Origin of the sequence: Paenibacillus sp. GCM10027629 (assembly GCF_042676425.1) — a bacterium.
Classification (GTDB): Bacteria; Bacillota; Bacilli; order Paenibacillales; family Paenibacillaceae; genus Paenibacillus_K; species Paenibacillus_K terrigena.
The window spans coordinates 1,027,554-1,072,031 of the sequence record NZ_JBHTGZ010000003.1 but is presented as its reverse complement, the minus strand read 5'-3'; the positions used below and the strand labels follow the sequence as shown (position 1 = coordinate 1,072,031).

Annotated in this window: 49 protein-coding genes and 1 riboswitch (1 of these 50 cut by a window edge); of the genes, 5 read left to right on the top strand and 44 right to left on the bottom strand. The window is 42.9% G+C overall.

Annotation, left to right across the window (positions count from 1 at the left end):
• Positions 1 to 144 precede the first annotated feature (144 nt).
• The 7 genes from ACFQZR_RS05495 to ACFQZR_RS05465 form a co-directional block, all read right to left on the bottom strand.
• The gene (locus ACFQZR_RS05495; protein ID WP_379343582.1) at positions 145 to 1,647 is read right to left on the bottom strand and encodes a serine hydrolase domain-containing protein; all 1,503 of its coding nucleotides are present in this window, start codon (positions 1,645 to 1,647) and stop codon (positions 145 to 147) included.
• Complete coding sequence (locus ACFQZR_RS05490; protein ID WP_379343580.1) at positions 1,644 to 2,999, bottom strand: FtsX-like permease family protein; 1,356 nt, start codon at positions 2,997 to 2,999, stop codon at positions 1,644 to 1,646. The genes ACFQZR_RS05495 and ACFQZR_RS05490 overlap by 4 nt, the downstream gene beginning before the upstream one ends.
• Positions 2,974 to 3,750, bottom strand: coding sequence for an ABC transporter ATP-binding protein (locus tag ACFQZR_RS05485; protein ID WP_379343578.1), 777 nt, complete (start codon positions 3,748 to 3,750; stop codon positions 2,974 to 2,976). The genes ACFQZR_RS05490 and ACFQZR_RS05485 overlap by 26 nt, the downstream gene beginning before the upstream one ends.
• Positions 3,751 to 3,870: 120 nt before the next feature.
• On the bottom strand, positions 3,871 to 4,971 hold the full coding sequence (locus ACFQZR_RS05480) for a sensor histidine kinase (protein WP_379343576.1): 1,101 nt from the start codon (positions 4,969 to 4,971) through the stop codon (positions 3,871 to 3,873).
• Positions 4,968 to 5,693: a response regulator gene (locus tag ACFQZR_RS05475; protein ID WP_379343573.1), complete on the bottom strand. Its 726-nt coding sequence runs from the start codon at positions 5,691 to 5,693 to the stop codon at positions 4,968 to 4,970. The genes ACFQZR_RS05480 and ACFQZR_RS05475 overlap by 4 nt, the downstream gene beginning before the upstream one ends.
• A 278-nt stretch (positions 5,694 to 5,971) precedes the next feature.
• Complete coding sequence (locus ACFQZR_RS05470; protein WP_379343571.1) at positions 5,972 to 6,949, bottom strand: serine hydrolase domain-containing protein; 978 nt, start codon at positions 6,947 to 6,949, stop codon at positions 5,972 to 5,974.
• A gap of 85 nt (positions 6,950 to 7,034) precedes the next feature.
• Positions 7,035 to 7,415, bottom strand: coding sequence for a VOC family protein (locus tag ACFQZR_RS05465; RefSeq protein ID WP_379343569.1), 381 nt, complete (start codon positions 7,413 to 7,415; stop codon positions 7,035 to 7,037).
• A 743-nt stretch (positions 7,416 to 8,158) separates the two neighbouring features.
• Here ACFQZR_RS05465 and ACFQZR_RS05460 point away from each other — a divergent pair.
• The gene (locus ACFQZR_RS05460) at positions 8,159 to 8,431 is read left to right on the top strand and encodes a helix-turn-helix domain-containing protein (RefSeq protein WP_379343567.1); all 273 of its coding nucleotides are present in this window, start codon (positions 8,159 to 8,161) and stop codon (positions 8,429 to 8,431) included.
• A 78-nt stretch (positions 8,432 to 8,509) separates the two neighbouring features.
• Here the strand turns inward: ACFQZR_RS05460 and kynA are convergent, their stop codons facing one another.
• The 22 genes from kynA to ACFQZR_RS05350 form a co-directional block, all read right to left on the bottom strand.
• Positions 8,510 to 9,367, bottom strand: coding sequence for a tryptophan 2,3-dioxygenase (gene kynA, locus ACFQZR_RS05455; protein WP_379343565.1), 858 nt, complete (start codon positions 9,365 to 9,367; stop codon positions 8,510 to 8,512).
• A 37-nt stretch (positions 9,368 to 9,404) separates the two neighbouring features.
• Positions 9,405 to 10,028 carry an arylformamidase gene (gene kynB / locus ACFQZR_RS05450; RefSeq protein ID WP_379343562.1) on the bottom strand — a complete coding sequence of 208 codons (624 nt, stop codon included), beginning with the start codon at positions 10,026 to 10,028 and terminating at the stop codon, positions 9,405 to 9,407.
• A 45-nt stretch (positions 10,029 to 10,073) separates the two neighbouring features.
• The gene (gene kynU, locus ACFQZR_RS05445) at positions 10,074 to 11,360 is read right to left on the bottom strand and encodes a kynureninase (RefSeq protein WP_379343560.1); all 1,287 of its coding nucleotides are present in this window, start codon (positions 11,358 to 11,360) and stop codon (positions 10,074 to 10,076) included.
• Positions 11,361 to 11,631: 271 nt separating this feature from the next.
• A complete protein-coding gene (locus tag ACFQZR_RS05440) occupies positions 11,632 to 12,165 on the bottom strand; it encodes an STM3941 family protein (protein WP_379343559.1) in 534 nt (177 codons plus the stop codon).
• A 345-nt stretch (positions 12,166 to 12,510) separates the two neighbouring features.
• Positions 12,511 to 12,939 carry a hypothetical protein gene (locus ACFQZR_RS05435; protein ID WP_379343557.1) on the bottom strand — a complete coding sequence of 143 codons (429 nt, stop codon included), beginning with the start codon at positions 12,937 to 12,939 and terminating at the stop codon, positions 12,511 to 12,513.
• A gap of 222 nt (positions 12,940 to 13,161) precedes the next feature.
• Positions 13,162 to 13,893 (bottom strand): RDD family protein, encoded by a 732-nt coding sequence (locus tag ACFQZR_RS05430; protein WP_379343555.1) that lies wholly within the window; start codon positions 13,891 to 13,893, stop codon positions 13,162 to 13,164.
• Between the two features lie 288 nt (positions 13,894 to 14,181).
• Positions 14,182 to 14,664 (bottom strand): hypothetical protein, encoded by a 483-nt coding sequence (locus ACFQZR_RS05425; protein WP_379343553.1) that lies wholly within the window; start codon positions 14,662 to 14,664, stop codon positions 14,182 to 14,184.
• Between the two features lie 412 nt (positions 14,665 to 15,076).
• On the bottom strand, positions 15,077 to 15,250 hold the full coding sequence (locus ACFQZR_RS05420; RefSeq protein ID WP_379343551.1) for an aspartyl protease family protein: 174 nt from the start codon (positions 15,248 to 15,250) through the stop codon (positions 15,077 to 15,079).
• A gap of 51 nt (positions 15,251 to 15,301) precedes the next feature.
• On the bottom strand, positions 15,302 to 15,544 hold the full coding sequence (locus ACFQZR_RS05415; protein ID WP_379343549.1) for a hypothetical protein: 243 nt from the start codon (positions 15,542 to 15,544) through the stop codon (positions 15,302 to 15,304).
• Between the two features lie 293 nt (positions 15,545 to 15,837).
• A complete protein-coding gene (locus tag ACFQZR_RS05410; protein WP_379343547.1) occupies positions 15,838 to 16,251 on the bottom strand; it encodes a hypothetical protein in 414 nt (137 codons plus the stop codon).
• Positions 16,252 to 16,397: 146 nt separating this feature from the next.
• A complete protein-coding gene (locus tag ACFQZR_RS05405; RefSeq protein WP_379343545.1) occupies positions 16,398 to 16,700 on the bottom strand; it encodes a hypothetical protein in 303 nt (100 codons plus the stop codon).
• A 236-nt stretch (positions 16,701 to 16,936) separates the two neighbouring features.
• Positions 16,937 to 17,491, bottom strand: a complete 555-nt coding sequence (locus tag ACFQZR_RS05400; RefSeq protein WP_379343543.1) for a hypothetical protein — start codon at positions 17,489 to 17,491, stop codon at positions 16,937 to 16,939.
• A gap of 273 nt (positions 17,492 to 17,764) precedes the next feature.
• The gene (locus ACFQZR_RS05395) at positions 17,765 to 18,166 is read right to left on the bottom strand and encodes a ribonuclease E inhibitor RraB (protein ID WP_379343541.1); all 402 of its coding nucleotides are present in this window, start codon (positions 18,164 to 18,166) and stop codon (positions 17,765 to 17,767) included.
• Between the two features lie 235 nt (positions 18,167 to 18,401).
• A complete protein-coding gene (locus ACFQZR_RS05390; protein WP_379343539.1) occupies positions 18,402 to 19,124 on the bottom strand; it encodes a hypothetical protein in 723 nt (240 codons plus the stop codon).
• Between the two features lie 71 nt (positions 19,125 to 19,195).
• Positions 19,196 to 19,396 (bottom strand): hypothetical protein, encoded by a 201-nt coding sequence (locus ACFQZR_RS05385; RefSeq protein ID WP_379343537.1) that lies wholly within the window; start codon positions 19,394 to 19,396, stop codon positions 19,196 to 19,198.
• A gap of 54 nt (positions 19,397 to 19,450) precedes the next feature.
• The gene (locus ACFQZR_RS05380; RefSeq protein ID WP_379343535.1) at positions 19,451 to 19,855 is read right to left on the bottom strand and encodes a hypothetical protein; all 405 of its coding nucleotides are present in this window, start codon (positions 19,853 to 19,855) and stop codon (positions 19,451 to 19,453) included.
• Positions 19,856 to 20,133: 278 nt separating this feature from the next.
• Positions 20,134 to 20,535 carry a GNAT family N-acetyltransferase gene (locus ACFQZR_RS05375; protein WP_379343533.1) on the bottom strand — a complete coding sequence of 134 codons (402 nt, stop codon included), beginning with the start codon at positions 20,533 to 20,535 and terminating at the stop codon, positions 20,134 to 20,136.
• Between the two features lie 239 nt (positions 20,536 to 20,774).
• Positions 20,775 to 21,107 carry a hypothetical protein gene (locus ACFQZR_RS05370; RefSeq protein WP_379343531.1) on the bottom strand — a complete coding sequence of 111 codons (333 nt, stop codon included), beginning with the start codon at positions 21,105 to 21,107 and terminating at the stop codon, positions 20,775 to 20,777.
• A gap of 193 nt (positions 21,108 to 21,300) precedes the next feature.
• Positions 21,301 to 23,130, bottom strand: a complete 1,830-nt coding sequence (locus tag ACFQZR_RS05365; RefSeq protein ID WP_379343529.1) for an ABC transporter ATP-binding protein — start codon at positions 23,128 to 23,130, stop codon at positions 21,301 to 21,303.
• A 23-nt stretch (positions 23,131 to 23,153) separates the two neighbouring features.
• Positions 23,154 to 24,914, bottom strand: coding sequence for an ABC transporter ATP-binding protein (locus ACFQZR_RS05360; protein WP_379343527.1), 1,761 nt, complete (start codon positions 24,912 to 24,914; stop codon positions 23,154 to 23,156).
• A gap of 291 nt (positions 24,915 to 25,205) precedes the next feature.
• Complete coding sequence (locus ACFQZR_RS05355) at positions 25,206 to 26,699, bottom strand: stalk domain-containing protein (protein ID WP_379343525.1); 1,494 nt, start codon at positions 26,697 to 26,699, stop codon at positions 25,206 to 25,208.
• 132 nt (positions 26,700 to 26,831) lie between these two features.
• Positions 26,832 to 28,553: an RNA polymerase sigma factor gene (locus tag ACFQZR_RS05350; RefSeq protein WP_379343833.1), complete on the bottom strand. Its 1,722-nt coding sequence runs from the start codon at positions 28,551 to 28,553 to the stop codon at positions 26,832 to 26,834.
• A 151-nt stretch (positions 28,554 to 28,704) separates the two neighbouring features.
• A riboswitch (guanidine-I (ykkC/yxkD leader) is annotated at positions 28,705 to 28,813 on the top strand.
• 85 nt (positions 28,814 to 28,898) lie between these two features.
• Between ACFQZR_RS05350 and ACFQZR_RS05345 the strand changes: the two genes are divergently transcribed.
• Positions 28,899 to 29,240, top strand: coding sequence for a DMT family transporter (locus tag ACFQZR_RS05345; protein WP_379343523.1), 342 nt, complete (start codon positions 28,899 to 28,901; stop codon positions 29,238 to 29,240).
• Entirely contained in the window at positions 29,240 to 29,554 is a 315-nt protein-coding gene (locus ACFQZR_RS05340) for a DMT family transporter (protein WP_018758010.1), read from the top strand. Before ACFQZR_RS05345 ends, ACFQZR_RS05340 begins: the two co-directional genes overlap by 1 nt.
• A gap of 41 nt (positions 29,555 to 29,595) precedes the next feature.
• Here the strand turns inward: ACFQZR_RS05340 and ACFQZR_RS05335 are convergent, their stop codons facing one another.
• From ACFQZR_RS05335 to ACFQZR_RS05320, 4 genes are all read right to left on the bottom strand, one after another.
• Positions 29,596 to 29,766 carry a hypothetical protein gene (locus ACFQZR_RS05335; RefSeq protein WP_379343520.1) on the bottom strand — a complete coding sequence of 57 codons (171 nt, stop codon included), beginning with the start codon at positions 29,764 to 29,766 and terminating at the stop codon, positions 29,596 to 29,598.
• A gap of 133 nt (positions 29,767 to 29,899) precedes the next feature.
• Positions 29,900 to 30,751, bottom strand: a complete 852-nt coding sequence (locus ACFQZR_RS05330; RefSeq protein WP_379343518.1) for an amidohydrolase family protein — start codon at positions 30,749 to 30,751, stop codon at positions 29,900 to 29,902.
• Positions 30,748 to 31,182 (bottom strand): L-fucose mutarotase, encoded by a 435-nt coding sequence (gene fucU, locus ACFQZR_RS05325; RefSeq protein WP_379343516.1) that lies wholly within the window; start codon positions 31,180 to 31,182, stop codon positions 30,748 to 30,750. Before fucU ends, ACFQZR_RS05330 begins: the two co-directional genes overlap by 4 nt.
• Before the next feature lie 105 nt (positions 31,183 to 31,287).
• Positions 31,288 to 31,536, bottom strand: a complete 249-nt coding sequence (locus ACFQZR_RS05320; protein ID WP_379343514.1) for a DUF2164 domain-containing protein — start codon at positions 31,534 to 31,536, stop codon at positions 31,288 to 31,290.
• Positions 31,537 to 31,772: 236 nt separating this feature from the next.
• Here ACFQZR_RS05320 and bluB point away from each other — a divergent pair, with 236 nt between their 5' ends.
• Positions 31,773 to 32,432 carry a 5,6-dimethylbenzimidazole synthase gene (bluB, locus tag ACFQZR_RS05315; protein ID WP_379343512.1) on the top strand — a complete coding sequence of 220 codons (660 nt, stop codon included), beginning with the start codon at positions 31,773 to 31,775 and terminating at the stop codon, positions 32,430 to 32,432.
• A gap of 86 nt (positions 32,433 to 32,518) precedes the next feature.
• On the opposite strand, the gene ACFQZR_RS05310 is transcribed toward bluB, so the two are convergent.
• The 10 genes from ACFQZR_RS05310 to ACFQZR_RS05265 all read right to left on the bottom strand — a co-directional run bounded on the left by ACFQZR_RS05310 (position 32,519) and on the right by ACFQZR_RS05265 (position 42,566).
• The gene (locus ACFQZR_RS05310; RefSeq protein ID WP_379343510.1) at positions 32,519 to 33,313 is read right to left on the bottom strand and encodes a DUF817 domain-containing protein; all 795 of its coding nucleotides are present in this window, start codon (positions 33,311 to 33,313) and stop codon (positions 32,519 to 32,521) included.
• Positions 33,310 to 34,035, bottom strand: a complete 726-nt coding sequence (locus tag ACFQZR_RS05305; protein WP_379343508.1) for an HAD family hydrolase — start codon at positions 34,033 to 34,035, stop codon at positions 33,310 to 33,312. The genes ACFQZR_RS05310 and ACFQZR_RS05305 overlap by 4 nt, the downstream gene beginning before the upstream one ends.
• A 24-nt stretch (positions 34,036 to 34,059) precedes the next feature.
• Positions 34,060 to 34,656, bottom strand: a complete 597-nt coding sequence (locus tag ACFQZR_RS05300) for a histidine phosphatase family protein (RefSeq protein ID WP_379343506.1) — start codon at positions 34,654 to 34,656, stop codon at positions 34,060 to 34,062.
• Between the two features lie 119 nt (positions 34,657 to 34,775).
• Complete coding sequence (locus ACFQZR_RS05295) at positions 34,776 to 35,615, bottom strand: carbohydrate ABC transporter permease (protein ID WP_379343504.1); 840 nt, start codon at positions 35,613 to 35,615, stop codon at positions 34,776 to 34,778.
• A 15-nt stretch (positions 35,616 to 35,630) separates the two neighbouring features.
• Complete coding sequence (locus ACFQZR_RS05290) at positions 35,631 to 36,563, bottom strand: carbohydrate ABC transporter permease (protein ID WP_379343502.1); 933 nt, start codon at positions 36,561 to 36,563, stop codon at positions 35,631 to 35,633.
• 87 nt (positions 36,564 to 36,650) lie between these two features.
• Positions 36,651 to 37,973: an ABC transporter substrate-binding protein gene (locus ACFQZR_RS05285; RefSeq protein ID WP_379343500.1), complete on the bottom strand. Its 1,323-nt coding sequence runs from the start codon at positions 37,971 to 37,973 to the stop codon at positions 36,651 to 36,653.
• A 166-nt stretch (positions 37,974 to 38,139) separates the two neighbouring features.
• Positions 38,140 to 39,411, bottom strand: a complete 1,272-nt coding sequence (locus ACFQZR_RS05280; protein WP_379343498.1) for a Gfo/Idh/MocA family protein — start codon at positions 39,409 to 39,411, stop codon at positions 38,140 to 38,142.
• 9 nt (positions 39,412 to 39,420) lie between these two features.
• The gene (locus tag ACFQZR_RS05275; RefSeq protein WP_379343496.1) at positions 39,421 to 40,485 is read right to left on the bottom strand and encodes a LacI family DNA-binding transcriptional regulator; all 1,065 of its coding nucleotides are present in this window, start codon (positions 40,483 to 40,485) and stop codon (positions 39,421 to 39,423) included.
• Positions 40,486 to 41,030: 545 nt separating this feature from the next.
• Positions 41,031 to 41,573 carry a GrpB family protein gene (locus tag ACFQZR_RS05270; RefSeq protein ID WP_379343494.1) on the bottom strand — a complete coding sequence of 181 codons (543 nt, stop codon included), beginning with the start codon at positions 41,571 to 41,573 and terminating at the stop codon, positions 41,031 to 41,033.
• 15 nt (positions 41,574 to 41,588) lie between these two features.
• On the bottom strand, positions 41,589 to 42,566 hold the full coding sequence (locus ACFQZR_RS05265; RefSeq protein WP_379343492.1) for a LacI family DNA-binding transcriptional regulator: 978 nt from the start codon (positions 42,564 to 42,566) through the stop codon (positions 41,589 to 41,591).
• A 167-nt stretch (positions 42,567 to 42,733) separates the two neighbouring features.
• Between ACFQZR_RS05265 and ACFQZR_RS05260 the strand changes: the two genes are divergently transcribed.
• The gene (locus tag ACFQZR_RS05260) at positions 42,734 to 43,552 is read left to right on the top strand and encodes a Cof-type HAD-IIB family hydrolase (protein ID WP_379343490.1); all 819 of its coding nucleotides are present in this window, start codon (positions 42,734 to 42,736) and stop codon (positions 43,550 to 43,552) included.
• 59 nt (positions 43,553 to 43,611) lie between these two features.
• Here the strand turns inward: ACFQZR_RS05260 and cls are convergent, their stop codons facing one another.
• Positions 43,612 to 44,478, bottom strand: the 3' portion of a protein-coding gene (cls, locus tag ACFQZR_RS05255) for a cardiolipin synthase (protein WP_379343488.1). The gene runs 552 nt beyond the window's last position; 867 of the gene's 1,419 nt are visible here — the last part of the coding sequence; its start codon lies off the right edge, out of view — the gene reads right to left on this strand; it ends in the stop codon at positions 43,612 to 43,614.

Here is a 44,478-nt window from a genome sequence, read left to right as displayed (position 1 = left end):
CAACCGGATCCCCCCCCCCCCCCCCCTCCTCGATTCTTAGCTTCTGTAGCCTTATTATATGATAATTGCAGGTGCTGCATTTCTTCTGAATTGCTATTTTACAAGATGTTAGCCTGCTCACGCGTCTTTTAGATCGTTTACACTTCAACGCGGCAATTTCATCTTCTTCGATAAAATGAGTAATAATCCAAACATATAAAAGACGAGGCATAAGGCGATGACGCTATACAGAAACGCCGTTATGGACGTCGGTCCCCATACTTTAATAAAAGTCCATGGCACTCCAAGAAAGATTTTCGGTGCCTTGATCGTGAATGTCAAGATCGCTGCAACAAGCAATGTAAGAATAAGCAATAACAGACTCCTTTTGACGTTTAAAGATGTCCATATCCGTTGCTTATAAGCCAGATTTCTCACAATGACTAGCGTGAATAGGATGAACAATACACCCAAACCGCCACCGACGATGCATACGATGCTCACAATGTAATCCATCTTTTGATAACCATCGGTATGATTATTGGTTACCTTATTCCCCTCCCACAACTCCATCACACCTTGACCTATAGCTCTCGTAAAACTCGTATTCATATTGGATAATATAGCAACGCCTACCTGCTCATCCGGCTGCATGATGAAATACGAGGTAAAATTCGGGTTCTCTCCAGCGTGATAAATATACGGTTTGTCGTGCTTCTTCATGATTGCCCAGCCGCTGGCATAGTAGGTATCCTTATCGAATGGGGCGATGGATTGATCAGGCATATGTGATGCTTGAATGACCTGATTATCGATAGCATGGCTTGGATCGTTACTTAACTGTAAATTCATCCATTTCGCAATATCATTCGTGTTGCTGACTATGTACCCAGCCGGGATATTCCCCCGGTAAATGGGTGCTGTATAGGCCTGTTCTTTCATAAACCCGATTTTATAACCAGTTGCCACCTCTGCGGATTGACTTACTTGATGTCGTCCAACGAATGAATCATGCATGCCGATCGGCTCTAAAACATGCTGCTTCATGTACATATCATATGGCTTCTTGGTTACTTTCTCGATCACGAGTCCCAAGATATCGTAATTGATTGTTGCGTATTCCAAAGAGCTGCCTGGCTTACGGTTTAAGGGTTGATCCAGCAGTGTTTTTACTGTCAGCTCAAGGGCGTTATCTGCATTGCTCTCAGGAATACGTGTGATCGATTTCGAAGCGATTCCGCTGGTATGATGAAGAAGTTGATTCAGGGTAATGGTCTGCGCTTCTCCGTTGTAGGTCAATTTCAACCAAGGGATATACTTCTGGACATCATCCGATAGTTCTAACAACCCTTCCTTTTCCAATTGCAAAATAGCTAATCCCGTAAATGCTTTGGATGTTGATCCGATCTCGAATAGCGTTTCATCGGTCACTGGTTTTTTCGTCTTCACATCAGCGTAACCGAAGCTTTTCTGATAGACCGTTTTTCCCTTCTCCACAATGACTAGCGAGATCCCTGGAATTTTACTAATATTTTTTTGCTCTTGAACAAATTGTTCAATTTTCTCTATTTTATTGCTAGCGTCTGCGTTAGCTATGATTGGCGAAAACCCGCTAACTACCAGAATCATAGCAATCATGATCATTCCCAGTTTTATAGATGATTTCATTCCCGATTCTCCTTGGTTAAATTTATGCTCTTCATGTAGCTGTTGCAGGCCACAAGGAAGTAAATTGTATGCATGGCCAAATAAATGCCGATGATAACGAACGAATAGATCCAATTGGATACCATGAGCAGATTATTCAGCGCTTTGAGTGCGATCAGCGCATGCACTATGCCGACGAGGCAAGGCGCGAAGAACAGAACACCGACTTGAGTAACGACGATTTTGCGAAGTTCGGATGGCGTCATTCCGATTCGGGTAATCGCCTTATACTGCATTTGATCTTCCTGCAGCTCGGTAAACAATTTGAAGTAAATCATGCTGCCGGATGCGATGAAGAACAGCAAGCTAATGAACACACCAATAAACATCGTAAGTGAAATGAGTCCTTGCGGATCAGCATATTGCGTCTTTATATCATCTAACTGCACCGCAAGACCTAACATGTAAATCGTACCGGATGCCGTTAAAATAACAGTACTCAATATCGATACCATAAACAGCATTCGTGCATTGTCCTTCAGCTTATGACCAAGTTGGGCCAATACGATCAAATTCGTTCGATTGTAGTAGACTCTTGTATTTCTTTTCAAGTAGCGCAGCAGCAAGACACTGAACTGCGTGAACAACAGATACGTTCCGGTTATTGCCGTAAGCAAGATGAACCCTGCGAGTAAACTGAAGTTCTTAACATTTAATATGAGAGCCATGCTATAAGCCGCTGTAATACAAGCGATTGCAAGCAAGGCAAGCCATGGCGAATAAGCAGTCTCCTTCTTGGAGGTACTTGCTGGCATAAGTAAATCAACAATTTCCGATCGGCCTACTCGCATAGCCGTTCCGATTGTGATGAGTGTGAACAGCATGAAGAAGCCGCTAGCCGTTAACCATAGCGCATGAAGTGGTATAGCAACCGCAATGGGATCGCTCATTCCTAGTAGAACGGCGAGTGCCATAAAGAAAGGTTTGCTGAATAATACCCCTAGACCGATACCTCCACCGATCGCCATGACCGCGATAACTGTGTTTTCAAAGATGATAAGTTGCCGTAGCTGCATACGGGTCATTCCGAATAGGGATAACAGCCCGAATTCTTTCCTTCTCGATTTCAGAAAGGCGGCATTAGAGTACAACACGAACAGAAACGAGAAAATAACGATAATATATTGGCAGAACAACATTCCCTGTCTTACTTGCGAAGTCCCGATCATATGACCGCTCGTCAGGTCGGGGTGTGCAATAAACGCAGCATACATATAGAAGATCATGACGGAAAACACGCTGCTCATAAAAAATGCACTGTAAGACCGCCAATTTCCTCGAATGTTGCTAAGCGCGAGCGAACGGAACGTCATTGAAATTCCCTCCCAGCACACTCAGCACGTCTAATATTTGTTGAAAAAATGCTTGTCGATTGGAGCCGCGCCGGATTTCCGAGAAGATTCTGCCGTCTTTAATGAACACGATGCGCTGGCAATAGCTCGCTGAGAACGGGTCGTGCGTCACCATTAACACCGTTGCCTTCAGTCGTTCATTCAACGCCTTGAGCGACTCCATCACATCCTTGGCCGATTTCGAATCCAAGTTACCGGTCAACTCATCCGCGAGCACTAACGACGGAGCATTAATTAGAGCCCGTGCTATCGCCGCCCGCTGCTTCTGACCACCTGATACTTCATAGGTACGCTTCTTCAACAGAGGAGCTATCTGCAGCCATTCCGCAAGCGGACGCAGTCTCTCTTCGATCAATATCGGATCCGCCCCTTCCAACACGAGCGGCAATATAATGTTTTCCTTAATGGTCAACGCTTCCAGTAAATTGAAATCCTGAAAAATGAAACCAAGCTCACGCCTTCTGAAGAGCGCTAATTTTTTATCACTCAGCTTGCTCGGATCGATACCGTTAATTTCAATTCGGCCAGATGTTGGACGATCCATGGCAGCCAGCAGATGAAGCAATGTCGTCTTCCCGCTTCCCGACGGACCCATCACACCGACAAATTCGCCATCTTCAATATGCAAGTCAATGTCATCTAATGCTGTACATACGATATTCCCTTTGGAATTGTAAATTTTACTAAGCCCTTGCGCTGTAAGCACACTCATCGTTCGATTCCTCCTCCCGCTCCAGTCTGTTTATCTTTACAACGTTTAGTATAGCGGGCAACGATCTCCGAACCCATCGATTTACATAACAAAAATCACGCTCCGAACATGACAAGGTTGTCACAAAGCGTGAAGATCCTTTCCAGTCTTGTCACCAAGAATGTGTATGCCATGAGGTTCAAATGTGATCGTAAATGTGGTTCCAACACCCCATTCCGACGTTACGGACAATTTGTGACCGAGCCTGTTGCAAATCTGCTTGGCCAAATACAGTCCCATTCCCGTCGATTCCCCTGCAGATTGACCATTCTCACCCGTGAAGAAAGGATCGAATATTCGCGGCAAATCTTGCGGCACGATCCCGCTTCCCTCATCGGTTACACTAAGCGTGCTGCTTGTTGCCTGCTGCTCCAAATGGAAAATAAGGTGTTTCATACCCTGCTTATCCTTGCTGTATTTGATCGCGTTACTGACGATTTGATTGATTACGACGGTCATCCACTTCTTATCCGTTTCTGGCCATAATTCACCGTGAAATTGCGGTATGACGGTATGACGAATACATAGGCGTTTATGAGCGATTAGAACATCGCGAATGATATCGTGAAGCGGCGTTTTTTTGAGATGAAGATCCATTTCGAACTTGTCGAGGCGCGCGGTATGTAGCAGCATTTCTAGACCTCTCGTCATTCGATCAGACTCTTCATGCAAGCTAAGGATGAGGACTTTCTGTTCCTCCTCCGTAGAAGGCATCTGCTTCAGCGTCTCTTGCAAGAGCAAATCGATCACCGATAAAGGTGTCTTCATATGATGCACCCATTGCAGTACAAAATGATTATGAAGCTCCTGCTGACGGCGGTATGTGCCAAGCTTATTCAGATAAGCGCTGTTCTGTCGATCGAACAAACGTGCAACGAGCTGCTGCTCCCTCGTGACGGCAGAATGATTGATCGCGTTAACCTGTAATTCATCAGACCGATCAATGGCTTTTCTAAGCTGTGTGTAATACGGACGCTGCCGGATATAGTCAACCGTAAGACCAAGCACCCCCAAAAGAGCACCCGCAGCTACAAAATACGTAATCGTGCTTGGCTCCATTAATCCAGGGTTTCGAGCATTTTCCAGCAACATTAAACAGGCGCCAATCCCGATAATAACAAGGCCAGTTACGACATAAATTAGTCGGTCACGAATGAACAAAGCTGCCAACAACCATCTCATGCGTTCACTTCCTCCTCCCCTTCTTCGAGGAGCAATTTATATCCCAACCCTCGTACCGTTGCGATCGCATTCGGCAAACCCAGCTCCTCCAGCTTCTTCCGCAATCTTGCAACATTAACAGTCAACGTGTTGTCATCGACAAACTGTGCATTGTCCCACAACGTCTCCAGCAGCTGGTCCCGCGATACGGTTTTACCATACTGATGTATGAAGCATTCAGCCAATAACTGTTCATTTTTCGATATCTGGGTTTTACGATTTTGCCATATGAGTTCATTGCGGCTTAGATTCAGCCGCAAGCCTTGTACATTTAACTCGTTCTCTGGTGATGGGGCAAGACCGGTTGAAGCCGAATAATCCCCATACACTCTCCTTAGTACACTTCTCACCTTAGCGATTAGGAGGTCTAAGTGAATCGGTTTGGTGATATAATCATCGCCGCCATGATCGATAGCCATCACTTGATCCATCTCACCCGCTCGAGCAGAAATGAAAATGATCGGTACATTGGACTTAGTTCGTATTTGTCTACACCAATAATAGCCGTCGAAGTACGGCAGGTTAATGTCAAGCATGATCAAATGTGGTTCATAGGCTGCAATCTCCGGCATAATGTCGCGAAATTGCGATACACACGATGCTTCAAATCCATACTTCTCTATATTCCGCTTTAGGACAGCGCTAATTTTATGATCGTCCTCTACAATAAAAATCCGGTACATAAGATTCCTCCTCGAGTTCTCCGTGTTAGCCAACTAATAGTATAGCAGATTGTTGAGAGACTAGAATAAAGGGCATTCGAGACATTTCGACAAGGACATCATAAAGATAATAGCAATAAAAAAACCGCGTTTTACGCGGAGGTTCATTAGGTTATTGTTTTATTTGAGAATATTGATCGAATATCTATAGTTTCTATTATTCATTTCGAATCTGCTCAGTCTCTTTTTTAATAGCTATCGCATCTATTTGGATGTTAAATCCAATGTCACTACTTCAATTAAACAATGAAATCATTTATCGTATGAAACAGTTTGTGAGAATCTACTTTTTCGTAGTTCCAAAGCATGATTACATTTACCTTCTCATCTGGAAATTGCCAAATCTCCGACCTAAACCCAGGTGTTCCACCACCAATTAATCGAAAATGATCCCCTAAAAACCATCCATATCCATACTTAAGAGTTGGATCAAAGCTTACACTGAGATATGGTCTGAACATCTTGTCTATTGATTCTTGAGATAAAATGCCATTTAATAAGGCATCGCACCACTTATTTAAGTCTCGAACGGTAGAAAATAATTCTCGAGGCGCATCAACTTCACTTAACTTATCGTTATCTGCATTTATGTATTTTTCATTTTCTTTAGAATGACCATAAGCTCGACCATCATGAATTGTACGAGGATTATCAGGACCAGTATTTAGCATGTCTAACGGATCTAAGAAAAGTTGATTCAACGCTTTATCAAATGGTAGACCCGTTACTTTCTCTACGATATAACCTAAAATTAAAAAACCAGTACTACTATAATGCCATCTTTCACCAGGTGGATATAATTGATCTTGTATCGCTAAATATGTAAGAAAACAGCCCTTCTCTATGTTTAGTTTAGTCATTTCAAATCGTAAATTAGGAACACCATAGATATCATGGAGTCCTGACGAATGGGTTAACAAATGATGAACAGTTATGTTCGGATGAAGAGCTTTAAATTCTTCTATATAGGTACCAGGCTTCTCATGAAGTTGGACTAAATCCTGCTCTTGTAGTTTTAAAATTGCTGCCGCAATAAACATTTTTGTTACGGAGGCAATATGGAATTTGGTATCTACTGTATTTGGCACATCAAGTTGAATACTAGCTTTACCATATGCCTTCTCAAATAAAATCTTACCGTCCTTAGCTATCAAAATCGCTCCGCTTAAGTAATTTTCTTTATCATACTTATCGATTAACGCCTCTAATTCTTTCATAATTTCCCACCTCAATAATGAAATTAAAATGTTCCATCACATTAACTTCGAAATCGCTCCACAATTAACTTGTCTCTGATTCTTCTTATTGAGCCGGTTGATGAACATCGAACATATTCCGGAAAGGATCATAGAAGGTAAAGAACTTACCAATATTTCCTTCATCAATTATCTCACTTACCTCAGCTCCCAGTTCTAATAAATAATGATAGAATCCTTCAATATCCTTTACTCTAAACCCGATTGTATAATGATCTTTTCCATTTACTAGAAATGTAGAAGTGGTTTGATCATTTGTTTTCACTAAAAATAAGCTTGGCCCTATCGAAAAATCCACGTATGCCAATTCATCATTTCTGATCCCAAGTTTGGCGCCCAGCTTATTACAGTACCAGTCTATTGCTTGATCCAAATCAGAAACTGGTATTTCGGTATACTCAATACCTTCAATAAATTGTTGAATCATTTTTATCAATCTCCCTTTACATTTAATTTAGAATCATCCTTCGAGCTTTCAGGGCTGTCTTCAAATCTCGAAAAACCTTCAAAAAAATCAATCTCATCTCCACCAATACTTTAACGTTATTGTATTCACGAACCCGAGAAGCTTAAGGAAGAGCCAGCGACTAGGGTGGCTTCACCACTTAGTCTCATAGGGTTGTTTCCCTGATTATACTCCTTCAAAAAAGTCTCGGGCAGACCAAGGAATTTATACCCCGCATCAGGAAAATGGTGTTATATGATGGAGATGTCTTCTTCGAGTTTACTTTAGAAGTGTGTTCTTTAATATTAATTTCGTTCATTCAATTTCTGTTTTGATACATGTTTTCAAGTGTGTTAATATATATTTATTAAAGACCAAGTGCTACGAACACTTGGTCAGTACAATTGGCTTGGATGGTATATTCCCTTCTAAGTCTTAACGGAATAAAATCCCACCTTCGGCAGTCAACCATTGGGTGGGATTTTACTTTTTCTTGTTGTTATTGTTAATGTAAGTTAAAAGTGCAAGTCCCTTTGAAGGGAAACCATGCCCACCCAAGATTCAATTGTTATCTATATTTTACCAGTATTTCCAACTGCGCACAAGTGTTCTCATGGATTTATAGTTTTTTATGATCCTATATCTCTTTCATATAACTTATACGTATTTACGACGTTCCACCGACTTTAGGTGACGTCAGGAGCTGGCCGCGATGTAGTTAGTCGGTGCAGACGTGTCCGGCTGATTTACTTACAGTTGCTGAGCTGCTTCAGTCGAACAGTGGCTCCGTGTCATGGAGGATACTTTCCAGCCATTGTCGAGCTTCACGCCTGGATCTCCGCTACATTGGCACATCCCGGATTACAATAAATAAAATACTTCAAAAGTGGAAGCATCTACGACTCTTTGCTTTCTCTAATCGCAGCCCCATTCATATTACAGATATTGATAAGCTTAGAGAAATCATAAATATTTCAGAACTTACACAGATACTTTAACTTCCTGCTTCCCGTCAAACAAATGCAGCCTGCCTCTTCATAGAGGTCAGGCTGCATTTGTTTTCATGTATTTGTAGCTTACAGATCTGTGCGGAGACTCCATAATTCAGGGAAAAAACGTTGCGCAACTACGTGCTTTAAATATTCAACACCTGCTGAGCCTCCAGTCCCCGGCTTAAATCCGATAATCCGTTCAACCGTCACCATGTGATTGAACCGCCATTGCTGATGACGGCTGTCGATGTCAACCAACTTTTCCGCAAGTTCATACAGATCCCAATAGCGTTCAACGTCTTGATACACCGTCAACCATGCGGCTTTGACACTGGCATTTTCCTTGTATTCCTGTGACCAATCCCGCTTCAAATACTGCATATCGACCTCTAAGCCTCTCAAAGAAAGAGCCATGATCGCAGCATCGTAGAGGCTGGGTTCGTGAAGTGATTGACTCAATTGTTGATGGAGCTCCGGCTGATGCTCATAAACAGTCAGTACCTTGGTTTGCTTGCCCCCCAGCATGAATTCGATAAGTCGATTTTGGAACGACTGAAACCCGGATGATCGGCCTAGGCTGTTCCGGAATTCCATGTACTCAGCAGGAGTCAATGTCGACAAAACATCCCAGGATTGGATTAATTGCTGCTGAATTCTAGAGACGCGAGCTAGCATTTTGAAGGCCGGCTCCAAATTATTTTGCTGAATGAGAAGACGAGCTGCTTCCAATTCGTGCAAAATCAACTTCATCCAAAGTTCGCTGGCTTGATGGATGATGATAAACAGCATTTCATCGTGATGCCCAGATAGCCGTTGCTGACTGGATAACACTTTATCGAGTTGAAGATAGTCTCCATAGGACATCTCTTTTGAAAAGTCGCGATGAATGGTAGACTCTGTTGCATTTGACTGTGATTGTTCGTGTTTCTCTGAATTGGACATGTTATTCACTCCTAATATGGATGGTGTATGACTTATCCTATTTCAAGCGGCGAAGAACGGCCCTAACAGGACTTCCGTCTGCCTCAACAAGCGGAAGGGGAAGCGCTATCAATTCAAAATCACCAGGCTCAATGTGCTCCAGAAAGATCCCTTCCAAAATATGAATGTCATGTGCATGCAAGGCATGATGGGCAGACAACTCTTTGCTATCGAGTGGATCAACTGAGGGTACATCCACACCGATGAGCCGAATTCCCTTTTCCGCTAGATAAGGTCCTAGATCTGCTCGCAGATAGGCGATCTCCGTGGGAAAATCCTCTTGATTTGACCAAGAATTTGTACGAAGCAGTAATCGAGCGACACCATCTAAATCATACTCCTTCAAATCCTTTGCGCCGATACTCGATTTACCCGAGACGTCAATAACTCTCGCTAGTCCGATGTACAGCTCTAGATCTAGTTCCATGACCTTCCGGCCTTCATTTTCAAAATGGAACGGAGCATCTATATGCGTACCCGTATGGATACTCATCGTCAGTTTCCCTACATTTACCGATCCGCTTTGTTCTTTTGTCCAACTGACCTCGTAAGAGAAGGGCGTATCTCCAGGCCAAGTCGGAACTCCTGTTTTCAATGGTCGAGAGATATCAAAAATTGTCATAATCATTTCCTTTCAACAAATGGTTTGTCCACTGCTGATCACTGGTTAAGCGACTACGTCGCGTGTATTCTCGAATTGCTCGTACTGCTTTTCAACCATAATTGTTTTCAATCGTTGCACAGTATCCCACACTTCATAATAAGTCGTATAGAGTGCAACGGGAGCAAGACGAATGATGTTCGGAGCTCTGAAATCGGGTATAATCCTATTTTCCTTTAGTGATTTGCAAATCCGGGCTGCTTCCTCATGCTCTAAACAGATATGTCCCCCTCTACGCAGATCATCTTTTGGATTCCCGATTGTAAAGCCCATTCCGACCAATTCTTGTTCAATTAAATCCATCATATATGCTGTGATATTCAAGGACTTTTTTCGTAGCTTTTCTATACTAGCCTCTGCGAATATTTCCAAAGATCCAATTAATGGAGCCATACTTAAGATATGCGGTGTGCCAATTTGAAAAGCGCCAGCCGTCTCCGCCGGAACAAAATTGTGCTCCATGTCAAATTGCTTGTCTTTCCGTGAACCAAACCATCCTGCCAAGCCTGGTGAGCGACCGAAGTGTTTACGATTTACGTATAAGCTGCCTACACCGCCCGGCCCGCTGTTCAGATACTTGTAGTTGCACCAATATGCAAAATCAACATTCCATTTGCTCAGGTGATGAGGAATTGCTCCTACAGAATGACAGCCGTCAAAGCCAATGAGGATTCCTCGTGCATGAGCTTCGGCCGTTAAACGCTCTATATCGAGCAATTGTCCACTTCGATAGAGAACTGTCGGCAAGATGATCAGTGCTACTTCATCCGTCATGGCCGCAACGATATCATCTTCTTCAATTGTACGCCGATCACGACTTTTTACTTGAATCAAATGTTGAGACGGGTCGTATCCATGCAATTGCAATTGACTTTGTAGGGCATAAATATCAGATGGAAAATTCAATTCATCCGCCATAATCTTAGTTCTGACACCCTCAGGCTTATAAAAAGTCGCTACAAGCTGATGTAAATTCGTTGTTGTAGAACCAGTCAATATGATCTCATCTTCTGATCCGCCAACTAACGGGGCACTTAAGGCTGCTAATTTTTCCGAAAGATAAAACCAAGGGTATTCGCCCCGTAACCAGCCATCTATTCCTTGTGTTTTCCAAGCATCAACTACTTCCAACATTGTTCGTTCAGCACGTCTGGATAACAGTCCTAATGAGTTGCCATCAAGATAGATTGATTCCGAATTCATATAAAATTCATCTCGAAAACGTGCCAGCTCATCTTCTTTGTCAAGCTGCCGAGCATATTCTTTGGAGTAATGATAGGGTTCTCTGGACATAAAGCCCTCCTTGTGGAATATTGAACAAGATAGAATCGTGCTAATCTTACTTAAAATAGTAGATGTCGTCAATATAATGGTTTTTGGGTTCTTAAATTGCACTGATTTCCGAAAACGTTTCTTGTATTCACGATGTCCTACCGGCTTAACGCAGCGAAGCTGCCGGGTGCGCTTGCGTACTTAGCCGGTGCGGGCGTGTCCGCCTGGATCCACTTCTCCAAAAACGCCTCGGGCGGACCGAGGGCGAATGGCCCGAAGCGTGAATAAGATGTTATCTGAAGGATTGACCTACAGCGCCCTCACCCATAGATAATCTGCTCTTCTCAATATGCTCTTCCATAGCTGAATATAGTTGATCCATAAGTATTTCAATATCATCCAAAACTAAATTTTGAAAATTAATAAAAATTGGCGTTCCTAAATGCTTAGTATTATACCGTTTCATTAACTTTGAAATTATATTGCCAGTAATATATTTTTCATTATTTGATGTAAATACACAAAGCCACGGCCCTTTCCATTGAATGCTCTCTACATCTTCCCAAGGAATAAAACCAATGACTGGTATGCCTGATCGGTTAAATATACCTTCATGATCAATGATCAGACCAGGCTTATTACTTAATAATGTTTTAAGGGAGACACCAACGAAAGGACAGAAAAAACATATAAATAGAGATGAAATCAATTGGTTACTAAATCCTTCTTCATAAATTAAAATAAATGTAAAAAAAATGATTATAGGTGTCATTATTGCAACGATTATAAGATTATTCTTTAATTTCAGTTTATAAGTAGTACTCATAAATGGTCCCTTCTAGATTTGGATTTTTAGTGATTGCCAAACTTTCAGATAACGTAAATGTATTCACGATGTCCCACCGACTTAAGGCTCCGTCAGGAGCCGGCCGCGATGCGGTTAGTCGGTGCGGATGTGTCCGCAGAATTCTCTTCTCTGGCGATCGCTCCTCGCGGACCGAGGGCAGTCTGGAACGAAGCGTGATTGTGTTATCCGAAGGTAATGCCCTCTCTGAATTTGCTACACTTTAAATTCTTCAATTTGCTTGATATTAGATTCTAGTTTATTTCTAATTTGATTTAAATTCGTCTTAATAGTTGAAAACTCATTATTTGCAGCTTCTTGGGATCCTTAAAATCCGAGATTGAAATTATGTGCCTTCGATGTTTGTTTATACCAGTTCTTTAAATTCTCCAATTCGTTATAGGAATCAAAAATATATCTTTCCAACGATGTTGGAAGAAGTGTATTTAGGTGCGAATTACTTAAATGTTTGAATGCGAAAAAAGAGAATGAATCAACATATGTCATTCCCCATTCTAGTATCTCAACTCTTGAATTATTACTCTTATCAAGTACCCCTTTAAGTTCAATAACTATTCCAAGATTCTTTCTTAATTCTTTTCTAATTCGGTCAATGTTCTCCCTAAGTAGGACTTGATTATTTCGACTTTCTAATATTTCATTAGCTTCAAATTGCCATCTTGCAATTTTATATGCTATTAATCCACCTATAATAACACCAAATATATTAATACCAAGTTCCTTTAATACATCCATCCTCGAACAACCTCCTAAAATTCAAGCATTACTTTCGGATAAATGTTCTTGTATCTTCGAGCCCGAGATGCTTAAGACAGCGACCGGGTCCAACGGACTTAGCCTCGCAGGGTTGTGAGCTGAATTATCTTCCTTGCTTATCACTTCATGCGAACCAAGGGCATAGCCCGCAGCGTAGATATGGTGTTTATACGAAGGATCATGCTTCTCTGAACCAACTTACTAATAATCAATACTTTCAATTCCCCAGTCTCTATTTGGTTCTTTACTTAAAATAATATGAACTAATGTTGTTCCTTTTTTACCTTTTACTTTAATCGTTAAATCCGAATTTCCATATCCATTCTCATAATTTATTGCACCACTTGGAAAGTATCCCAATGTAATTTCATTTCCTACTATTTCCTTGATTTCAGAACTTGACTTAATAAAATCTGTTGCAATTAAATAGGATTCATCCCGCTTTATAATTTGTAGTATTCCAAAAAACATAATGCAAACAAAGAAAACAACTATGGAAGTAATCGATAAAGCTATCCCCAAAATATTCTTATTATTCTTGACTGAATATACATCTGTATTTACTAAACGATCACCAATTTTCCTTTTCTGTTTGCTTATCAATATTGCTATAAGTTCGATTGGCCAAAGGAACGTAAAAAGATTTCTAATTATTAATTTACTTGTTGAAGGTAGTTCTTGATTATTATCTCGAACGGCAAGTCCGAAAAATCTTTTCCCCATGCTTCTTCCATTCACGATATCTTTGCAACCATATAAGACAAATGCGCAAACTATCAATAATATTATTCTGATCAACATTGAGGATATCTCATTTTCGCTTGGATCAATAACTAAGAAAAAAGACATCACAATAAAAAACACAATAATAAAGTGATCGATAAAAAAAGCTCCAAATCTTCTAACTAACAATGATTTTGGTAATTGTTCCAAATGCCTTCCGTCCTTTGTGTTTTAAGTACTTATATGATCTTTTGTATAACGTTGGTATCTACGAACCCTCACCACTTTTCTGCTGTTGCCAATTCTTCACCGAATAAACTTCTAACTTCTGCTGGACCTAGGGCGTATGCTCGTGAATATTGTGTTATCTGCTGTTTTAGTTCTTGTCTTATTTTTCTACTACACTCTTCATGTTTAGTCCTAATTATGGTTTTCTTTACGGTCTTCTAATCTGCTCCCTCTCAAAATTCATCAAAAATAGACGTTCGCTAAGAGTGGTTACAGCGTGTCCACAATTACTTTCGTGTGAGGTAGATAATACACAGTAATTATTTGATCCTCAAAATAATCAAGCGATACTAGAGAATTAAAGAATTCTCCATCCATATAAGCATAATATGGGTAACCCCATGACTTACCTGACATCTCAACAGTTGTACTTTTAGTCAAATGACCTGTCATCTCGGCATAGTTACCTGTAAGTACAACCGGTAGGTCTAACCAAGTCGGAACTGCAGCGTAGAAACAGAAGATAGGTATGCCAATAAATATAACTAACATGAAAACGTAAGATAATCCATAACCGATAACATGTTTCACTTTGCCGAAAAACGTCCGCTTGATAACCTTTTTCTTTCTCTTTTTTCCTTGATTAATTTTTCGAGTTCTCCAAGATTCCCATACAATTTTGTAAAGGAAAATCCAGAAAATAAAACTTCCGAGTGAAGAGAATAACAATAAACTTAGCCAGTACACGACCACTTAATTTCCGACCTTTCTAAGGTTAAGCTCAACCACCAGTAGCCGCTTTTTGGTCTGACTAGTGTTGCTCTATAAAGTTATTTATCTTTTCCACGATATGCTATACTTCTTTTATTGCCATCACATACCCCGGCCGCGACGCGGTTAGGCAGTGCAGGGCTGGCTGTGAATCCGCCTCCTTGAAAACCTTCGGCAGACCAAGGGGGCTTGACTCCCGTAGGGTAGGTACGGTGTTATGTGAAGTTCTATTTCTTCTCCGATTTCTCCTACAAAAAAAATCTGCAATATCATCTTATTGCAGACGGAATTCCAAGCTGTTCAGGTCTATGTTAAATTTAGCCTTCATTAGTATATCTTCATATTTAAATGAGGTGAAATCTATTGCAACATCATTCATTATAAAATCCCCGACTTAAACACTTTCAATCTTCTTTATAAAAGCATGTTCTTTGCCACCAATGCCATAACTCGTTACGATCTGATCTTCTGCCGACACTCGAACACCAATATCATCAACTTCATCTTGCGATATTAACGTATGACTTGCTCCCGTATCAATGACAATATTATTTAGTCTTGCCTTCATAGCTAATTAGAATTGAAGTAAATAATAATCCATCACGGTACTCAAGCTTCATTAATGTGCTCGCCTTAACACGTTACGATTACGAATCTTAATGACAACTCGATCTTTCGATGTATGATAGATAATTGTATTATCTTTACTCTTTAATAATTCATTGGTTGCTTCTTCATCCCGTATTGGTCCGATTACAGCTACCTCCTCAACGATTTCTTGATCTTCCCGAAGTTCTGATTCCATAATTTCAAACTTAACAAATTGGTTAGGATATATTTCTCTTACTTCTTGCCATTTCATGCGTTTGATCCCTCCAAACGTCTTTTATAATCACTTAAATTATATCATAGATTTTGTAATTTATAGATTGAATACATCATTAGATAGAATTTCAATAACGTTTGTGTATCTACGAGCCCGAAAGGCTTAAAGAAGCGTCAGCGACTGGGTGGCTCTGCCACTTAGCCTTGCAGGGTTGTTCGCTGAATCCACTTCTCTGCTTTTCGCTTCTTGCTAACCAAGGGCGAAGCCCGCAGCGTAGATACTGTGTTAGACGAAGTCATTGTCATCCTTGAAATACTTGCGAAACAATTCTATTCGTTATCAATATTGTAAATATATCTTTTTAGTCCTGGTTGTAATAATGCACCTTTATAATGTCCCTTTAGTATTAGGTTCGATTCGTTTTTTTTGATTTGTATTTGTATTTCTTTGTCTTTGAATACTTCACTGTAGAGCTTTGTAATTAGAGTTAAAATTATTACTTCTTTATCTGTCGAATCATCAATGGTAGCTTCGATTTTGTAATTTAGTATTCTAACTCTCTTATTATTGATTATCACTTGAAAGTGTTTATCTTTTAGTCTGTCTCTTTTATTCATTTTTCCTCCACAATAATTTCGTCTAACGTTTATGTGTTCACGACGTCCAACTTTCTTAATCCCGAAGGGCGGCCGCGATGCGGTTAGGGAGTTGGATGTGTCCGGCTGAATCCACTTCCCCGCCACTGCCGATCCCTTCTCTGAATCCTCATCGGACTCCTGCCGGATCGAGGCGGCTTGTCCGCCGATGCATGAACATGGTGTTAGACGATGCCTGTGACTTCCTTGATAATGCCAACCAAACGTGTTTATTTCCTTATGTGTTTTTATTATTAGTCTATTAAACTCCAAATAAAACAAACTATAACTGTAAATAATAATTGCATTAACGGAATTATTGATAATATTCTCTTCTTTTCCCCTGAACCCGAATACACAAATAGGCAAGCCAGATAAGTCAATAAATATGTACTACTTAAAATTAAAAATAGATACGCCAATACCTTTACATATACACTTTGAGGATTAGATTCTGCGGCTAGTAGCATTATGTCTGCAATTATTACAAAAGGATATAGTGCTAGTGGAATTCCACCTAAAATGAAAAAGATATTATTAATTTTTCTATTATTCACTTATTCACCTCAAGAATTACTTACATAATAAGTTCTTCACCGGTTTCGTATAACGTTCCCGCATTCACGAAGTCCTAGCACCTTAAGGTTCCGTCAGGAACCGGCTGCCGCTTGCGGCAGTTAGGCGGTGGTATGTGTCCACAGAGTTCGCTTCCTGCCCCACTCCGGTGGACCAAGGGTCGCATGCGGCCCGCAGCGTTGAATGCGATGTTATCTGATGGAACTGACTCCTCGAATTACCCCAGCCAATCTTTAGATTTATGTATTTTCCATTCAGATCCTATAAGTAATTTTTCATCTTCTATAACCTTCACGTATGCGTGTTTTATTGCTTGTTCTCCGTCAAGATGAACCCCTTCTTGCAAGTCAGTTAATACACCATTACATACTTTTGCTAACGATGCAGCAGAATACCAACCCAATCTATATTCAAAACTATCCTGTGCGCTAATATTAAAGGTAACTTCGGTATCAGCATCTATTAATTTACTTTCAATTTCTGAAACTTCTTTTTGTTTTCTAAATAATTTCGAAAAGATGGACTTCTTTTCATTTCTCCATTGATATGGACTAACATACAATTCATATCCTGACATCAGTTCATTATTATTTAAAGTAATATTCGGACAATCATAGACAACGAACCTAAAGGGAAGAAACCCAGAGTGATTACTAAAAGAAAAATCGGGATGTACATCAATATCCATATTAAATTTCGTAATCTCAGCTAGCCATTTCGGAATTATACTATCATTTAAACACTTCAAATGTACTGTTAGATCATAACTCATTTGAACTTCCTCTTTTTCAGGTTTTTAATATATTGTAGTTATTTCAGATAACGTTATTGTATTCACGACGTCCAACCACCTTAAGCTCGAAGGGCGGCCGCGATGCGGTTAGGTGGTACGGGTGTGTCCGGCTGATTCCACTTCTCTGTACTCCGAAATACCTCATCGAAATGCATCGAACTCCGGCCGGACCGAGGGGCGAATGCCCCGAAGCGTGAAATGGTGTTATCTGAAGTCGAGGCTTCTTCGAACTGCTGACATACAGCAATTTTATTATGGTTTAACTATCATACCCCAACCATCTGAAAATCCATTATATGGTTCTGATATTTTATTTATTTCTTCTTGAATATTTACTATGGTGTCAAATTCTAAAATTATTTCTTTTGAACACTCTGAGGTCCAACGATCCCCTTCATAATCTTTCTGAAGAGTGCATTTATAACCTTTGTTCGCCATTTTTTCATTTATCTTTATGCCGTTATTTTCTGAATCAACTGATATTTGAAAATCTACAAGTTGTTCTTTGTTAAAGTCGACTCCTGACTTTTTTAAGTTCTCTAAGTTATCTTTATCAGCTTGAGAAGACATCTCATAATTATTATTTTCATTATCATCCAGTGTGCATCCAGAAAGGCATAAAATCATTATTAAAAGTAAACTCAATTGCCTCATTGCAACACCTCCGTTATTCTTTCATTAATTTCCTCGATTTCAGATAACGTTCTGGTATCTACGAACCCGAAAGGCTTAAAGGAGCTCAGCGACTGGGTCCGACGGACTTAGCCTCGCAGGGTTGTTCGCTGAATCCTCTTCTCCGCTCCCCTCATCTTGCGAACCAAGGGCATATCCCGCAGCGTAGATACGATGTTAGGTGAAGTTAATGCTATTCTCGAAACAACTCTCAAGATTATGGTCTAATTATCCAATGCTCTTTATGTTTTTTTAGAGTCTCTAGATCTTCTGCTAGACTAGTTTGATCTAAATTATCTGGAATTGTCCACTTCATAATCGTGGGTAAACTATATATAATAATTGGCGCATCAACAAAATTTATAGAATTCCGAATAATTCTTGTCATCAACAAATGAGTATCATTATATTCTTCAGTATAAAGTAATTTCAAAATATCAGAGATATAATGCTTAACTGATTCTCCATATCCTAATACTTCTTCATATTTAGGTATTCGACCCTGTATAACTTTGTTTCTAAATTCAGTCGCATTTACTTTTCTACCAAATGCCGAAAAGACATATTTCTTATCCTCGATTGATGGTGGACTAGTTAAAAAATTTAAAGTAAATGCCGTCTTAAATGCCCCAATTTGTCTTTCAGACTGATTCTCAAGAGGCTTCCACATTTTTTTCATTTCGTCCCATTCTACTTTATGATGTAATAGTATGACAAATACTACAAACTCATAGAACCGCTCCAATGATGCCGCAAAACTTGAAACTGCTTCACGTGTAAATCCTTCTATTAATGCTAGTGATCCTAGCTCGAATAAAATCTCAAAATTTCTTTCTTGGAGTATAATATTTTTTCTATGCCCATGCTTACATTCAAAAGAGTAATAAATATCGTCTGCTAACTCTATATAATTAGTTTCTTCGTTTCCTTCGTCCTGCATTCTGAACAAACGACCTTGATTAACAAATTAATCCTCCTCGAAAGACAACTCTGAGATTCCTGAGTTTAATATTATTTTGCATTAATTTCACCTAACGAACCCGTATTCGCGACGTCCCACCGACTTAAGGCGACAAAGTCGCCGGGCGCGATGCGCTTAGTCGGTGCGGATGTGTCCGGCTGAATCTGCTTCTCTGCTGCTGCCAATTGCATCCTCGAATCCACATCTAACTTCGGCCGGACCGAGGGCCGAATGGCCCGAAGCGTGAACATGGTGTTATAGGATGTCAGCGCCCTCTTCGAATTACTAATATTTATTTATACTAATCACCAAAACTTCCACCAAGGTGCATTTAATTTCTTGACTTCATTAATATCCAACTCAAGTCCATTGAATTTTGCATTAAATTCCACTGCAGAAATCATTAATATATCCGCCAACTCTATAAGTGCCTCCAAACTCAATCTACTTATTGGAGTTTTTATTTGTATTATTTGTGTTGAATCTTCTTCATCATTAAAGATAGTTGCTTCAAAATCATCTTGATATTGTTTTTTTAATTCCAATAGATCTTCAAGTGAATTTGAAACTATATAGCCAGTTATTCGTCCTTTATTTCCTGTCTTAATGCTCATTTCATTTAGTTTCTGCCATAATGACTTCGTGAGTTCATGTTGTTTCATTCTTTCGATTGGATCAACTGTTTCGATTCCTTTGTAGATTAGACTCATTAGTTTTACCTCGATTGATATTTTAGATTTGTAATTCAAATAATTAATAGAGTTTTAACAAATTTTTATTTATTGTGTATACGCTGATTTCCTATAACGTTAGGCATTCACGAACCCAAGAACCTTAAGCCCCAAAGGGGCGGTCGCAACGCGATTAGGTTCGCAGGGTTGTCCCCTGACTCCGCTCCTCTGCCAAATCCTTCTCGGGGACCGAGAGCCGAAGGCTTGATGCGTGAATGTATTGTTATATGAAGTATCCGGCCTCTTCGGCTCGACTTTCAAATTCCTTGTTTCTTATAGTGCATTACAATTTGTTTTGTCCCTTTAAATCCTGATACTTCGTAAAAACCAGCCAAATCATCTTTACAAAACAAACTAATAACATCAATATCTTTTAATTCATTTAAAAGCCTATCAATCATTAATTTTCCTGTTCCTTTATTTCTGTAAGTACTTAATACAACAACATCTTCTACATAAGCTCGATATATTCCGTCTGAAATAGATCTACAGAAACCAACCAATACATCATCTTCCCATGCTCCTACTGCACCACCACAAGTAAGTAATTGTATAATTCCATCCTCATTCCGATCGGGCCACCAACCAGCACCTTGATAAAGATTCCTTAGTTGAGATGGTAAGATAGGTTTCTCTATATGTAATTTTACCGTTACCATGAATAACCCCCTAAAATACTATGATTCGGATATTTCATACAACGTTCTTGTATCTACGAACCCTCACCACCTTAAAAGAGCGTTAGCAACTGGCCGCGGCGCGGAGGTGGTGCAGGGTTGTCTGCCTGATTCCACTTCATTCGAAAATCCTCGGGCAGACCAAGGAGCATTAGCGACGCAGCGTAGATACGTTGTTATGTGAAGTTGCTGACTTCCTTGAGACTCTTACAAAATCGTTATTATTCTTTTCCTGATTCTAGTAGTATATTTATTTCGTCGACTTTGTCAGTAATTAATATAATTTCATTGCTTTTCCGATCTTTTAGTACATAGCAATCAGAACTCAATTTAATGCGTCCATCAAAGTCATTATAGGAGATATAATTTATTTCATGGTTCCGGTCTTTCAGCCCTTCGATTTGTTTTCCAATATTCCCTTGTAAACTATTATAAACAGTCAGTCTATACTGTCCATCACTCTTGTTAATGTTGATTGCTATGATGATTACAATAAATGCAACTAACAATCCCAGTCCGGTATAAAAGAGATATTTATTAATTGATTTACTCATTCTTCACCTCGCTCTTAAATGTTTCAGCAATTTCACTTAACAATATATTCACGAACTTCGCATTACTTACAACTTAAGCTATATTCGCGAACCCCCATCACTCTTACACATTTTACCACATAACCCCTGTCAAGGTGCATAGTGACAAGCATGTGTTTGCAAATCGAAGATTTCAATTTCCTTGACTTCAACACTAAGCCCCGCGATACCATTCAGCCTGCGCTCGAAACATCCTAGCATATTCTCCATCCCTACCTACTAATTTTTCATGCGTCCCCTCTTCAACAATGCGCCCCTCCTTAAGCACGACGATCCGATCCGCATAACGCGCCCAGCCGAGCCGATGGGAGACGAGAAGTACCGTTTTACCTTGCGCCATTTTTCGAAAAGAATGATAGAGATTCATCTCATACTGCGGATCGATCGCAGCAGTCGGCTCGTCGAGTACTAGAAGCGGAGTATCCCGTACTGCCGCTCTTGCAAGTGCAAGGCGCTGCCATTGTCCGCCACTTAGATCATGACCACCGGATGCGAGCAAACCTACTTGAGCGTCAATGCCACCCGACATGTTGACCAGATCCGCAGCACCGCTCTTTTGTAAGGCACGACGTACTTCATCTTCATCAGCATCCTTCACGCATCCAAAGGCCACATTATCACGCACTGTCGTCTCATACCGAACAAAATCTTGAAAAACCGCAGACATCGAGCCGTGTAAGAAATTTGCATCCAACTCCTTATAATCCTTGCCATCCCATAGCATTTTCCCACGCGTCGGTTGATAGAGACCTAACAAGAGTCGAACCAATGTAGATTTACCTGCACCATTTTCGCCAACTAAAGCCACAATCTCACCAGGATGCAAAGTCAGATGAATATCACTCAGCACAGGTTTATTGGCATTTAGGTATGAATATGTCACATGATCAAAGCTGATTCTCGCCTTCCCGCTAGGTACCTCCATCCCGTCCCTTACTCTTTCCCTATTCTCCTTCTCGTTCTCATGCTTAAATCCCGCTTCCTCTCGTAGAAATGTAACTAAATCATAGATTTTAGATCCTTGATTTATGATCTTGCTAACGGGGAACGCCATTCGTCCCGAGATTCCATAAGCTTGGCGAAGTGCCAAGAAAACAACAACAAAGCTCCCGGCAGTAAACCCGCCCGATTTCATCTGCATCACCATCCAGATCAATACTCCGATGAGCCCCACAATCTGTATGGATGATACGAAGATCCCATGTTTAATTTCTCTACGGCGTGCATTCATCCGCGTGGCTAGTGACGCTCCCATCAACCCATACCATTTCCCGATCAAATAATCGATTGAACCAAAGATACGCAGTTCCTTCACGGTATCTGGCCGAGACAGAACATCATTTAAGTAATCAGACTGCCTGCCGGAGAACGTCAAATCACGATTCACGCGGCGCACGACAATGTCTGACTCCAGGCGGACCGCAAAAGACAAACCGAAGATGATGACGAATACAATTCCTATTACAGGATCAGCTAGCCACCCCACAATCATCAACCCGATGAATTCGAACCCCAATCGTAATAGAAAAATAAGCTGTTGGAGCACACCGAACAAATCTGTTCCAGCAACTCCCTTTGCTCGTTGGAGTCTATTATAGTAATCCGCCTGCTCCAGTTGCTCCAAGGAAACACGCGAAGCCCGCTCATACACTTCCGCTTGCACTTGCATCGTCGCACGGTCTTGGAATTTAACATCGACGATATTTTGAATTGCAGTGAGTGCTACACGCAATAACGATATTCCTGTGAAAATAGCCAGCGGCGGCCATGCGAGCAGCCACACATCCATCCATGACCGCTCTATGTCGCCATGTATAAATACATCAATCAATGCCCTTTGTGCGGCGTATCCCGGTATAATCAGAACACCGAGTAGGATCGGAATACTTAGCCAGCCCGATGCTATAATAGGCATTCGACGCCAAACTCGACTCATCAATTGAAAGATGCTGCTGACAATATTGGTTCGAACATTATCCTTCATAGCCCAACTCCCCCCACTTTCATCTAGACATACCAAGATGCTTGCACATCGAACATCCGGCGATATTCGCCATTCAACAGCATCAATTCATCATGAGTTCCCTGTTCGACAATACGACCCTCCTGCATGACGAGGATCACATCCGCCAATTTGGCTGCGCCAAGCCGATGGGTAATTAACAGCGCGGATCGACCTTCGGTTAACTGGATGAACTGCTCGAATGCAGCCTTCTCCGCTTGGGGATCCAACGCAGCAGTTGGTTCGTCGAATACAATAAAGGAGGCATCCCGTAGAATTGCACGTGCTGTAGCAATCTTCTGCCATTCGCCACCCGATGGATCAATTCCGCCAAAAGGTACACCGAGCTGCATTTCTAAATTAGTAAATTTACTTCCCGCTGTCTCCAAAGAGTCGAGCAACATCACATCATGCGCCATCACTCCGACATTACCAAGGCCGACGTTCTCCCTAACGGTCAAATGAAGTCGCGTAAAATCTTGAAACACGGCAGATATCGAAGCACTTCCAGTCACATGTTCTTTCGACCCTTCCCTCGTATTAAGCCATGTTATTTCCCCCGCATTTGGAGGATAAAGGCCAAGAATCAACTTAACTAAGGTAGATTTTCCTGAACCATTCTCGCCAACCAACGCGACACGACATCCGGGCGGCACTGTAAAGCTAATGCCTTGGATCGAATCAACCTCCGAATCGGGATATCGGAACCAAATGTCCTGAACACATAGTTGTAGGTTGCACGCTCCCTTTTCCACATGTATATCATTTTCGCGTATACACGGATCTTCCTCGAGATCAAGATAAGCCCGAAAGTCCTGCCATTTCATCGCATGCCGCTTCATCGTAGTGACTTGATTAATCAGTTCCGGCAATTGGGATAGCACCGTCGTCAATGCGAGATAGAGGAGTGCGAAGTCACCAGATGTCATTTGCTTCGACCCAGGCAAGAGAATGACCAAAGCTATAAGTAGACCAGCAATCACTGCCAATAGCAGCTCCGGTCCGAACTTGCGGATCTCTGAAGCTCGAACAACCCTGATTCTATCCTTCGATTGCTTCTGATATAGCGCGTTCCACCTATTCATAAATAAGGACCCTAATCCGAACATTCTTACTTCTTTAGCACTGCTTCGCTCTGTCATAAGGTCAGCATAATATCGTATCATCCTTCGGCGAGAGGCTTGCGCCCGCTGCAGGTGCTCAAGACTTGCTGCAGATTTACCCGATACATATGATAATAAGATGGCAACTGCAACCACAGTAACGACGGGAATCCATTGCCCGAATTGGAGAATAAGAAGCATGAGAAGGGATAATTGCAACGACAATTGGAGGATCTGAAGACCTGTATGATATACCTCATAAATAGAAACCTGTACTGCGCGTTCTCGTAAATCTTTCACAGTCGCAGATTCGATGGATAATAGCGGTAGCTTTGACGTCTTCTCCACAATCATTCGTTGTTCTTCTAACGTGCCCACCTCATTCAAGCGTGTCATGGCGAGTGGGACGGGTACCCCAAGTACGATATTGTTCACGAACATAAGGACCCCAATCCACACCACTGCCATAAGAATGGAACCCATCGAATCACTTGCTGTCCATGCCCCAATTTGATCTATAAAAGATTGAACTAGAATAAATTCGAGTGGCATGATCGGAATCGATAATAGCATCGTAACCGCTAAGACAAGAACAGGACGCCGCTCTTTTCGGTACAGAATCAAGAAGGCATTGCGAAAACAATAGAACATCGCATGATTCATCCATTTCAACAACCTAACATGACTAATATGTAATCACCGCCATTTTGTATGTTTTCAGCCGCATAGTATAAAATATAGAAAAATTCGCTAAAAGTATAGACTTATAATAAATCCCAGTTTATACTAATATTATAGGGAACCGGGATAGGCAGGCTCTATTTGAACCCACCCAAAAATGCAAACCAGACACCGCACGGTGTTTTTTTTATGCCATGCAACAAACAAAAAGCTTAATCCCAGCAACGCACGCACATGTTGCAGGATTAAGCTTTTACCTCTTTCCCATTCTATTTATTTCATTGTAATCACAATCTTGCCCACCTCTTGATTCCATTCCACCTTGGCTCCTAGCGCTTCGCTTATGAATCGTAATGGCAGATACGCCGTACTTTGCAGGACAAAAGGTTTATTCAATAGCGTTACTTTCTCACCGTTCTTCGTTACTTCACCCGATCGGAAGTCAATCCGTATGCTCACCGCTGGGTCGGCTTTCTTTTGCTCCAAGGTCGAAATTTTCGTTGCCATGTCCCACCCGATTTCAGCACCAATTTTCTCGAACACCGAACGAAGGGGTATAAAAGCCTGTCCGTTCTGAATGATCACGCCATTATTCAATTGAATGATCTCGCCGTTATACTCCACAGACACAGGCTTCTGTACGCTCACGGGGTTGTCATGCATAAATTCGTAATCCCCGTGCCCCAGTTGCCCATTCTTATTAACACCATAACCCCACAGCGATCCCCCGTATTTCATCATAATCATATGACGCGTACTGGCTTTAATCGTTTGAACATCACTTGCAATGAGCTTCCATGGCATATTCGTAGATAACGATGCAAGCTGATCGATCGACGTTCCATATACATTTCCACCCTCAGCCAATACAACCAACGTTCGTTCAACAATATAGACTTCTCGTGCCTTTCCTTTCAGACCCGATAAATGGATCGCCTTTGGTTGTTGGTGCAAGGTGGTGCCATCGGAATAGCCCGTATAGGTCACGCCCCAGAACCAAACGCGTCCTTGCCCATCAATCGCAAGATAAGAACCGCCTTTTGATGCAATCTTCTGGATGCCGGTTAACCCTTCAACTGATGCAAATTGGAGTTCTCCCGTTCCTTTTGCGTTCGCACGATCATCTTCATTTCTGTTATTCTTGAGTTGAAGCACCGTACCATCTGATTGAAGCACAATACTCTCCTCAACTTCCTTCACGGAGCGCAGCGACTCAACAGGCACGATGGCATCAAGCTGCTCATTGCTCTGGAAAAGTCGGCCATCATCACAGACGAACAACCAGTGAAACTCGCTGTCTTGATCATAATAGCTGCTAATATCCACGACATGATCAATTTCGCGCAGCTCTGCATAATCCGCTTGCCCCGGTGTAAATCGTCCCTCTGTCTTCGACAAATAATAGACTTTCCCCGTCTGATTATAGGCTATTGATCCTCTCCAACCTGGGGCCACGGCAACGATATTGCTCAAGCCCTTCATCTGTTGAATCTGAATGCCTGATGATGTATCTTCCCAATACCATACCGATCCGTCTTTCTTCATCACCAATTGATCGGGAAAAGATTGAACAACATCGGTTAAAGCCGCAACTTGTGTCGGTACCGACTGATTATTTCCCCATACCCAATAGGAGAGATCCGTCTTAATGAGCGATGAAGTGTCGAAATCTCGAATGTTCTGATTTAATGGCATTTCCCCTGCATATACCGGTATTGAAAATGTACAAATCGATAACAGACTCAACCATACAATCCATTTTTCCAACTGATTCAACTCCTACGATTCTCTTAAAATAGTATATTTACCAAACTATGGTTATGATAGCCTATCAACCGCAAAAAGACAACCCGTCACACGGATTGCCTTTGTCGATCCTATGAATTTATCGTTCACTGCTTACTGTAAAGCCTCATTCATTTGCTCTAATGTTGCTACAGCCTGAACTTCAAGGGCATGAACCGACTGCAGAATCTGTATCGAACGCTCTGCACGAGCAGGATCATTTGGTTCGCCACCCATCGGGAATGGGAACATCTGATGCAATTCTTGTAATTGTTCCGCAATTTGCGTATACGTTGCCGCTGCTGTCCGGCTTAACTCCCGAACATGTCCGTCACTTGGCGTCTCTCCTGCCCATGTGTCGGCGACTTCATGCAAGAATGCTGCAGCATTACGGCGCGCATCCCAGAGAAGAACGGTATTGTAGGCATTCCCATTCGGCTCAATCTTCCCACCCCGGAATGCATCGATCCATACGGAATAGGCGCTGAGCCCTTGTACCGCATTCATACACTGCTCTTCACGTCCTTGATAGTGATCTAGAATCATCTCTAGTGCGCCCCGTAGAGCCGAACGCTCATCAATCTCATACTGTGACTCAATCGCCAACACGAACAAATCCTCAAGAATCCCTCTACCCAAATGTTCATAAGGAACCGCATCATCTTTACCGCATTCATGAACCGTGAGGAGTCGCTGCTCATCATCATAGCCGTAAATCATGCCGAACTCAGGGATGAACGTATCCCAGGTCATGACAGGCAGACCACGATCCAGCGAACGATGGATTAATTCTAGCGCTTCCGGCAGAGCTTGATGGATTTCCCTCTTTTCTTTCGCAGCGGAAGTCAATTGACCTGGATCACCTAAATTCGCGTTGGGCCCCATCGCAGGCTTGATTCCTACGACCACACGGGTCTCGTAACCTAAATTCCGCATCCCTTGCGAGAGGTTACGATCGAAATAAAAGCATGTAGGGCCCGCAATATGGATATCCTCTGGAATAATGTTGATCCGAAAAGCATGACCTGAATAACCCATAACCGCAGGCAGCGATACCTCCCGACCCGTAAACGTAATCATCTTATGCATAATCGTTGCAGCGGATGTCCAGCTGTATCCTTGTTGCGTTGCTTCAGAAGGGTTTAACATTACTTTTTTCATATTGTTCATATCCTTTCTCGATTTCACATAGTCATCAACAACGACACGAACTCTCTCTTGAATGACTTTCTTCCTGGAACGGGATAGAATCTGATACACGTTTGCATCCGTCAGGTGGAACAGTCTTGCAATCTCCTGCGGTGACAGTTGATCGAAGAAATGCGATTCGAAGATGATCCGCTCTCTTGGCTTCAGACAACGAAGCATACCACTGATCATATCGAGCAGTTCCTGACGAATAAGTCGCTCTTCGGGATTCGACCGCTGATCATCAACGGGCGGGGTAGCTCTCGACAATCGATAGAGAATGTAATCAAGGTCATGCCAGTTCTCTTCTCTAGCCTCTTCATCTCCTAGCCGAACCAACCCACTTGCAACACGCTCTCTCGTTACCGATGAACTTCGCAGTTTCGTGTATGCTTGATTGCGAATAATCCGATGCAGCCACGGCAAGAACCGCGCAGAATCCACTAGTGATCCAAGATTCAGGAAGGCACGAACCAAGGCTTCTTGCACGATATCTTCCGCAAGAAATGCTTCTTGGGTAATGGACTGTGCGTAGCCATATACCTTCGCTCGATGTCGACGCACCAGCTCACCGAACGCCTCCTGCCTCCCATTCCTTGATTCTCGAACGAGCATTTCATCTTCCATCTCATCCCATTTTAATAACATTTCATTCAAGTTAAGCACCTCGCGAGTCATTGATCTATGGTATAGACGCAGGATAGAATGATTTTCTGACAAAACACCTAACATTTTTTTCTGCACAAATTTTCTATTGAGCTTCGCTACAAACTGTATTATACTAACAAGTAATTTCATGAGCAAAGTTTCCTAGGGTTCCGTTGTTACCATATTGGTAACAAGTCTGGTCCGAGAGGAAGCGAACGGCATTCACGCCGTTGACACGGAGGGACAAAAGCCCGGGAGTATCGATACATCGATGACTCTCGGGCTTTTTCGGTTTGTTTCGGTCATTTTGCTTCATAATAACAATCAGAGATAGGAGTGATTCAAATGAATCATTGGTTAAAAGTGGTCTGTGGCGCCGTATTTGAAGTCATGTGGGTCATTGGGCTCAAGCATGCTTCAACACCCTTGGCATGGATCGGTACGATTATCGCAATCTATATCAGCTTCCATGTCATCATCGTCGCTTCACGCAGTCTTCCCGTAGGAACCGTTTACGCTGTATTCGTTGGGTTAGGAACCGCTGGAACCGTCGCTTCCGAGATGCTATTCTTCGGTGAACCCTTCAACCTCGCGAAGCTGCTGCTCGTCCTCTTGTTACTGCTTGGTGTCGTTGGACTGAAACTCGTAACAGGAAATCATGAGCAAGCTGAAGGGAGTGAAACATAATGGCTTGGATCTTACTCATCTTGGCTGGTTTATGTGAAACGCTCGGTGTCGTCATGATTAATATTGTGAATCGCGATAAGAACTGGAAATCTGTCGTTTACCTGATCCTGGCTTTCGGTGCCAGCTTCGCACTCTTAACCATCGCGATGCGCTCAATTCCAATGGGGACGGCCTACGCGATCTGGACAGGAATTGGGGCCTCCGGGGGAGCGCTGATGGGTATGTTCTTGTTCCATGAATCCAAGGATTGGCGACGCATCTTGTGTATCTTCATTATCCTCGGATCGGTCGTCGGTCTCAAAGCCATCTCATAAAAGTAGGGAACAAGGATCTCAGGATCCTGTTCCCTATTTTCCTAATGGATCCATACTCCGATTATGGAAGCCTGAGTGAATTTACCATTTATTTGTGATGATGCAGCAGATGAAACGGCTTTAGCTTCAACTGTTGATAGTCCAGCCCCCGCCGTTAATGCAAATGATAACATCACTAATGTACATATTCGAATCGTTGTTGATTTCATCATGGTTATCATTCTCCTCACTTGTTCCCTTAGAATTAGCTCCATTATGAGATCAAAATGTGAGGAGAATGTTTTTCTTTATCAACGGGATGTCATCATATCATGAAGTAATTGTAAATGATCTCTAACCCTATTATTATGCCTGTGAAATTAACCGATAAAAGTCAGCCGCATTGCGACCAAATAACTTCTCGCGATCTTCTGAACTCACTTGTGAATCCATCGACTGTTCAAGCACACCTACAACCTCATCATAGCTTGCTGCAAGCAGACATACAGGCCAGTCACTACCGAACATGATACGGTCATACCCGAATAGGTCGATCGCATGGCGTATATATGGGATAATCTGTTCCGAGCTCCAGTGCTGATGATCCGCTTCAGTCACCATGCCTGACAATTTGCAATAAATGCCTGGATTCGCTGCAATCTCCGCCATTTGTGATCGCCATGGCTCGAATACTTGCGCTGCAATTTGTGGCTTGGCAATATGGTCGATCACGGCATGCAAATGAGGCACTCGCTTCAGCAGCTCTACGACCGAATGCAGTTGATTCGACGTGCATAGCAGATCAACAGGCACTCCCGTATCTGCAAGATTTGTAATCGCTTGCAGCATCCCGGGTTCAAGAACCTCATTGCTATCCTTCATTTCTTGAATCATGATCCGTACGCCTACGAATTTGGGATGTGCACGAAATCGCTCTAATTGCTGCATATAATCTGGTGCATTCAGATCTAGCCACCCAACTACCCCGAGAATACTCGGATGCTGTGCAGCCAATCCCAACATAAAGTCTGTCTCCGCGATACTCTCTGCCGCTTGAACAACAATCGAGCCGTTAATCTGATGCTCCTTGAGCAGTGCTTCAAGATCTGTAGGAAGATAGTCTCGATAAAGTGTCGGTAGTTCCGGTGTTAACCAACCATAATCATCTCTTTGAATCGACCAGTAATGCTGATGTGCATCAATTCGAATGGCTGTCATGAGGACGCGATAACCCCTTTCTTCAAAATGATATTCGCATACAGCGCACGCTCACCTGTTGCGACGACCGCGTAACATTTCTTCGCTTCTTCGTAGAATGCGAACCGTTCAATCATCTCGAACGATACGTCTTGTCCTTCATGACGTTGCACAATCGCACGATATTCATCCCAAATCGGTGTCTCTACGTTATCTCCTGGAACAAGATCCATGAGCGCAACCGGATGTTCAACATATGTATCTAACGGCATAAGCTGGAGAATCGCGTCTAACAATTGTGGTATGCCATGTCCATCTGCACGAATGAGGCGCGTGGCATGACTTGCGGATGGGAAATTGCCATCAGCGAGGACGATTGTATCTCCATGCCCCATCTCCATTAAGATTTTTAGTAATTCCGGCGAAATGATTGATGAAATCCCTTTCAACATGTCGGTCACCCTTTTTCCTTAATCTATTAATGCTTCTATTATAACGTACAGATCATGGCATGGTATTATATTTTTTGCTCTAAATATGTCTATTTTTGATGTATACTAACGAATCAGTTGTTCTAAAGCATAGCACTCATCTTCGATTTGCGACATCTTCTGCATCAACAGGTTTCTCGCATCGGCTACCCCTTTATTGTATAGATGAGGTGCTAGCTCCTTAAGCATAAAATCAACGATCGATTCCGCTGCAATATTTCCTAACGTCTCAGAACGCTCTTCCTCAAAAAACAACTGAACATTGCGAATAATCATCTCTTTTTGCTCTCTGGGCATTTTAACAGGTAAGGCCATCTTAATTCTCCTTTTTAACTAATAGTTAATATCATTAATAAACTACCGAAACCCCTGACACGACTGTGTTCGTCAAAAAGCCTAATCATATTTAATCTCATTAATTAATCTGTATTCTTTTTTTATTTAATGACATTAATGAAACAACTTTTTCTGAACAGTGCCATTTGTGATCCTATCGGTCATACGTTAGAATTGAGATACGCATCCTACAATTCAATAATGGAGGTTGATCCATGGAACACTTAACCGAAGAAGAGAAGCAAGGTGTCTATAAAGCGATCTTCAAACGAAGGGATATACGATCATTTCTACCCGATCCCCTCCCTTCAGCTGCGCTAGAACGCATTCTAGAGAGTGCGCATCATGCTCCTTCCGTTGGCTTTATGCAGCCGTGGAATTTCATCATGATTGAGCAGCAGAAGACGAAGGATGATCTCGCATACATCGTCGATAAGGAACGCCGAGCGCTTGCCATTCATTATGAAGATACAGACCGTGATCTTAAATTCCTTGCACTTAAAATTGCTGGCATTCAGGAAGCACCTCTGACCATCTGCGTAACCTGTGACCCATCGCGCGCGGGTGATCATGTCCTCGGACGAAACTCCATTCCTGAGACCGATATGATGTCCGTGAGCTGCGCGATTCAGAATATGTGGCTTGCTGCTTACGCCGAAGGAATCGCGATGGGCTGGGTCAGCTTTTATAAGAAACCGGATGTCCGCCGCATTCTCGGTATTCCACCACATATCGATCCTGTAGCTCTGCTATCCCTAGGATATACGGATTCTTACCCAGATCGCCCTTTGCTCGAAATTCACGATTGGGAGCGACGTCGTGCGATGAACGAACTAATCTATCAAGACCAATGGGGAACGCCAAGAACGACGTAACGATCATGATCAGTTTATGTATTAGAGCCACATAACAGCGGCAGCCGCCAGCTCCGATGCGATGTGGTTCTTTGCTGTGCCAACATCTATGGACGAGGAACTTCCTCTCTTTTCATACCTCGTGTTTGCATTTTGATCTGTTTCAAATAAGCAACGATGATGATGCTTATGATGATAAGTAAGAACCACGAGCTTAATTTACCAAGATGTACCCAGGTCCATCTAGCCATCTGATCCGGATACTTCCACGCACCGAGCAGGGTTGAAATATTCTCCGCGATCCAGATGAAGAACGCAATGAGAAAAAAGGACAAGATAAGAGGCATCTGATAGCGAACTTGACCCACCGTATAATAAACTTTTGTCCGCCAGAAGGCAATGAATAACAAAACAATCCATATCCATCGTAGGTCCATTATGAAATGATGCGTAAAAAAGTTCAGATAAATGCCTACCCCAATGGTTACAGCTATCACCTGACGCGGCCATGCGACCAAGTACAAATCGAACCGTCTCCAAGCTTGGCAAATATAACTTGCTACGCTAGCGTACATAAACCCACTATAGAGCGGTACACCACCAATCTTAGACCACGCTTCTCCGGGATATGCCCAAGATCCCATATGAACCTTGTACAATTCAAGTGCGAGACCAATCAAATGGAATAACATGATCACTTTCAGCTCGTCCATCGTCTCGAACTTGAACTTCACCATGGCGATCTGCGCTAGGATGCAGACCAGCAGAATCAAGTCATAGCGATGGATGTAGGGTAGCGAGATGAACTTCGTAATGCCTAACGTTAAGAATATGACGACAGGAAATATACAACAGAGTGCTTGATTCCATCCGAATAACCATAGTTGTCGTAACCTGCTCATTGGTACCCTGTCGTGCCACGTACGGCCAAAAACTTCGCTACGCCATAGAGGTCATCGAATTGAAATTCTGCCCTCGGATCCTTCTCACGAACCAGGATCGAAGGAATCCCTGCCTGTCGTGCGCCGAATACATCCGCATCGATGTTATCACCGATCATCCATACTTCATGAGGCGTTCCAGACTTCTTCATCGCAATATGAAATATTTCGGGATTCGGTTTCTCATAGCCAACCTCTGCCGAGTTTACAATCTCAGATATCACGGTTTGAAGCCCTAAGTGGGCTGCAATCGTGCGTAATTCTGGAACATGATTGGATACAATCATATGTGACCAACCTTGTTCGGCTAACGATTGAAGCACGGGCAGTGTATCGGGGTACAATTCCCACATCGGTAGATCCACATATTTGATCCGCGCGGTTGCGGATAGTCGATTGGCTATATCATTTGAGAAACCGAGATCCTCATAAATTTGCTTAAAGATCGATTCTATGTGCGCCCACCACAATGCTGGGGTGTTCAGATGGATATGAGGTTTCTCCGGCTCTTGCCAAGGAAATCCTTGCCCTAACCGCGGCAAAATATCATCACGATTTACGTCATGCTGCAAGTGATGTTCAACCAATGCTTCCCATATCGAGGCGCTCCATGCTTTACCTTTCAGACCATCCATTCGGCCCCCTAGTGTGCCGTCGAAGTCCCAGAACAAAACCTTTTTCATGTCTGCACCTCCTGGTTGCGATTTTCATGATATATCCACCAAATGTTTCGTACAATTATACAATTCACATTGCCATACCTCTGCATCTCGGATCAACGTCGTAAGTGATGTGTTGTTTAAGTGAGGTCGGTTCGGATCATTCGGCATCAATCGGTTCAGCATGTAGCTTAGAAACGTGCCATGACTAACGAGTAAAATTCGCTTACCCGGATGCTGGCTCACCATATCCTCAATACATTGGAGTCCTCGCCTTACACTTTGTTCTTCGGTCTCTAATCCGAGTGTTGTCACATAATCATACCAATCCTCGCCCCATTTGGAGACGCGCTCCTCCTCCGTCGTTCCATCGAGCAATCCGCCAGACACTTCGCGAAGTCGTGCATCGAAGTGAATTTCCTTCAAGCCGAGTGCATCTGCGATGATCTGTGCGGTCATGGCAGCACGTGACAGATCACTGGTGTAGATTAGATCCCATGCCCCTTCATCCTCTCGCAATCTGGACGCAAGCGCTTCTGCTTGCTGAATCCCTTCTGACGCCAATGTAATATCCGTATGACCTTGAAATCGGCCTTCTTGATTCCAAAGGGTAACACCATGTCGAATTAAGCCCAGTCTGTTCATTCGATTTTCCTCCCCCATGAACAATAAAAAGGAAAGCTTCTCAGCTTTCCTATTCTATCACAACCTATTTTTTTATTTTATCAAAAGATGGAAAACTCATTCAACCCTACCCTGACATCTTATTGCTTCGTACCGGTGAGAGCGATCCCTTCAATGAAATACCGTTGGAAGAACAAGAACATCAGAATCATTGGCCATACCGCAAGGATCGAACCCGCCATCAAGACAGGGAAGTTCGTGAAATGTTCTCCTTGTAAATAAGCAAGACCCGCGGACAACGGCATTTTATCCATCGATGTATTAACGATAATCGGCCACAAGAGATCATTCCAGGACCACAAAATGGTGAAGATTGCCAAGGCTACGAGACCCGGCTTTGCGAGTGGAATAATAACACGCCAATAGATACCGAAGTAATGGCAGCCATCGAGCTTCGCAGCTTCCTCCAGCTCCCTTGGAATCGTCATGAAAAATTGACGAAGCAAGAATGTACCGAAGACACTAAATAATCCAGGAACAATCAAAGCTTGCAAGGAATCGATCCAACCGAGCTGCTTCATAAGCATATACTGCGGAATAATAAATACCTGACCTGGAACCATTAAAACCGATAGACAAAGAATGAACAGAATATTGCGTCCCGGGAAGGATAATCGAGCGAATGCATACGCTGCCAGCGAGCAGAAGAAGAGTTGGCCAATCGTCTTCGCAGCCGTCGTGATGACCGTGTTGAAGTAGAACGTCTTGAAAGGAAGTGATACCATCGCTTTACTATAGTTGTCGAAATTAAAGGATTTCGGGATAATCACTGGCGGTACATGCGTAGACTCAGTTAATGATTTAAATGATGTCAGCAGCATCCACACGAAGGGAATCATCATGAGAACGGCGCCAACGATGAGTAAAGCGTGAATAATCAACTTCGACCGGTTCGTAGTTCGTACACCTGTAGCTCTCATGCCTAGAACACCCTCCTATTCATAGTGAACCCATTTTTTCTGCAATTTCATTTGAATGGCTGTAATGATCAATATGACGAAGAGTAGGACAATCGCAATGGTCGATGCATACCCCTTCGCATTATCCAAGAAAGCATATTTGTAGAAGATGAATACAACAGTCTGTGCGGATTCGATCGCAATACTCTTATCGCCGATCATCATGAATATCAGGTCGAACATTTGGAATGCACTAATGAGCTGCATGACCATAACGAAGAAAATGGTGGGTGTCAGAAGCGGTAAAGTAATGTTGAAGAACTTATAGAACGGCCCTGCTCCATCAAGTTCCGCGGCTTCATAATAGCTAGAGGATATCCCTTGCAAACCAGAGAGAAGAATGATCATGTTGTTCCCGATCGCCATCCAGACAGCCACTACGATGACAGCATAGAGTGCGAATTTGGGATCAGACAACCAGGTTGGACCTTTAATATGAAAAAAGCTGAGAATATAGTTAATAAATCCATAATCACCGTTGTACAGCCATTTCCATACAATCGATACCGCAGCAGGCATCGTTACGACCGGCAGGAAATAGAGTGTACGGTAGATTGTGAGTCCCCTTACTTTCTGATTGAGTAGAGCCGCTACGATAATCGAAAAGATCACGGTTAATGGTACCGACCATACAACGAACAGTAATGTGTTCCGAAATGCGCCCCAGAGCACCTTATCCTGTAGTAGTCGCTCATAGTTTTTCAGTCCACTCCACGAATACTTGTTGAATGCGCCCCATTCCGTGAAGCTGAAATAGAATGTCTGAATAACGGGCCACATATAGAAAACGGCAATTCCGAGTATCAATGGGGCGACGAAAATATATCCCCACAGCCACTCTTGCGTTTTCATTGGACTTAATCTTCGCTTCATCATCTGACGTGCACGAACATCTGCTTCAATCTGCATCTTTGCCGCCTCCTAATATGATCTGTTATGATGAATAAGGCCTTGTTACTGCTAGCAGTGACAAGGCCTTATCTCGTGTGACAGTTATTATTCAGCAGCTAGCGCTTCATTCATCTTCGCAGCCATTTGTTTGCCAGCTTCTTCTGGACTGAGTTCTCCAGACCAAGCTTTCTTCAGAATATCCGATTCAAGTCCTGACCATTTCGCCGTGTACTTCGATACCGGATAAGGCTTAGAATACGCTAATTGATCGATGAAAATTTGAAGATCCAGCTTCGGCTGCGATTTCACCCATGCCTCTTGTGTGCCATTATAGGCAGGGATGGCTACGCCTGTCTTCGTGTGAATGTCCGCTACTTCCTTAGAGCCTAGGAATTTCAGGAACTCCCATGCTTCTTTTGGATGCTTGGTATTCTTCGACATGACGTGTCCAAGACCATGAATGACGACGGATTGCTGCTTGCCCTTCGGCAATGCGGCCACACCGATTTTGTCCTTCAGATAGTCATTGTTCGCAAAATCAATCGCATTCCAGGAGCCTTCCCACAACATGGCAACTTTGCCGGACGTAAACATGTTAAGGGCTTCCGTATCCGTCATTTGCGCCATCGTCGGCGATGCTTTGTATTTATGAATCAGATCAGTCCAGAACTTTATCCCCTCGATCGCTTCAGGCTTGTCATACCCCGAAGATTTCTTATCGTCGGAGATCATGTAGCCTCCCGCTTGGTAGATGGTGTTGTAATATCCACCTTGCGAATCGAAGTTCGCCGCAATTCCCCACTGACCTTTCGCTGGATCCGTCAGCTTCTGCGCAGCATCGATCATTTTGTTCCAATCCCAAGATGCGTTCGGATACTCCACCTTTTTCTCATCGAACAAGGCTTTGTTATACCAGACACCAATCGTATCGAAATCCTTCGGGATACCGTAGGACTGGCCGTCATACGTGTACAAATCCACGAGCGATTTCGGATAATTGTTCATGTCATAATTGTCTTGCTTGATCAAATCGCCAAGCGGCATCAGCATATCATTAGCGGCATATTGCATAAATCTCGGACCATTCATCCAGAACACATCCGGCAGATTATCGCCGTTGGCCGCTGTCTCTAACTTTTGCCAATATTGCTTATTCGGCGTGTCTTCAATCTTGATTTTAATATTAGGGTGCTTCTCTTCAAACGCTTTGACAATCATGGAGTAGGCATCTTTATAACCACTTGCCCCCCATCCTGCATAAGTGATCGTGACCGTTTCCTTCGAGTCAGTCGTATTCGAATCCGTCTGGCCTTGACCTTCCGTTGATGTTGATGTCTTCCCTCCATCATCTGATGAAGTGCCGCCGCCTGAACATCCAGCGACCGTAACCATTAGTGCAAGCAATGTGAGCATAAAAATCCGTTTCATCCGTAAGTCCCCCCATAATCATTTCATATGATTTGTGTGCCTTAATGCCTCGGGTGAATCGATTGACTACACTGTCATGGTTCAATATGCTATGGTTCCAATCAACATCTAGCCTTGCTGCGAATCGAATACCACCTCCTTGATGGAATATACATGATGTTTCGTTCTAGACTGCGCCTTCCGGAATGAAGCTTCTGTAATAAGCATCAATTTCAATCGCTTTGCCGTTATTCAATCTTGATTCTTCCGCAGCGAAAGCCATCAAGTGACTGCGTACAGATGCCGATGCCGAAGTAAGACCTTCACCGCCGTCATACTCACGGATTTCTTTCAGGAATGTTCTCACAATACCTTCATCGCCTCCGCCATGTCCGAATGTGCCCGGATTGACTTTGATCGTCTGCTGCTCTTTCGTCAGGAAATCATAAATCGTGAACGAGTTATTCTCCATATCGCCGCGAATTTCGCCTTTGGTACCCATAATCTGAACGGTGCGTGTCTGATTATGTGTGAACCCACACATGCTGAAGGTTGCTGTCGCACCATCTGCGAATTCCATAGACGCCACTTGGTGATCCACGACATTATTGTCGCTATGGTATACACAACGACCGTAATCATTCGTCTGAAGCGCTTCCAAAATGCCTTCGCGGCTGTTGTCTAACGTGAACTTACGTGCCCATCCTTTGCCTTCACCGAGGTAATAACGTGCAGCGTGATAAGGACAAGTAAGTTCCGCAGGACAGCCATCAAGACAACGAAGCGGAGCACCCTCTGGTGCATTCTTCTCATTGAAGTGCATCAGTGATCCGTAAGAGCTAATTCGCATACACGGCTGATTCATAAGCCATGAGAGCACATCCATGTCATGACAGGATTTCTGGAGAATCATCGGACTTGACACATCCGAATTGTTCCAATTGCCGCGAACGAAGCTATGGGACATATGCATATGCTCGACATTTTCATTCAGTTGGATTGAAGCAATTTGACCGATTCGTCCTTCGTCAATAATACGTTTGATTGTGGACCAATAACTCGTGTAACGAAGCACATGTCCAATGATTAGAAGTCGGTTGTTACGTTTCGCTGCAAGCTCCATCTCGATACATTCACGCGGTTCTGGCGACATTGGCTTTTCCAGCAGAACATGATAACCGAGATCGAGTGCCTTCAAAGTAGGTTCATAATGCATGCGATCCATGGTACAAATGATCATGACATCTGCCATTTTCGGCTTATTCAGGACATCCTTCCAATCGGTAAATGCCATCGATTCTGGGATGCCATGATCTTGCATAAAGCTCACTCTACGTTCTTCATTCGGCTCGGCTACAGCGATAATCTGCAGCTCGTGTGGAAAATTGATGGCATAAGGACCATAGGCTCTAGCACCTCGGTCTCCTGCACCTAATAGGATTGCTGTAATTTTGTTCATACGTTTACACTACCTTTCGATAAGAATTTGGCTATGAATAGAGGATTCTCTTATCATCAGTTCAAAGGGTAATACCATTCTAAAGGGCATCGGATACGCTCCGTCCATCCAATCTAGAAGCGTCTTCGTTGCGGCCAGCCCCATCTCGTATTTCGGAATATGTACAGATGAGAGTGCTGGAGATGTATATTTGGCAAAATCGATATTATCAAGACCAATAAATGCAATATCTTCAGGGATACGCAAACCTGCCTCTGTAACCGCTCTCATCGCTGAAATCGCCATCATGTCGCTCGCACAGAACATAGCAGTAGGCAGATGATCCGGATGCTCGTGCAGTAAATTTTTCATACGTGCATAGCTGAGATCGACATCCCATTCGGAGTTCATGATCCAATCTGAATTTACCGGAAGACCGGCACGCTCTAAGGCTTCGCGAAATCCTCGGAATCTTTTCTCCCTCATCATGTCTCCTGTTAGACCCACACCACCGATAAAACCAATCTGCTCATGACCCTGTTCAATTAGATGTTGGGTCGCAGCCTTCGCCGCGATCACACGATCATAAGCAATCACGGGTACCGTCGGGTCAGAGATATCAATCCCAACACTGAATGGAACAACTTCTTTTAACCTCTGATAGAGTGATTTCTCGACGCCTTCGACGAAAATCAAGCCATCCGGCTTCCCATCACCTTCGAATTGATGATTCTCCAGATCTTCACGAATCTCATCTTCCGTTCGAATGAAATGCATCACACAACCCAGGCTTTTCAGTTTATCTTCAATGCCAGCCAGAATGGGCGAGAAATACGGATGGTTATACTTATTGTTCGGAAGTGATAGAATACATCCAATTCTTCGCGGTTGTGATTCTGGTTCGACTTGATTCATTTTCTTCTGCATCAAACGTCTTGGTGTTTCATTCGGTTTATAGTTCAACGCTTTCACAGCTTCCCATACTCTGTTCTTCGTATCCACGCTGATATGCTTACTCGTATCGTTATTGATGACGCGAGATACCGTGGAAATCGATACCCCAACCATTTGGGCAATATCCTTCAAAGACGGCATGTTCCACCTCCCATACTCCTTCTATTATCTCTAGATGTCACTATTCTCTCCAAATTTGGGTGATTTACATTTAATATAAGGGGCATTCGGGGAGGTGTCAACGTATATTTTTGGGTATATTTGGGCCCAAATACTAAGTTGTTGGATTTTATTTGTCAAGATGTTTTAATGATGCTTACCGCTTTCGCAATATTTAGATATGTGGTATGGATGGGTAGAGAATAACGAAGATAGATACCGCAAACGTATGGATGATGCGAGGACGTAGGATAATCATGTGCAAACACGTATTTTTATTTCACGCAAAATAATATATCTCACCTTTTTTCGTTGTTATGTTCTTTCACCATTTTATCAGAACGTAAGTTCGTATTGTAGATCGTTAAAAAAGCCGATCCCTTGGGCTCGACCTTCTCATCATTATCATATCTCCTACCGCAATATCATCTCGAATTCAATTTCATGCTTCACAGGAATATCGTCCCCATCTTGTACCGCAATATAGCCAGAGAGCTGACCAAATCGATGGACCTGTTCATGTAAAACTAAGCATCCGATTTCTCTGGCTTCCAACCAACAGCCATACTCCAGATATGGGCCTCCCTGAGGATCGCCCAGACCACATCTTCCTTCCCGCGAACGTAAGCTTCGCGATCATCGCGATATAGCTCCGCGAGGTGATTTTTTACTTGTCCATATGTATGACATGCTTCGGGATGTCTTCTTAAATAATCACGAAATAATAAATTCAATTGCTCCGACCAGCTGCCTGCTTGACGAACATGAATATGGGTTCTTGGCTTTCCCGGCACCTCACGGAAATAACGTTTGCTAAGGTCGTCATTATCTGCACGGTAACGATAACCTACACGTTCCAGAATTGTCTGATATGTTTCCATTTCACTCAAATTTGGAACAGATATTTGAATATCAATTATCGGTTTCGCTGCTAACCCGACCACAGAAGTCGATCCCACGTGATCAATTCGAAATACGTTATCACCTAGTGCACTGCGCAAAGCACTTCCCAGCTCCAGGAATTGATTCTTCCACTCGGGTCGGTATACCACGACTTCAATGGGCTCCATTTTACTCCTCCTTCCTCAGACAGTCGACCGCTCGATTAGCCGATACGTCAACTCTTTTCGCATTGAAGGCAACGACTTATCATTCATCCGTTCGAATAAAATTTCGAAGGCATTTTTCCCAACGTCATACATCGATAGTTCGATTGTCGTAATGCCAAGCACCTCCGCAATGGGGTGATTATCCGATCCAATCACTGCTAAATCCTCAGGGACACGAATGCCGTGCTTTCTAGCTTCTGCGACGATCGCAGCAGCGGGATGATCTCCACTCCCGAGGATCGCCGTCGGTCGGTTCTTCATGGCTAAGAGCCTACGAACCACTTCAACCCCGCGTTCAAAATCGAATATGCGCTCGAATTGCCATTCTGCGTAAGGCTCCTCGCCAATCGCTTGAAGCGCATCCATATAAGCCCGCTTTCGGTTCATATTAATGTAGCTATCTCCGCGACCGATGAAATATCCAATTTTCCGATGCCCTTTAGCAATCAAATAATCCATCCCCAGCTTGAAGCTGCCGTAATGATCGATAAAGACGGATGAAACCGCACGATCCCCTGCATTTTCACAGGCAATAATCGGGCCATAGACCGTATAGGGTTCAATTTCATCCCATGTCATCGTTTTCGAACAGAAAACAATGCCGTCAACTTGCTTCATACGAAGCATATCAAGCACCTTCTGTTCTTCTTCTGCCCGATAATCTGTCTGACATAGGATTAGCTTGTAATTACACGCTAAGGAAGCATTGGCGATCCCGTCAGTAATACCCCCAAAATAGGGGTGATTCACATACGGCAAGACGACGGCGATCATCGATGTCTTCCCTTTCACGAGATGGACCGCATTCATATTCTGCGAATAATTGAGCTTCTCCACCGCTTCAAGGACAGCGGCCCGTTTGTCTTCTCGCACATAAGGATGCTGATTCAGTACACGTGATACCGTTGCAATCGATACACCCGCTAATTTTGCGATTTCCTTAATATTGGCCATGAAACACGTTCACCACCTTTTCTGAAAAAAGACTCTTGACCTGAAAAGCTTTTCATATTTTATCATGAAGTTGTAACATCCAGTGCAGTCATCAAATGCGGTCATTACCTTCATTGGGCGTCATGGCCGCACCATTTCTTATATCATCATAGAGGAGGAATGTTATCATGGGAAGACCTATCGTATTCTTCGATATTGACGGTACATTACTGAATGAAAATAAAGAAATTCTAGCATCAACTCGCATCGCCATTCATGAGCTTCAGCAACAAGGCATATATACAGCCATTGCAACCGGAAGAACTCCAATCTTGTTCGAAGAAATTCGGCAGTCGCTGGGAATCGATTCATATGTCGCAATGAACGGGCAGTATGTCGTCTTCGAAGGACAAGTTATTTACGACAATCCCATTCCACAAGAAGAGCTTATCAAGCTTCAAATCGAAATGCAGCGCAATAATCACCCGTATGCCCATGTGAGTCATGACGATTTCAAATCGAGTGTGGCGAACCATCCTTACATTCGCGATTCTTTTGGTGACACAAAAATCGTCTATCCGGAGGTTGATCCGACCTTCCATCTTCGTGCTCCGATCTACCAAGCGATTGTATTCTGTGAAGAAGATGAGCGCAGCCATTACATCGACCGTTTCCCCCATTTCACATTTTTGCCTTGGCATACGTATGCGTTAGATATTCTTCCCAAAGGCTGCTCCAAAGCCATTGGTATTACCAATATGTTAGAACACGGCAACTTTGAACTTGTAGACAGCTATGCCTTCGGTGACAATAACAACGATCTTGAGATGCTCTCACTTGTTGGAACGGGTGTCGCCATGGGCAATGCACTCCCGGAGACCAAGGCAGTGGCAGACATGATCACAACTTCATGCAATGAAGACGGCATCTATCATGGGCTGGTGAAACTCGGTCTAATCGCACCTGTCCTACAAAAACAAGAAGAAACGTCTTTGTCGACCCAATAGGGCGATAAGCGTTTCTCTTGTATTTTAAAACAATATTTGATTCAGTAATTGCGTGTGCACTATAGGATTGGAGAAATTAATCGTGTCACTGATTCTCCAATCTTATGCAACCGCGGCCTCGATTCGTAAATCTCGCGTGTTAGACGGATGGAATCCTTCATATCCTCTTCAAAAATGGCATGCAGCTTGGAAGGCGCCTCTCCTCCATATAGAAACGCGTTCACCTCAAAGTTCAGCTTAAAGCTGCGGATATCCATATTCGCTGTACCTACGGTAGCAACTTTGCCATCAGCGACCATCGTCTTGGCATGTAAGAACCCTTTCTGGTACAGGTAACACTTTGCCCCGATTTTAAGCAGCTCTCCTAAGTATGAGTACGTTGCCAGATGCACGATTTTATGATCTGGAACAGCCGGTATCATAATCCGAACATCCACCCCAGACAAAATGGCCATCCGAAGTGCATTCTGCATCGTTTCATCCGGCACAAAATACGGTGATTGCAGATACAACGTTTCTTTCGCGGAATTAATGAGTTTGATACATGCATTCTTGATCTGTTCTTGGGTACTATTGGGTCCGCTGGATACGATCTGCATCGCATTAAGACCCGAACGCTCCACAGGGACGAAATACTGCTCCATCTCTGTTAGACGCTGTGTCGAGGCCAGATCCCAGTCCATAATGAATTGTGCTTGCATCTGAAACACACTGCTTCCATTCACCTTCAAATGGGTATCTCGCCAGTAGCCGTAACGGGAATCTAGACCGAGATATTCATCCCCCACGTTAAATCCGCCAATAAATCCGATCGTCCCATCGATAATGGCCAGCTTCCTATGATTCCGATAGTTCAATCGAAAATTCACGTAAGGTATCCGCGACGGGAAAAAGGCAGCGACTTGGCCGCCCGCTTCAATAAGCGG

Coding starts and splice junctions, on each gene's coding strand:
- ACFQZR_RS05495 (WP_379343582.1), bottom strand. CDS start 1,647: ATGAAATCATCTATAAAACTGGGAATGATCATGATTGCTATGATTCTG.
- ACFQZR_RS05490 (WP_379343580.1), bottom strand. CDS start 2,999: ATGACGTTCCGTTCGCTCGCGCTTAGCAACATTCGAGGAAATTGGCGG.
- ACFQZR_RS05485 (WP_379343578.1), bottom strand. CDS start 3,750: ATGAGTGTGCTTACAGCGCAAGGGCTTAGTAAAATTTACAATTCCAAA.
- ACFQZR_RS05480 (WP_379343576.1), bottom strand. CDS start 4,971: ATGAGATGGTTGTTGGCAGCTTTGTTCATTCGTGACCGACTAATTTAT.
- ACFQZR_RS05475 (WP_379343573.1), bottom strand. CDS start 5,693: ATGTACCGGATTTTTATTGTAGAGGACGATCATAAAATTAGCGCTGTC.
- ACFQZR_RS05470 (WP_379343571.1), bottom strand. CDS start 6,949: ATGAAAGAATTAGAGGCGTTAATCGATAAGTATGATAAAGAAAATTAC.
- ACFQZR_RS05465 (WP_379343569.1), bottom strand. CDS start 7,415: ATGATTCAACAATTTATTGAAGGTATTGAGTATACCGAAATACCAGTT.
- kynA (WP_379343565.1), bottom strand. CDS start 9,367: ATGTCCAATTCAGAGAAACACGAACAATCACAGTCAAATGCAACAGAG.
- kynB (WP_379343562.1), bottom strand. CDS start 10,028: ATGACAATTTTTGATATCTCTCGACCATTGAAAACAGGAGTTCCGACT.
- kynU (WP_379343560.1), bottom strand. CDS start 11,360: ATGTCCAGAGAACCCTATCATTACTCCAAAGAATATGCTCGGCAGCTT.
- ACFQZR_RS05440 (WP_379343559.1), bottom strand. CDS start 12,165: ATGAGTACTACTTATAAACTGAAATTAAAGAATAATCTTATAATCGTT.
- ACFQZR_RS05435 (WP_379343557.1), bottom strand. CDS start 12,939: ATGGATGTATTAAAGGAACTTGGTATTAATATATTTGGTGTTATTATA.
- ACFQZR_RS05420 (WP_379343551.1), bottom strand. CDS start 15,250: ATGAAGGCAAGACTAAATAATATTGTCATTGATACGGGAGCAAGTCAT.
- ACFQZR_RS05415 (WP_379343549.1), bottom strand. CDS start 15,544: ATGAAATGGCAAGAAGTAAGAGAAATATATCCTAACCAATTTGTTAAG.
- ACFQZR_RS05400 (WP_379343543.1), bottom strand. CDS start 17,491: ATGAGTTATGATCTAACAGTACATTTGAAGTGTTTAAATGATAGTATA.
- ACFQZR_RS05395 (WP_379343541.1), bottom strand. CDS start 18,166: ATGAGGCAATTGAGTTTACTTTTAATAATGATTTTATGCCTTTCTGGA.
- ACFQZR_RS05390 (WP_379343539.1), bottom strand. CDS start 19,124: ATGCAGGACGAAGGAAACGAAGAAACTAATTATATAGAGTTAGCAGAC.
- ACFQZR_RS05385 (WP_379343537.1), bottom strand. CDS start 19,396: ATGTTCACGCTTCGGGCCATTCGGCCCTCGGTCCGGCCGAAGTTAGAT.
- ACFQZR_RS05380 (WP_379343535.1), bottom strand. CDS start 19,855: ATGAGTCTAATCTACAAAGGAATCGAAACAGTTGATCCAATCGAAAGA.
- ACFQZR_RS05375 (WP_379343533.1), bottom strand. CDS start 20,535: ATGGTAACGGTAAAATTACATATAGAGAAACCTATCTTACCATCTCAA.
- ACFQZR_RS05370 (WP_379343531.1), bottom strand. CDS start 21,107: ATGAGTAAATCAATTAATAAATATCTCTTTTATACCGGACTGGGATTG.
- ACFQZR_RS05365 (WP_379343529.1), bottom strand. CDS start 23,130: ATGAAGGATAATGTTCGAACCAATATTGTCAGCAGCATCTTTCAATTG.
- ACFQZR_RS05360 (WP_379343527.1), bottom strand. CDS start 24,914: ATGAATCATGCGATGTTCTATTGTTTTCGCAATGCCTTCTTGATTCTG.
- ACFQZR_RS05350 (WP_379343833.1), bottom strand. CDS start 28,553: ATGTTATTAAAATGGGATGAGATGGAAGATGAAATGCTCGTTCGAGAA.
- ACFQZR_RS05345 (WP_379343523.1), top strand. CDS start 28,899: ATGAATCATTGGTTAAAAGTGGTCTGTGGCGCCGTATTTGAAGTCATG.
- ACFQZR_RS05340 (WP_018758010.1), top strand. CDS start 29,240: ATGGCTTGGATCTTACTCATCTTGGCTGGTTTATGTGAAACGCTCGGT.
- ACFQZR_RS05335 (WP_379343520.1), bottom strand. CDS start 29,766: ATGATGAAATCAACAACGATTCGAATATGTACATTAGTGATGTTATCA.
- ACFQZR_RS05330 (WP_379343518.1), bottom strand. CDS start 30,751: ATGACAGCCATTCGAATTGATGCACATCAGCATTACTGGTCGATTCAA.
- fucU (WP_379343516.1), bottom strand. CDS start 31,182: ATGTTGAAAGGGATTTCATCAATCATTTCGCCGGAATTACTAAAAATC.
- ACFQZR_RS05320 (WP_379343514.1), bottom strand. CDS start 31,536: ATGGCCTTACCTGTTAAAATGCCCAGAGAGCAAAAAGAGATGATTATT.
- bluB (WP_379343512.1), top strand. CDS start 31,773: ATGGAACACTTAACCGAAGAAGAGAAGCAAGGTGTCTATAAAGCGATC.
- ACFQZR_RS05310 (WP_379343510.1), bottom strand. CDS start 33,313: ATGAGCAGGTTACGACAACTATGGTTATTCGGATGGAATCAAGCACTC.
- ACFQZR_RS05305 (WP_379343508.1), bottom strand. CDS start 34,035: ATGAAAAAGGTTTTGTTCTGGGACTTCGACGGCACACTAGGGGGCCGA.
- ACFQZR_RS05300 (WP_379343506.1), bottom strand. CDS start 34,656: ATGAACAGACTGGGCTTAATTCGACATGGTGTTACCCTTTGGAATCAA.
- ACFQZR_RS05295 (WP_379343504.1), bottom strand. CDS start 35,615: ATGAGAGCTACAGGTGTACGAACTACGAACCGGTCGAAGTTGATTATT.
- ACFQZR_RS05290 (WP_379343502.1), bottom strand. CDS start 36,563: ATGCAGATTGAAGCAGATGTTCGTGCACGTCAGATGATGAAGCGAAGA.
- ACFQZR_RS05285 (WP_379343500.1), bottom strand. CDS start 37,973: ATGAAACGGATTTTTATGCTCACATTGCTTGCACTAATGGTTACGGTC.
- ACFQZR_RS05280 (WP_379343498.1), bottom strand. CDS start 39,411: ATGAACAAAATTACAGCAATCCTATTAGGTGCAGGAGACCGAGGTGCT.
- ACFQZR_RS05275 (WP_379343496.1), bottom strand. CDS start 40,485: ATGCCGTCTTTGAAGGATATTGCCCAAATGGTTGGGGTATCGATTTCC.
- ACFQZR_RS05270 (WP_379343494.1), bottom strand. CDS start 41,573: ATGGAGCCCATTGAAGTCGTGGTATACCGACCCGAGTGGAAGAATCAA.
- ACFQZR_RS05265 (WP_379343492.1), bottom strand. CDS start 42,566: ATGGCCAATATTAAGGAAATCGCAAAATTAGCGGGTGTATCGATTGCA.
- ACFQZR_RS05260 (WP_379343490.1), top strand. CDS start 42,734: ATGGGAAGACCTATCGTATTCTTCGATATTGACGGTACATTACTGAAT.